Annotated in this window: 44 protein-coding genes and 3 pseudogenes; 16 read left to right on the forward strand and 31 right to left on the reverse strand. The window is 65.3% G+C overall.

Going from position 1 to position 46,362, the window contains the following annotated elements; all coding sequences use genetic code 11:
- Window positions 1-200: 200 nt before the first annotated feature.
- Window positions 201-1,148, reverse strand: a complete 948-nt coding sequence (locus E8D38_RS23090) for a DUF4880 domain-containing protein (protein WP_140636076.1) — start codon at window positions 1,146-1,148, stop codon at window positions 201-203.
- A 51-nt stretch (window positions 1,149-1,199) separates the two neighbouring features.
- A complete protein-coding gene (locus E8D38_RS23095) occupies window positions 1,200-1,685 on the reverse strand; it encodes a sigma-70 family RNA polymerase sigma factor (RefSeq protein ID WP_140636078.1) in 486 nt (161 codons plus the stop codon).
- A 304-nt stretch (window positions 1,686-1,989) separates the two neighbouring features.
- Between E8D38_RS23095 and E8D38_RS23100 the strand changes: the two genes are divergently transcribed.
- Complete coding sequence (locus tag E8D38_RS23100; protein ID WP_181179375.1) at window positions 1,990-2,781, forward strand: winged helix-turn-helix domain-containing protein; 792 nt, start codon at window positions 1,990-1,992, stop codon at window positions 2,779-2,781.
- 22 nt (window positions 2,782-2,803) lie between these two features.
- Here E8D38_RS23100 and E8D38_RS23105 read toward each other — a convergent pair whose 3' ends face one another.
- The 7 genes from E8D38_RS23105 to sctV are packed head-to-tail and all read right to left on the reverse strand — an operon-like array spanning window position 2,804 to window position 8,915.
- Window positions 2,804-3,259 (reverse strand): type III secretion system chaperone family protein, encoded by a 456-nt coding sequence (locus E8D38_RS23105; RefSeq protein WP_140636082.1) that lies wholly within the window; start codon window positions 3,257-3,259, stop codon window positions 2,804-2,806.
- On the reverse strand, window positions 3,256-4,188 hold the full coding sequence (locus tag E8D38_RS23110) for a hypothetical protein (RefSeq protein WP_140636084.1): 933 nt from the start codon (window positions 4,186-4,188) through the stop codon (window positions 3,256-3,258). Before E8D38_RS23110 ends, E8D38_RS23105 begins: the two co-directional genes overlap by 4 nt.
- On the reverse strand, window positions 4,185-4,445 hold the full coding sequence (gene sctS, locus E8D38_RS23115; RefSeq protein WP_140636086.1) for a type III secretion system export apparatus subunit SctS: 261 nt from the start codon (window positions 4,443-4,445) through the stop codon (window positions 4,185-4,187). Before sctS ends, E8D38_RS23110 begins: the two co-directional genes overlap by 4 nt.
- Window positions 4,446-4,452: 7 nt before the next feature.
- Window positions 4,453-5,061, reverse strand: coding sequence for a type III secretion system export apparatus subunit SctR (gene sctR, locus E8D38_RS23120; protein WP_425462814.1), 609 nt, complete (start codon window positions 5,059-5,061; stop codon window positions 4,453-4,455).
- A 50-nt stretch (window positions 5,062-5,111) separates the two neighbouring features.
- Complete coding sequence (sctQ, locus tag E8D38_RS23125; protein ID WP_140636090.1) at window positions 5,112-6,155, reverse strand: type III secretion system cytoplasmic ring protein SctQ; 1,044 nt, start codon at window positions 6,153-6,155, stop codon at window positions 5,112-5,114.
- Window positions 6,152-6,853, reverse strand: coding sequence for a type III secretion HpaP family protein (locus tag E8D38_RS23130; protein WP_140636092.1), 702 nt, complete (start codon window positions 6,851-6,853; stop codon window positions 6,152-6,154). The genes sctQ and E8D38_RS23130 overlap by 4 nt, the downstream gene beginning before the upstream one ends.
- 7 nt (window positions 6,854-6,860) lie before the next feature.
- Entirely contained in the window at window positions 6,861-8,915 is a 2,055-nt protein-coding gene (gene sctV, locus E8D38_RS23135; RefSeq protein WP_140636094.1) for a type III secretion system export apparatus subunit SctV, read from the reverse strand.
- A 250-nt stretch (window positions 8,916-9,165) separates the two neighbouring features.
- Here sctV and E8D38_RS23140 point away from each other — a divergent pair, with 250 nt between their 5' ends.
- Entirely contained in the window at window positions 9,166-11,466 is a 2,301-nt protein-coding gene (locus E8D38_RS23140) for a type III secretion system effector protein (RefSeq protein ID WP_140636096.1), read from the forward strand.
- Between the two features lie 163 nt (window positions 11,467-11,629).
- Here E8D38_RS23140 and E8D38_RS23145 read toward each other — a convergent pair whose 3' ends face one another.
- From E8D38_RS23145 to E8D38_RS23160, 4 genes are all read right to left on the reverse strand, one after another.
- Entirely contained in the window at window positions 11,630-13,267 is a 1,638-nt protein-coding gene (locus E8D38_RS23145; protein ID WP_140636098.1) for an RICIN domain-containing protein, read from the reverse strand.
- Between the two features lie 495 nt (window positions 13,268-13,762).
- Complete coding sequence (sctU, locus tag E8D38_RS23150; RefSeq protein ID WP_140636100.1) at window positions 13,763-14,833, reverse strand: type III secretion system export apparatus subunit SctU; 1,071 nt, start codon at window positions 14,831-14,833, stop codon at window positions 13,763-13,765.
- A gap of 136 nt (window positions 14,834-14,969) precedes the next feature.
- Complete coding sequence (locus E8D38_RS23155) at window positions 14,970-15,593, reverse strand: GNAT family N-acetyltransferase (RefSeq protein ID WP_140636101.1); 624 nt, start codon at window positions 15,591-15,593, stop codon at window positions 14,970-14,972.
- 120 nt (window positions 15,594-15,713) lie between these two features.
- Window positions 15,714-16,076, reverse strand: coding sequence for a GFA family protein (locus E8D38_RS23160; protein WP_140636103.1), 363 nt, complete (start codon window positions 16,074-16,076; stop codon window positions 15,714-15,716).
- Between the two features lie 233 nt (window positions 16,077-16,309).
- Between E8D38_RS23160 and E8D38_RS23165 the strand changes: the two genes are divergently transcribed.
- Window positions 16,310-16,579, forward strand: coding sequence for a hypothetical protein (locus E8D38_RS23165; RefSeq protein WP_140636105.1), 270 nt, complete (start codon window positions 16,310-16,312; stop codon window positions 16,577-16,579).
- Here E8D38_RS23165 and E8D38_RS23170 read toward each other — a convergent pair.
- Window positions 16,568-17,356 carry an MBL fold metallo-hydrolase gene (locus E8D38_RS23170; protein WP_140636107.1) on the reverse strand — a complete coding sequence of 263 codons (789 nt, stop codon included), beginning with the start codon at window positions 17,354-17,356 and terminating at the stop codon, window positions 16,568-16,570. The genes E8D38_RS23165 and E8D38_RS23170 overlap by 12 nt on opposite strands.
- A gap of 137 nt (window positions 17,357-17,493) precedes the next feature.
- Between E8D38_RS23170 and E8D38_RS23175 the strand changes: the two genes are divergently transcribed.
- On the forward strand, window positions 17,494-18,465 hold the full coding sequence (locus E8D38_RS23175) for a GlxA family transcriptional regulator (RefSeq protein WP_181179377.1): 972 nt from the start codon (window positions 17,494-17,496) through the stop codon (window positions 18,463-18,465).
- A 396-nt stretch (window positions 18,466-18,861) separates the two neighbouring features.
- Here the strand turns inward: E8D38_RS23175 and E8D38_RS23180 are convergent, their stop codons facing one another.
- Entirely contained in the window at window positions 18,862-19,386 is a 525-nt protein-coding gene (locus E8D38_RS23180; RefSeq protein ID WP_246099620.1) for a GNAT family N-acetyltransferase, read from the reverse strand.
- Between the two features lie 1,668 nt (window positions 19,387-21,054).
- Entirely contained in the window at window positions 21,055-21,513 is a 459-nt protein-coding gene (locus E8D38_RS23185) for a GNAT family N-acetyltransferase (protein WP_140636112.1), read from the reverse strand.
- Window positions 21,514-21,654: 141 nt separating this feature from the next.
- Between E8D38_RS23185 and E8D38_RS23190 the strand changes: the two genes are divergently transcribed.
- Genes E8D38_RS23190 through E8D38_RS23200 form a run of 3 tightly spaced genes read left to right on the forward strand, consistent with a single transcriptional unit; the run spans window position 21,655 to window position 22,560 of the window.
- Window positions 21,655-21,963: a hypothetical protein gene (locus tag E8D38_RS23190; protein WP_140636114.1), complete on the forward strand. Its 309-nt coding sequence runs from the start codon at window positions 21,655-21,657 to the stop codon at window positions 21,961-21,963.
- A gap of 31 nt (window positions 21,964-21,994) precedes the next feature.
- Window positions 21,995-22,246: a type II toxin-antitoxin system ParD family antitoxin gene (locus tag E8D38_RS23195; RefSeq protein WP_140636116.1), complete on the forward strand. Its 252-nt coding sequence runs from the start codon at window positions 21,995-21,997 to the stop codon at window positions 22,244-22,246.
- On the forward strand, window positions 22,243-22,560 hold the full coding sequence (locus E8D38_RS23200; RefSeq protein WP_246099621.1) for a type II toxin-antitoxin system RelE/ParE family toxin: 318 nt from the start codon (window positions 22,243-22,245) through the stop codon (window positions 22,558-22,560). The genes E8D38_RS23195 and E8D38_RS23200 overlap by 4 nt, the downstream gene beginning before the upstream one ends.
- 261 nt (window positions 22,561-22,821) lie before the next feature.
- Here E8D38_RS23200 and E8D38_RS23205 read toward each other — a convergent pair whose 3' ends face one another.
- Window positions 22,822-23,400: an energy transducer TonB gene (locus E8D38_RS23205; RefSeq protein WP_140636118.1), complete on the reverse strand. Its 579-nt coding sequence runs from the start codon at window positions 23,398-23,400 to the stop codon at window positions 22,822-22,824.
- A gap of 211 nt (window positions 23,401-23,611) precedes the next feature.
- Entirely contained in the window at window positions 23,612-24,016 is a 405-nt protein-coding gene (locus E8D38_RS23210) for a hypothetical protein (RefSeq protein WP_140636120.1), read from the reverse strand.
- On the opposite strand from E8D38_RS23210, the gene E8D38_RS23215 reads away from it, so the two are divergent.
- Window positions 23,979-24,569 (forward strand): hypothetical protein, encoded by a 591-nt coding sequence (locus tag E8D38_RS23215; RefSeq protein ID WP_140636123.1) that lies wholly within the window; start codon window positions 23,979-23,981, stop codon window positions 24,567-24,569. The two genes, E8D38_RS23210 and E8D38_RS23215, sit on opposite strands and share 38 nt — an antisense overlap.
- A gap of 56 nt (window positions 24,570-24,625) precedes the next feature.
- Here E8D38_RS23215 and E8D38_RS23220 read toward each other — a convergent pair whose 3' ends face one another.
- Window positions 24,626-25,315 (reverse strand): NUDIX hydrolase, encoded by a 690-nt coding sequence (locus E8D38_RS23220; RefSeq protein ID WP_140636125.1) that lies wholly within the window; start codon window positions 25,313-25,315, stop codon window positions 24,626-24,628.
- A gap of 127 nt (window positions 25,316-25,442) precedes the next feature.
- Here E8D38_RS23220 and E8D38_RS23225 point away from each other — a divergent pair, with 127 nt between their 5' ends.
- Genes E8D38_RS23225 through E8D38_RS23240 form a run of 4 tightly spaced genes read left to right on the forward strand, consistent with a single transcriptional unit; the run spans window position 25,443 to window position 30,268 of the window.
- On the forward strand, window positions 25,443-26,303 hold the full coding sequence (locus E8D38_RS23225; RefSeq protein ID WP_140636127.1) for a cysteine hydrolase family protein: 861 nt from the start codon (window positions 25,443-25,445) through the stop codon (window positions 26,301-26,303).
- 11 nt (window positions 26,304-26,314) lie between these two features.
- On the forward strand, window positions 26,315-27,502 hold the full coding sequence (pncB, locus tag E8D38_RS23230; RefSeq protein WP_140636129.1) for a nicotinate phosphoribosyltransferase: 1,188 nt from the start codon (window positions 26,315-26,317) through the stop codon (window positions 27,500-27,502).
- A gap of 10 nt (window positions 27,503-27,512) precedes the next feature.
- On the forward strand, window positions 27,513-29,213 hold the full coding sequence (locus E8D38_RS23235; protein ID WP_140636131.1) for an NAD+ synthase: 1,701 nt from the start codon (window positions 27,513-27,515) through the stop codon (window positions 29,211-29,213).
- 5 nt (window positions 29,214-29,218) lie between these two features.
- Window positions 29,219-30,268 (forward strand): bifunctional nicotinamide-nucleotide adenylyltransferase/Nudix hydroxylase, encoded by a 1,050-nt coding sequence (locus tag E8D38_RS23240; RefSeq protein ID WP_140636133.1) that lies wholly within the window; start codon window positions 29,219-29,221, stop codon window positions 30,266-30,268.
- A gap of 3 nt (window positions 30,269-30,271) precedes the next feature.
- Here E8D38_RS23240 and E8D38_RS23245 read toward each other — a convergent pair whose 3' ends face one another.
- From E8D38_RS23245 to E8D38_RS23265, 5 genes are all read right to left on the reverse strand, one after another.
- Window positions 30,272-30,838, reverse strand: a complete 567-nt coding sequence (locus E8D38_RS23245; RefSeq protein WP_140636135.1) for a riboflavin biosynthesis intermediates N-glycosidase — start codon at window positions 30,836-30,838, stop codon at window positions 30,272-30,274.
- Between the two features lie 83 nt (window positions 30,839-30,921).
- Entirely contained in the window at window positions 30,922-31,524 is a 603-nt protein-coding gene (locus E8D38_RS23250) for an HAD family hydrolase (protein WP_140636138.1), read from the reverse strand.
- Between the two features lie 5 nt (window positions 31,525-31,529).
- On the reverse strand, window positions 31,530-32,081 hold the full coding sequence (locus E8D38_RS23255; protein ID WP_140636140.1) for an RNA 2'-phosphotransferase: 552 nt from the start codon (window positions 32,079-32,081) through the stop codon (window positions 31,530-31,532).
- A gap of 31 nt (window positions 32,082-32,112) precedes the next feature.
- A complete protein-coding gene (locus E8D38_RS23260; RefSeq protein ID WP_140636142.1) occupies window positions 32,113-33,042 on the reverse strand; it encodes a diacylglycerol kinase catalytic domain-containing protein in 930 nt (309 codons plus the stop codon).
- Window positions 33,039-34,076, reverse strand: a complete 1,038-nt coding sequence (locus E8D38_RS23265; protein WP_140636144.1) for an SPFH domain-containing protein — start codon at window positions 34,074-34,076, stop codon at window positions 33,039-33,041. Before E8D38_RS23265 ends, E8D38_RS23260 begins: the two co-directional genes overlap by 4 nt.
- Window positions 34,077-34,166: 90 nt before the next feature.
- Between E8D38_RS23265 and E8D38_RS23270 the strand changes: the two genes are divergently transcribed.
- Window positions 34,167-34,901: an NUDIX hydrolase gene (locus E8D38_RS23270; RefSeq protein ID WP_140636146.1), complete on the forward strand. Its 735-nt coding sequence runs from the start codon at window positions 34,167-34,169 to the stop codon at window positions 34,899-34,901.
- A 216-nt stretch (window positions 34,902-35,117) separates the two neighbouring features.
- Here the strand turns inward: E8D38_RS23270 and E8D38_RS23275 are convergent, their stop codons facing one another.
- From E8D38_RS23275 to E8D38_RS23285, 3 genes are read right to left on the reverse strand one after another with little or no spacing between them, the layout of a single operon-like run.
- On the reverse strand, window positions 35,118-35,705 hold the full coding sequence (locus E8D38_RS23275; protein ID WP_140636148.1) for an LURP-one-related family protein: 588 nt from the start codon (window positions 35,703-35,705) through the stop codon (window positions 35,118-35,120).
- 24 nt (window positions 35,706-35,729) lie between these two features.
- Entirely contained in the window at window positions 35,730-37,613 is a 1,884-nt protein-coding gene (locus E8D38_RS23280) for a DUF3857 domain-containing transglutaminase family protein (protein ID WP_140636150.1), read from the reverse strand.
- Between the two features lie 39 nt (window positions 37,614-37,652).
- Complete coding sequence (locus tag E8D38_RS23285; RefSeq protein WP_140636152.1) at window positions 37,653-38,144, reverse strand: histidine kinase dimerization/phospho-acceptor domain-containing protein; 492 nt, start codon at window positions 38,142-38,144, stop codon at window positions 37,653-37,655.
- A gap of 504 nt (window positions 38,145-38,648) precedes the next feature.
- Here E8D38_RS23285 and E8D38_RS23290 point away from each other — a divergent pair.
- Together E8D38_RS23290 and E8D38_RS23295 are read left to right on the forward strand one after the other, a co-directional pair.
- A complete protein-coding gene (locus E8D38_RS23290) occupies window positions 38,649-39,122 on the forward strand; it encodes a site-specific integrase (RefSeq protein WP_246099622.1) in 474 nt (157 codons plus the stop codon).
- A gap of 463 nt (window positions 39,123-39,585) precedes the next feature.
- On the forward strand, window positions 39,586-42,501 hold the full coding sequence (locus tag E8D38_RS23295) for a BACON domain-containing protein (RefSeq protein WP_140636155.1): 2,916 nt from the start codon (window positions 39,586-39,588) through the stop codon (window positions 42,499-42,501).
- Between the two features lie 24 nt (window positions 42,502-42,525).
- Here E8D38_RS23295 and E8D38_RS29525 read toward each other — a convergent pair whose 3' ends face one another.
- Window positions 42,526-42,870, reverse strand: a complete 345-nt coding sequence (locus tag E8D38_RS29525) for a phage integrase central domain-containing protein (protein ID WP_425462813.1) — start codon at window positions 42,868-42,870, stop codon at window positions 42,526-42,528.
- Between the two features lie 145 nt (window positions 42,871-43,015).
- Window positions 43,016-43,258 (reverse strand): annotated as a pseudogene (locus E8D38_RS29530) (Arm DNA-binding domain-containing protein); the annotation flags it as partial.
- A 589-nt stretch (window positions 43,259-43,847) separates the two neighbouring features.
- On the opposite strand from E8D38_RS29530, the gene E8D38_RS23305 reads away from it, so the two are divergent.
- Window positions 43,848-45,464 (forward strand): anti-phage dCTP deaminase, encoded by a 1,617-nt coding sequence (locus tag E8D38_RS23305; protein ID WP_181179381.1) that lies wholly within the window; start codon window positions 43,848-43,850, stop codon window positions 45,462-45,464.
- 426 nt (window positions 45,465-45,890) lie between these two features.
- Here the strand turns inward: E8D38_RS23305 and E8D38_RS29535 are convergent.
- Window positions 45,891-46,030 (reverse strand): annotated as a pseudogene (locus E8D38_RS29535) (IS1380 family transposase); the annotation flags it as partial.
- A gap of 48 nt (window positions 46,031-46,078) precedes the next feature.
- Window positions 46,079-46,303: pseudogene (locus E8D38_RS29540) on the reverse strand (transposase); the annotation flags it as partial.
- Window positions 46,304-46,362 lie beyond the last annotated feature (59 nt).

The following is a 46,362-nucleotide window of genomic DNA, read 5'->3' on the forward strand; positions in this document are numbered from 1 at the left end:
CATGACGCTGTTTGTCTGTTCAGACATCGACGTCGCTCGGCCCTGGCCGTCGCCCCTCACCCCAACCCTCTCCCCGCAAGCGGGGAGAGGGAGTCAAAACCGTCTGCCGCGCAGCCTCCTAGGAGTCGCGCGGCAGAAGCATCTGCCCCCTCTCCCGCCAGCGGGAGAGGGGGCAGATTCAGCGGCCTTCCAGGCCGGCCTCACGCGGCCGAGATCGTGACCCAGTACTTCGTGCGCTCGCTGATGCGCACGGGCTGCGTGCGCGCCAGGGCGTGCAGCGTGCCGTCGGTGTCATCCAGCGAGAACACGCCGCTGACCTTGATGCGCGCTGCCGCGTCGTCGACGCGCAGCAGGCCGGAGCGGTAGTTCTGCAGCACGGCCACCAGCTCGCCAAGCGGCTCGTTGTTCATGACCATGATGCCGCGCGTCCACATGTCTTCCGTGCCGCGCGCCGGCGCAAGGGTTGGCTGCGCGCCTGCATTGAGCACCAGCTGCTGCCCGGTGGCCACCTGCACGCGACCGCCCGAAGCGAGCGTCGCGATCGCTTGGCCGCCGACCACGGTCAGCCGGGTCTGTTGTTCGAGCGCCTGCGCCACGAAGCGGGCACCACTGGCGTGGATTTCCCCCTCGTGGGTGCGGACCACGACAGCCGCCGGATGCGCGATCGTGTCGGCCAGCAGGCGGCCGCGACGCAGGGTCACCAGCGGCCGCGAGGCCTCATCGGTGGCGATGTCGACGGCGGTACGCGCATCGAGGACGAGCGCACCGCCTTGCGGAAGGATCGACTCGCGGCGCTGCGCAATGCCGGTGCGCTGGTCGGCGGTGAAGTCCGACTGCCGCACGACCTCCCAGCCCAGCAGGCCAGCCGTGGCGCTCACGCCCGCGAACATGAACGCGGACCGCAGCGCAGCACGTCGGCTGGCCCTCGAGACTGCCCGCCCCATGACCTGGGACGACACGCCGCTCTGCCTGAGCCGCTCCACAGGTGCCAGCACGCCGGACATCTGGCGGCTGGCCTCCTCATGCCTCGGGTCGCTGGCGCGCCAGGCTTCGAAGGCTGCGCGGTCGGCGGCGCTGGCCTCACCGGAGCGCAGCAGCACCAGCCACTCGATGGCCATGGCGATATTGGGATCGAGAACGCTACCCACGGCAGATACTCCTTGTGCCTTGCGCCGGTTGACTGAGTTTCAGACTGACTTTCAGAGCCTGGCAGCCGAGATGGCCGTCAAGGCCCGGGTCATGTACTGCCGCACCATGCTGGCAGAAACACCCAGCTCCTTGCCGATCTCGGCATAGGTCATCGCATCGAGCTGGCTGAAGAGAAAGGCGCGCCGGACCTTGTCAGGCAGCGCGTCGAGCGCCGCGTCCACAGCCAGCAGCGCCTCGACGACCAGGGCCTGCTCTTCGGGCGAAGGGTATGTGGGCTGCGGCGCCAGCGCAAGCGTTTCGAGGTAGGCCTGCTCCAGGTCACGCCGCCGCCAGGTTTCGAACAGAACTCGCTTGGCGATCGTGGTGAGCAGCGCCCGCGGCTCGCGCACCTGCTCGAGGTCGCGGTGCTGCGCCAGGTGCAGGAAGGCCTCGCTGGCCACGTCTTCGGCGCTATGGTGCGAGCCGGCGTGACGCCGCATCTGGTCTCTCAGCCAGGCGTAGTGCTCGCGGAAGATGCTTTGAAGACGGCCTCGCATGGGGCTGGGACTCGGGCTCGGGAGGGGGTCGAGATCGCCAGGTGGATCGCTCCTGCGGCGAGGGACCTGCGCATTGTGACGAAAGCCCTGCCGTTCGCATGCGACGGCGCGCGTCCATGTGCGCGCAGTTTTTCACATGCGGACGCCTCGCCACCTGCGCGTCACGACTTCCTCACAACTTCGTCAGCAATCCGCATTGCTTCGCTATTCGCACACGGGTTTCGCCGCCGCTGTCACTTTTGCGCGCGAGTTGCACATCCCATGTGGAAGCACTCATCTACCGTTATCGATCCGGAGGCCGGAATTGAAACTCGTTGCGCTGTTCATCAACAAGATCAAGCAGGCGGCCATCGCCAAGGAGCTGGACGCCCATGGCGTGGAGCTCGCCGCCATGCAGTCGATCGGCAGCCTGTTGCACACGCTCAAGCGTGGCGATGTGCAGGCCGTGCTGCTGGAAGATGCCGACACCCAGCTGATCGACTGGCTGGCCATGCTGCAGATGCGCATGGCCGGCGTGGTGCCGGTGATCGTGGTGGGCGGCGCCAGCGGACTCGGCATGGCTGAAGCGCTGGCGCATGGCGCCACCGATTACGCCGAATACACCGGTTCGATCGACCAACTGCTGGCCCGCCTGCGTGCCCGCGTGGGAAGGTCCTGCGCCCCGGCCAAGCAGGGCATGGAAGTGGGCCCGTACGCGCTCGACTCGGCCAGCTCGTCGGTGCTGTGCGACGGCGTGGAGATCAACCTCACCGCGCGGGAATTCGCGCTGGCCTGGGTGCTGTTCTCGAATGTGGGCCGCGTCGTCAGCGCATCGAGCCTGGCCGCCCGGGTGTGGGGCCGCTCGACCGACGTCTGCAAGCGCACGCTCGAGCAGCATGTCTACCGGCTGCGCCGCAAGCTGTCCGGCAACGGCACCGACTCCGCCATCCGCATCCACGCGGTGTACAGCATCGGCTACCGCCTCGACCTCCTGACACACGGCCGCTCCGCCTGGCCGGCCACCGACTTCGGCCTCGACGCCGGCATGCGGCTCACGTCCGAGCTGCCAGGCGCCCGGCAAGGCAATGGCAGCGTGGGAGCGTGGGGCGAGCGGTGACGGTTCCGCTGTGGTGCTGCGCTCAGGCGCGGATCCAGAAATAGTCGCCGGCACAGATGCCGACAAACATCTCGTCGGTCGAGTTGGCGATGTTGTCGCGCCAGTAGCGGCCGTGTTCGGCGTAGTGCGTCATCGTTTCGGCGAGCCAGGCGCCGTCGATCGAATCCCCCATCGGCACGCGAACGATGAGAACGATGCCCCCGGTGTCGGCGTTGAGCCCGAGCTGCGCCTGGTCCTGCGCATAGACGCTCAGGTTCGCTTCCAGCAGCAGGCGGAAGACGCGCAGCGTGCGCCCCGCCGTGACGATGCCGTAGTGGAAGTTGAGGTACATCGCCCCCGGGTCGTTCGAGAAGTTCGCGAGGTGCACCTCGAAGCCCTCGACTTCGATGGTCCCGCGCTGGAGCACCGCCTCGGCATCGGGCAGGTCGATGACCCTGCACAGGTCACGCACCAGCGACTGGTAGCGTTCGAAACTCATGCTGAAGGGAGGGCCTTGCCCATCGTCAAAGCCGCCTGACACGACAGCTCGATCCGGCTGCAAGCCTGCCGGACCTGTTCTTCAGTGCGCGGCCGATCGGCATTGAGCAGCTTCAGCGGCAGCAGCAGGTTGCGGTTCTGCTGCGCTTCGTCGGGCACGGCAGCGGCCGGCCGCTGTGTGCCGCGGCCCAGGCTTTCGAGCAATGCCCGCTTCACGCCGGCAAGGGTCGCGAACGGCCCGCACTCGATGCCGGCCTCCAGTCCCTTCGTCAGGTAAAGGCGCATCGCCGCCAGCTGCAGGGTCGTGACACCAGGCCCGGGTTGCGCTGGCGCACCCGGCGAGTTGACACCGACAAGAGCTCCCACGAGCGCGCGCGCCAGGTCTTCATGACGCAAGGTCGCGCCCGGCGCCGCTTGCTCCCACAGCGCCTGTGCACCGGTCCCGCCTGCGGCCTGCAGCCCGGAAAGCAGGACAGCTTCCGCGTCCGGCCGGGACTGCGAGCCCACGCGCCACTGCAACCCACGGTGCCCCTGCCGGGACTCCTCTTCCCGCATGCCCTCGCGCGAATCCTCGTGCCAGCCCGCCGTGTCGATCTGCAGGCTCGCCGCGCGCTCCTCGTCTTCGACGGCCGAAGACTGCGGCAGCAGCGGCATGTTCAGCGCGAGCCCGTGATCACCCTCATGCTCCATGCCGGCCGGGTTCGGCCCCGGCGGACGCGGCGGACGCCGGCGCAGCGGCGCCGGGCGGCGTGGCGTGGCGGGCGATGGCGCACGCCCGAGGCGGAACACAAACCCGCCGAACTGGCCGCGGTGCCCGGCTCCATGGTGGTGAGGGCGCGCATGCGTTTCATGGCGCCGCGACTCGGCGGCAGCCTGGGCCGCGGTGGCCTGCGCGGCCGCGTGCGACTGGCGGACCGGCGTCGTGCTCACAGGAACATCGCCGCCAGCAGGCTCTCAGCAAAGCGCAGCAGGGTCGAGCCGGCCCACGGCGCGCAGACCGCCACCACCACGGTGACGGCCAGCAGCTTGATGCCCTGCGAGATGCTCGAGTCCTGCAGCGACGTGACCGCCTGCACGAACGAGATCAGCAGGCCCACGATGGCCGACACCGCGACTGCCGGCAGCGACAGCATCAGGCACATCATGAGCGCTTCGGAGGTGAGCCGAATCACGTTTTCGTAGTGCATGGCGTATCTAGCGGTAGGTGAGCACGAGCCCGTGGATCAGCTTGGACCACCCGTCGAGCACGACGAACAGCAGCAGCTTGAACGGAATGGCCACGTTGGTCGGGGTGACCTGCGACAGACCCATGGCGAGCAGCACGTTGGCGATCACCAGGTCGATCACGATGAAGGCCAGGTAGAGCAGGAAGCCGATGCGGAATGCAGCGGTCAGCTCGGTGAGCAGGAAGGCCGGCGCCAGCACGAGCAGGTCGTCCTTCTTGAGCTGCGCGGCCCGCTCGGGCGGCCAGATGGCCGCGGCCGACTTCAGGAAGAAGGCCTTCTCGGCTGCATCGGCATGCTTGTCGAGGAAGCGGCGGAACGGTTCGCGCGCCGCGTCGGCGGCGCCCAGGATCTGCTGCGCGTTCGACTGCACGCCGGTGGGCGACGAGATGCGCATGTGCTCGGAAGCCTCCATCAGCACCGGCGCCATCACGTAGCAGGTGACGATCATCGCCACGCCGTTGAGCACCATGTTGGGCGGCACCTGCTGCACGCCGATGGCGTTGCGCAGCAGGCCCAGCACGACGGCGATCTTGGTGTACGACGTGACCACCATGGCCGCGAACGGCAGCACCGCCATGGCGGCCAGCACCAGGAACAGCGAGACCGGATCGGCACTCGGCAGCGGCATCATGACGCGGCCCCCATCCTCACGATGCGCACGCCGAGCTGGTCGCCGATGGCCACCAGCTGGCCGACGCCGAGCGTCTGCCCGTGGCACACCAGCCGCACCGAGGCTTCGAGCAGCGCCACGTCGAGCTCGATCACCGAGCCCTCGCCCAGGCTGGCCAGTTCGCCCAGGGCCACGCGTGCGCTGTCGATCTCGAAGGCGACCGGCACCTGCAGGTCTTCGATGCCCGCAGGCGCCCGTGACAGGTCCGCGGCGGCGGGCCCGGTGCCTTCGTCGACCAGGCCCGCCGTGGAGGCCAGGTGTGCGCGTGAACGATCGATGTCGAGATCGGCTTGTGCTTGCATCGTGATTCCCAGTCCGAACTTCAAGATGGCCCGCCACTGCGAGCCGCTGCGGCGTGCCGCGCCGCACAGCACCACGTCGCCTGCATGCAGGTCGTGCAGTCGCTGCCGGCGGATGAGCCGCTCGAAAAGCGTGATGCGCATCGGCACGCGCAAGGAGGCGACGCGCCGCAGGTCGGGCGCCACGTCGTCGCGCAGCACCGCGTCGAAGTGAGCCGCCAGCGCGCTGTCCAGCCGCACCAGCGACACCTCGCCCTGCGCCTGCCCCACGCAGGGCAGCGCGCAGGCGGCCACCGCCTGCGGCGGATAGCGCCGCACCGACCGAACCTCGGCACCCGGCAGCAGCGGCGCGAGCAGCTGGGCGAACGGCGTCAGCAGCGCGCCCGTCACTTCGCGGGCGAGGCCGGCATCGGCCAGGGCCGCCGCCATCTGCAGCGCCGGCCACTGCGCGGGGTCCATCGCCACGTCGGCGCTGCCGTGCGCGCAGCGGATGTCGAGCGACAGCAGGTCGGTGGGGGGGCGCCGCGGGTACACCCGCGCACCTTCCACACCGGCCACCTGCGACAGCCAGGCCTGGAAGCGCCGGTCGAAACCCACGCGGGCCGCCCGCGCCGCCGAAGGCAGCAGCGACGGCAGCCGGCGCGCGATGCTCTCCACCTGCACGGAGCGGCGTGGAGCGTTCAGCGCGGGCTCGACCTTCATGTGACCTCGATGTCTATGCCGTGAGGCAGGTTGGGCAGGCGCTCGAGCTGTTCGAGCAGGCCTTGCCGATACCGGCAGACTAGGTGGTACGAGTGCGGCGACTGGGTGATGAAGCGAAGCGAGAGCCAGTGCTGCGAAAGGCTCAGCCGCAGGTCCGTTTCGGGCAGCACCTGTGGGTCCATCGGCAGCGTGACGGTCCAGTTCACGAACGACGGCGCGGCGCGCGCGCACAGGTTGGCGATGGTCTCGGCCATCTGCTGCGGCCAGGGGTCCTGCTCGAGGCTCAGGCCCGCCGGACCGTCGGCGGCCATGCCGGCGGGCGCGTCGTCATCGGGCGGCTGCAGGGTGGCTGCCAGCTCGCGCGGCTCCATGGCCGCCGCGGCGGCCTGCTCGACCGGCGCGGGTTCGTCGTCGCAGGCAAGCGCCTCCTCTACCTGCTGGAGCAGCACCTGCGGCGCTGGCGGCGCTGCGGACGGCCTGGCCTGTGCGGGCGACGGCGATGGCGGCGACTGGGAGAGCGGCGCCGGTTCGGCGCGCCGCGACGACCCGGCCAGCGTGCGGCGGAACCGGTCGGCCGACTGGGCCGCGGCCACCTGGGCTGCGTTGCGCGGCGCCTGCTGTTGCTGCTGAAGCCGAAGCTGCGCGATCTCTTCCGCGCTCAGCACGCGCAGGGGCCGGCGGCTTTCGGTGCGCGACATGTCGGCCTCAGCCGCTCACTCGACCGATGGGCCGCAGCTCGACGAGGCTGCCCAGCTCCTGGAACGAATACACCCGCAGCCAGTCGAGGCGGGCCTCGATCATCTTGCGCACGTAGCGGCGGATGTCCATCGAGGTGACCAGCGCCACGCCCTGCGCCGGGTCGCCGGCGATGGAGGCGATGCGCTCGGTGAGCGCCATGGCGTTCTCCGGCGGCATGGCGAGGTAGTTGCCGGCCGGCGTGGGCTTGATGCACTGGCGGATGGCCTGCTCGATGCCCGGGTCGAGCAGGATCGCCGACAGGTGCCCGTTGCCCGCCGATGCCTCGAAGGCCAGGTAGCGGCCGAGGTCGCCGCGCACGTATTCGGTGAGCAGCAGCATGTCCTTCTCCTTCGGCCCCCAGACGATGAGGCTCTCGAAGATCGTGCGCACGTTGCGGATCGGCACCTGCTCTTCCAGCAGGCGGCGCAGCACTTCGGCGATGCGCTGCAGCGGCAGGATCTTCTGCACCTCGGCCACCAGGCCCGGATACTCGGGCGACACACGGTCGATCACCCACTGCACCTCCTGCACGCCCATGAACATGTGCGCATGGCGGCGCAGCACGCCGAACACCTGCGCGGCGATCACGTGCTCGAGGTCCATGCAGGCTTCGGCGCGCTGCGCTTCCGGCACGGCCGAGGGCGGCAGCCAGAGCGACTCGGCCATGCCCAGGATGGGACCGTGCTTCTCGGCGCCGGCCGCCAGCGGTGAAGCGGTGTCGGTGACGAGCAGCATGCGCCCCGGCACGTTGTGCTGGCTCGTCGGCACGTCGTTGAGCAGCACGTCGAAGCGGTGACCGCTCAGCTCGTTCGAGACCCACATCGCCGCGCCCGGGAACGGCAGGCCCAGGTGCGCCTGCAGCTTGCTGCGCTCGGCTTCGAGTGCCACATCGAGCCGGTCGGCTTCGAGCAGCTCTCCAAGCGGGCGGGACATGCGGATGGCCAGCGGCTTGGCGAAGTGCGGCGGCTGCTGCAGGATGGCCGGCGCGTCACCCTTGCCGCCTTCGCGCTGCAGCGCGCTGATGGGCTTGGAGATCGCATTGGCCTCTTCCTTGCGCTGGCGCTTGCTCAGCAGGTGGGCCGCGAAACCCAGGCCCGCGGCCAGCGCCATGAACTGCAACGCCGGAAAGCCCGGCACCAGCGCAAAGGCCATGGTCAGCGCGCCGGCGAGGTAGATGGCACGGGGCGTGCGCGTGAGCTGCGCGCTGATCTCCTGGCCGAGCGAGCGCGGCTTCTTCTCGTGTTCGTCGGCCACGCGCGTGATCAGCACGCCGGCGGCCACGCAGATGAACAGCGAGGGGATCTGCGAGACCATCGCGTCGCCGATGGACAGCACCGCGAAGCGGTTGGCAGCTTCGCCGGCCGTCATGCTGTGGTAGAGCACGCCCACGACGATGCCGGCGAGGATGTTGACCAGCGTGATGATGAGGCCGGCGATCGCATCGCCCTTCACGAACTTCATCGCACCGTCCATGCCGCCGTGCATCTGGCTTTCCATGGCCAGCAGGGCGCGCTTGCGCCGGGCCTCGTCGCCGGTCATGAGGCCGGCACGCAGGTCGGCGTCGATGCTCATCTGCTTGCCGGGCATCGCATCGAGCGTGAAGCGCGCGCCGACCTCGGCCACGCGCTCCGAGCCCTTCGAGATGACGATGAACTGCACCACCGTGATGATGATGAACACCACGATGCCCACCACCAGGTTGCCGCCCACCACCAGGTTGCCGAAGCTTTCGATCACGTGCCCGGCGTCGGCATGCAGCAGGATGGCCTTGGTGGAGGCGATGTTCAGCGACAGCCGGAACAGCGTGGTGAACAGCAGCAGCGACGGAAACGTCGAGAGCGACACCGCATTCGGAATGAACAGCGTCGTCATCAGCAGCAGCACGCTGGCGGCGATGTTGATGGCCAGCAGCGTGTCGATCAGCGCCGTGGGCAGCGGCAGGATCATCAGAGCGACGATCGCCACGATGAGGGCGGCCATCGTGAGGTCGTTGCCCATCGTGGGATTGAGGCGAAAGGCCATGACGCGATCTCCAGGGTGGACGCAATGGACGCGAGGCGCGCCACGCAGGCCGCCCCGTCGGGTGAGTCAATCTATGAGGGAAAAGGACGAACGCGCGGCACGCACGCGAAGGGCGGCTCGGGAGTGCGAAGCCGCATCGTGTGCCGCAGGGTTTCGCACCAAGGCGCAACACTTCGGGTTGGTGCTGGAGCGCTGTCATGGTGCAGACACCATTTCGGTGCCGCCTCAAGGCACAAGGAGAGCGCAAGCCATGACCATCGACAAAACTTCCAGTCCCATGACCCCCGGCCGGAGCGCATTGCTCCCCAGCACCGTGGAGCGAAGCGACTCTTCGCTCGCCCGCGCGGCCGAGAGCGCGGCTGCCGCCAGCAGTCACCTGGGCGTCTCGGGCCGCAGCCAGCGCACCCCCGACGACACCAGCATGTCGCGGCGTTTCGCCGATGCCGCCCTCTCAGCCGTGTCAACGGCCAGAACGACCCTGGCCGAGCTGCTGGGGAGATCGCGGCGCGACGCCCCGCCCGGCGCAGGGGACATCGAGGCTCAGGTCGTCCAGGCCGCCGGTGCCGTTGCCGGCTCCGCCGCGGCCGGGGCTACGACATCCGCGCAGGGTGCTTCGGCTGTCGAGCGCCCGGCGGCTGCTGTGATGGAGCGACTGCAGGCGGCGATCGAAGCCGCCCAGAACCGCCCGGTGGACACCGAAGCGGCGGCCAGCCTGGTCAATGACCTGCGACGCATGGGGCCGGGTGCGGGAGCGGACCGTGCAGCGACCAATGCCGACCTGATGAAGGGCGTCACGGACGAGAAGGTGAAGGCCTGGTATGCGGCACAGGGCCTGACCGACGCGAACGTGGATGCGCTGCGCAAAGCGGCGTTCCGTTCGGGCATGCCCAACCCCACCGGCTCCTTCCTGAACAACGCGATCCAGTACATCGCGTCACCCTTCGTCGGCGCCCACGCCGGCCCGTGGGCGGGTGCCGGGGTGGGCTTCGCAGCCGCCGCGGTGGGCGCGCCGATGAATGCCTTCCAGCAGTCGGCCGTCGTCACGCTGTGCGAGTCGATCCGCGAGCATGGCGGCCCGGTCATCGTTCCCGACAAGAAGAGCATCAACGACAAGCACTACCTGCCCGAGTTGTCGAAGACCCTGCAGACCGCCGTGAACGAGTTCAGCGGCGCGCACGATGCGCTGCAGAACACGATGCGCGAACTCGGCTTCGCCGCCGACACCCATCTGCCGTCCAAGCTGCAGAGCCTGGAGCCGGCGCAGTTGCAGACGCTTCGCGAGCAGGTGGAGCACCTGGTGCAGAAGGAAGCGAAGCTGTTCGACACGCAGCGTGACTTCATGATGACGCAGGGCGCGCACGAGCGTCAGTGGAAAGGCAACACCTACCAGGCCGTTCCCCGCACGCTGCGCGCTCCCGTGGCCAGCTACGTGGGTCTCAAGAGCAAGCTGGACCTGGGGAAGTCGGTGTCGCCGACGGGGCAGTCGGTCGTCTCCCTCATGCTGACGGCTGCTCAGCACGTGGCCGCCGGTTTCGACGAGCGGAACAAGCAGGAATACAACAACAAGCTGAACCTGATGTATGGCGACTTCTTCACGGCCCAGGGCAATGAAAAGCTCAAGAGCGGCGTGCCGCTCGAAGCTTCGGACATCGACGTGAAGAAGCTGCGCAACTTCGTCAACTTCCCGGAACAGTCGCTCGTGAAGCACGTGTCGGCGGAGACGAAGCGCCAGATCGACGGCCTGGAGAAGGTGCTGAACGACACCACTGCGCCCGCACGCCCGGCCGCCGACGTCGACAAGGACCGGAGCGCGTTGCAGGCACTGAAGGACGACGCGGCCAAGCTCAAGAGCGGCAAGCTGACCGAGCTCACCCCGGGCGGCCTGGCGGAATCGCTGCTGGTGGCCTCCGACAAGTCTGTGGTGTCGCCGCAGCTCTTGGCCGATGTGAAGGCCAAGTACACGATGCGGGAGTTCTCGGCGCAGACCGCGCAGCGCCTCGGCCAGATGCTCCACCTCGGCGTGCTCGGCAGCGCCGCGTCCTCGATCATCGGCAAGGTATCGTCGGCAGCCGTGGGCGGCACCAAGGAGGCACCGCTGCAGCAGGCACTCACGGTTCCCATCGCGTCCGGCATCATGGCCGGCTTCGGTGCCAGCTTCCAGCACACGGCCATCTCGGTGAAGAACAACCGGCGCGAGGCCGAAACGGACCCGGGCCTGCTGACGCAGGTCGGCCGCGGCATGTGGGGTGCGGCGGGCGAGATCACGTCGAACCGAAGGGGCACGCAGGCCAGCCGCGAGGCGAACGACCTGCTGGCGCAGGAGGCCATCGGCCAGACCTTGAAGTTCGCCAAGGACGTGCGGGCCGAGCTGGGCCCGTTGCAGACCCAGGCGGAAGTGCCGCTGTCGACGCCTCCGCGCCCGGGTGACGCTTCCGCGTCGGGCATCAAGGAGATTGCCATCAGCATTCCCGACCCGACTCCGGAGGCGAGAGCGCCGGAGTCGTCGGCCGGACCATCGCGCAAAGGCAAGGAACCAGCGCTGGATCAGTGACGCCGCTGCCCTTGTTGGTACCCAGCCCCACGGCACGAGCAGTCGAGCAGCTCCAGCGCGCGTCCAGAAACAACTGCGCCCCACCTGTCAGGCGATAGCGCCTGACAGGTGGGGCGAAGAGAAGGCCCTCGCTACGCAGCGAGAGCCGTACGGGTGAAGCGCCTCAGCGGATGCTCACGCCACCTTTCTTGTGGAGCTCCTGCGCCTTCCACATGAGGTAGCCGCCGTCGGTTTCCGGGCTGGTCTGTGCCCCCTCGCCGGCACCGAAGAACACCCCGACGATGTGGGAGTCAGCCACCTTCTCCAGGTTGTTGAAGATGTAGTCGACGTGGTTGTCCTGCCAATGGTTCGTGGTGTTGTTTTGGTTCCAGTTCCCGACCGGGATCTGCCACACCACCATGGGCTTGCCGACCATCTCCGTCAACCTCTTGCTCAGTGCCAGGAACTTCGCGAACTTCTCGTCGTTCCAGAAGGTGTCCTCGTTCTTATACGCCCTCCTCCACCCTGCATCACGGTCGGCGACATCCATGGTGAAGAAGTCGCCTTCGTTGGCACCCAGAGCTAGCATGTAGTTGCCCCAGTCGTCCGCGGTGCCGCTCCAAGGCGAGGCATGCAGCCCGACCGCGGCGTTCGGCGCGTACTTGCGTGCCATCGAGATCATGCAGCGGGCGACGCCTGCCGCGTTGTTCTCCTTGTCGGAGCAGTCGGTCCAGTTGGCTGCGTGCACCTGGGCGGGTATGGCACGCGGATTCGTGTTCATGCCGCGCAGGAAGCCCCACATGTCGGGTTCGATTTGCAGAATCACACGCTCATTGCCGATCTTCTGCAGCAGGAAGCGCCAGTCGTTGAAATAGCGAGTGAGCTTCCCGCTGTCATTGAAAACTCGCATTGCGAGTTCGCCCCCCTCGTCGCCCGCAAGCTTGCTCATCGTGTAATAGGTGAGCATGGTCAAGCGGGGACGCGCCGTGCCGTCCCAAGTCGCCGACTTTCCTTCCGTGACCCATTCCTTGATTTGCGTGCCGGCAGGACGCGTGTTATCCCAGCATGCCCACCAATTGACCCAGCCGCTCGGACACTTGTTCGCGTATTCAGCGTTCGGCCACGCGTCGCTGCTGAGGTAGCGGTAGCGCACGTCCCACGGGGCCTTGGTGATGCTTGCGTCGTCCATCTGTGCGCCGACCAGCACCTTGGTGAGACCCATGAAGCTGCTGAACTTGGTGGCTGCCGGCGCCTGGCAGTTGCCGTTCACGGGATTGAAGTACCACTTCTGCTGCGGTGACCATTGGTCCGAGCGCTGCTGCAGGGTTGTGCCCGCCTTGGTGTCTGCGACCGTGAGCACCTTGTCCGAGAAATTCGACTTGATCTTGTACGCACCGCCACCCGCGGCCGAGACCTTCCACTGCTGGTTCGGGTTCCCGGTGTAGCTCCACTGCACGACGGCGCTGCCGTCCTCCTTGGACCAGCCGTACACGTCCAGCGACTTGTCGCTGTGCACGGGGCGCAGCGTCAAGAGCCCGCCGCCCACGTCCGTCACCGCCCATTGCTGGTTGAAGTTGTACGGGCCACTGGTGCTGTTCCACTGCACCACGCTGGCACCGTCGGCCTTGTTCCAGCCACCCACCTCCAACTGCAGGCCACTGCCTTCGTTGACGATGTAGTAGGTCTTGCCGCTGACCGGCGGGTCGCTGCAATTCGCCGCGCCGGCGGCCCCTGCGGCGGACAAGCCCGCCGCGATTAACGCCACTCGGGCGGTCGCCATCGCACGGGCAATGGCACCAGACGGTGAATTGGGATGAGTCATACTTCGCTCGGTCCTCGTCAATGGGAGATGGGTCGCTCAAGATGGAATTCGCCTTCTCGCAAGTCGATTCGCATTCGAGCGCACCGATCGTAGTTTTTGCGTCGTCGCAAGACATGATGGGACCGTTCCCGGCGCATGACCGGCACATGACCGGTGCATGACCGAATGTGATCGAAGGTTACCGTTTGGCTCCGGACGCCACCTCCACCAGCTTGCGCTCCAGCTGCAGCGCGGTGGGCGCCCCGCCGGTCCGTGTGCCATCCTCGAAGAAGAGCGTCGGCGAGCGAGCGTGATGCTTTCGCCGCGCACAGGCAGCCCGATGGAATCTCGATGATCGCAACGCCGGCCGTGCGAACGTCAGCGATGCACACGGTGCCACTGCGCGGTGGCCAAAACATGATGACGGCATGACCTGCGAAGCCGCGGGCGCCTCAACGTGCGGCCTGCTTCACGGAACTCCGGCCGGCGCCTCACCAGCCGAGCCGGGCCGGCCTCTCAATGGCCCGCCTCCTTGCCCGCAGGTGCCAGCGTCTTCAGGTACCCCACCCAGCGCAGGACCGCGGCCACCGCCTCGAAGAGTTCTTCAGGCACGGGGTCGTCGAGATTGAGCTTGTGCAGCGCGCGCGCCAGCGGCGGGTTGCCCACGATGGGCACGCCTGACTTTTCGGCGATGGCACGGATGCGCATCGCCTCCGCATCCATGCCTTTGGCCACGATGATCGGCAGCGGCGTCTCGCCCGGCTCGTATCGCAGCGCCACCGCGTAGTGCGTGGGGTTGGTGACCACGACCGAGGCACCGGGCACGCGTTTCTCGGGTGGCGAGGTCGCCATCTCCTGCGCGATCTGCTTGCGCTGGCCCTTGAGCTGCGGATCGCCTTCGCTTTCCTTGTGTTCGCGCTTGACCTCGTCCTTCGACATCTTCTGGTCGCGCTTGAACAGCCACAACTGCAGGCCGAAGTCCACGGGTCCCACGACGACGAAGACCAGGCAGCCGGCAGCCAGCAGCTTGATCATGGACTTCCAGCCCAGCACACCCACGCCGGCAGGGTCGAAGTAGGTGGCGCCGACCAGCAGCGGCACCATGCCCTTGATCAGCACCCACAGAACGGCACCGAGCGCGATGGCCTTGACGACCATCTTCAGGAAGTCGATGAGCGAGCGCACCGAGAACAGCTTCTTCAAGCCCTCGGCCGGGTTGAGCTTGTCGAACTTGGGACTGATGGGGTCGAACGAAAGGTTGAAGCCCACCTGGCCGAACGAAGCGACGATGCCCAGCACGACCGAGGCGGCGACGAAGGGCAGCACGGTCATGATGCCGGTCTTCAGCGTCTCGACCATCAAGGCCATCAGTTCCTGGTTGCTCTTGGCCACGAGCCCCTGGTTCAGCGCGCGCAGCATCAGCTCCGACAACCGGTCGAACATCGACTCGGCCATCACGATGAGCGCGATGAGCAGCCCGACCAGGCCCACTGCGGCGTTGACGTCCTGGCTCTTGGGGCTCTGGCCCTTCTTGCGTGCGTCGTCGAGCTTCTTCTGTGTTGGCTCTTCGGTCTTTTCGCCGGACATCTGGGCCGCCTCGATTCGGATTCGGAAACAGCAGCGCGTGCGCTGCGACGCTCCAATCTAGGCAGAGGCGGCATGGGGGCGCGAAGGCGGCGCGAAGCGATGCGACGGCAGGCGAAATGCCGGCCGCGGCATCACGTCATGCCGGCGCGCTGCCGGAGGCGTCGAGCACGCGGCCGAAGATCAGCATGTCGCGGCTTCGTGCATCCGCCCACACGGCACCCGGCAGCGAGCCCCAGGGGCTGAAACCGTGCGCACGGAACAGGCCCACGCTGGCCGCGTTGTCGTGCCAGATGAAGGCCATGAGGCGGTCGATGTGCCAGCGCGGGGCTTCGCGGAGCGCATGGCCGAGCAGGGTGCGGCCCACGCCGCGGCCTTGCCATGCTCGGGCGATGTAGATCGCCACTTCTGCCGCATAGGTGCAGGCCGGCCGGTCACCAAAGCCCAGCAGGCTCAGCCAGCCGACCGGCTCGCCGCCGGCATGCGCCACCCACAGCGGCCGCCCGCTGCTGCGGTGCGCGGCCATCCACCCGCACAGGCCTTCGTCGGGCAACGGCAGCAGCCGACTGATGGCCAGAAGCCGCCCGCCGAGGCGCGCCTGCGGGTCGTCCGGCTGCGTTGGCAACGGCGGCAGTGACTCGTTGTAGATGCGGGTGACCGCGGCCACATCGGCCGCAATGGCAGGCCGCACCGCGAGCGCGGCCATGCCGGGCATGGGTTGCAAGGCCGCTGCGGCGGTGCGTGCGGACGGCGTGGCGAGCATGCAGAACTCCTGCGGCAGGCGCTGTGTTGATGTCGGCGCAATTTACGAGCACCGCATCGGCCGCGCGGACCTTCTGGCGAAGCAACACCTCGCCGCACGAACTGGCGACACCGCAGCAGCTCAGTCGTCGATGAACTTCCAGGTGTCGGCCCCATCGAAGCGGCGCACCCGGACCGCGGCGATCAGCGCAGGGTCGAAGTTGCCGAGGTTGACGCCGTGCTTGCAGCCGGGCGTGGGCTGCAGGGGCTCCCAGTGCGTGACGCATCCGCAGGTCTTGCAGTGCACGGTGCGCAGGGTCCTGTCTCCCCAGACGTACCCGGCGGTCGCCTCCGGATCAGCCTTGATCTCCACGGTGCCGAACTCGAAGTAGACCCACGGCCCTCCGATGCGACGGCACAAAGAGCAGTTGCAGGCGGTGGCGACCTCGGGCGTGGATGGCAGCTTCATCCGGACCGCGCCGCAGTGGCATGAGCCTTCGTGCATTTGCGTTCTCCCATCTGGCGGAGTGCGAATGATGCGACTCCGGCCGAAGCGATTCAAGGCGCTCGCGATTCAAGCCGGCCCATCGGGGCCCGACGACTCGGCCTTGCAGCTCGGCCACGAGGACCCCGCTTAGCGGGTCTGCGAGCAACCCGGCCAAGCGCGATCGCACCTGCTCCACCAGCACCTCGCATCCCAGGTGCGGCAAGAGTGCAGCGATCGCCTCTGCATCTGCAGTGACTGCCGTACGGCTCAGCTGTGTCACCGACAAGGAGGGCCGGGAATCCCTGGTGGTGGTGGCCAAGGGCAGCTACGGCATCCCGGCACGCCCGTCCGAACCACCCCGCCTGATCGACAGCAGCTTCCATTCCGCCACGGGCGAGTTCCAGCCACTGAATGCCGCGGCAGTGCTGGAACGCTATGCGGAGGATCACCCCGATCCCGGCTTCGCGCCCGGTGCGCGCTACTTCTTCGGCAAGCGCGCGGAGTGGGCATCAATGCACTGAGCCATCCGCAGGTGCTTCGTCGCACCGGCAGGTCGCCACGGCGTGGTACATGCGTCCGGGGCGTTGACGGCCGAGCCAGCCGGCATGGCGCTGCACTTCGCCGGCGGGCAGCGGCCCGCCGTGCCCCAGGTGGAACGTGTGCATGCCATCGGCCACAAGTCGCTGCAGCTGCTGCGCGACCGCTTTTGGATCGTCCTCGAAGGGCGGGCGCCTGGCATGCTGCGTGCGCACCAGCCCGCCCAGCAACACGCCGGAGGCCAGCAGATCGCCCACCATGGCATGGCCGCTGTCGAGTTCCACGGACATCGAGCCGGCGGTGTGTCCGGGCGTGGAACGTGCGCGCCCGGCGACGCCATAGGGCGAGAGGTCGAGCACCTGCCCGTCGGTCAGGAGGATGTCGGGCGTGAAGGGCTCGTAGGGCCGCACGATGACTCCGGTGCGAAAGAACATCCGGCTGACCCAGCCGGTGGCGCAGAAGGTCATCGGCTTGCGCTGCTGGTAGTACGGCAGGTCGCCTTCGTGGGCCACGATGGGTGCGCCCGACAGCTGGCGCAGTCGCGCGGCGGAACCGGCATGGTCCATGTGCGCATGGGTCACGATGATGAGGCGGACGTCATCGAGGCTGCGGCCCAGCCCCTTCAGCGCCTGCTCGATCTTGCGGTGTGAGCCCGGCACCCCGGTGTCTACCAGCACGCAACCTTGGTCGCCAACGACCAGGTGGGAGTTCACGACGCCCAAGGGAACGATCGGGATGCGGACGATGCGGGGCTGATGCATGGCGGTGCGTTGGGTCGGCCTGGTTGCGATGGCGGCATTGTGTGGATCGCCGGTGTAGCCGCGTGATGGCGGTATGGCCATGTTTGACGGCGATATCGCCAACGGCCCGATGCGAAGTCCACGTACCATGCCGCCCCATGAAGACCCTGCGCATCGCCTTGCTCGCCTTTCGGGGCTGCATGGCCACACAGCTGTTCGGCGTTGCGGACGTGCTGCGCATCGCCAGCCAGATCGATGCCTACCGGCATGGCGGTCCGCGAGTGCATTTCGACGTGCACATGGTGGCTACCGCCGGCGCCGCAGTCGCGGTGTCGGCCGGCGTACTGCTGCCCGCGAAGCGCCCGCGCGGCCGCTACGACCTGCTCATCGTGCCGGGGCTGCTGGCCGAACGCGGCAACCGATGGGATGCGACGCTCGCGCCGCTGGGGCCGGAGCTGGCATTCATCGCCAGGGCCTTTGCGCGAGGCACGCAGGTGGCATCGGTGTGCGTGGGTGCCTTCCTGCTGGCCGAAGCGGGGCTTCTGGACGACCGACAGGTCACGACGTCCTGGCTCTTCGCCAGCGAGTTCGCCGCGCGCTACCCCGCCGCACACATGAAGGCGGAGGCGATGCTTCTGGAAGACGGCGGGGTCATCACCACCGCGGCCGTGACCTCCGCCTTCGACCTGGCACTGCATCTGGTGAAGCGACACCTCGGTGCAGCCGTTGCCGCGGCCACGGCTGCGGCCGCCTTGTTGTCCACGACCCGCACCAGCCAGGCCCCCTATGTGGATCACCAGATCGCTGCGGCGCCGCTGCCCACCTTCTCCGGCCGCCTGCGCGACTGGTTCGAATCGCGCCTGTCCGAGCCCTACGACCTGCAGCGCGTGGCCCGCGCCTTCCACGTGAGCCCGCGCACGCTGATGCGCCGGGTGAAGGCGGAGACCGGCCACTCGCCACTTGCGATGCTGCAGCACGCGCGGGTGGACAGGGCCAGGCACTTGCTGGCAAGCACGCGGTGGAGCGTGGCTCGCATCACCGAGGAAGTGGGCTACGCCGACGCGGCCACGTTCGCCCGGCTGTTCGCCCGGCGCGTCGGCGAGCCGCCGTCTGCCTTCCGCAGGCGATAGGAAGCGACTCGAGGGTCGCGGGCGGTGGCAGCTGCAACGCTGCACATACATGGCGAACACCACAAGCACAGCCGCGGCAAGCTCGCCCAGACGGGGCTGCCGGCGTCAGACGTCGCCGCGACAGTGGTTCGCTTGGTTTTTCCACAGCCTGCCAGGCCTCATCCGCTGGTCGCGACCACGAAATGTGGCGATGAACGCGCTCAGCGCGGAGCGGGCAGTTCGAATTTCGCCCAACTCGCACTTCGCGTGGCCACACTTCACGCAGCGGTACGCCTTGGTCGGACTGCGGCGATCGGCTTCCTGCTGAAGCAGCGCGCCGACCGTCGCATAGTGCCCGGGATTGACCCTGGCCAAGCGAAGGTGCTCTGCCAACTCGCGGTGCGTAAGCGCTTCGGGTTAGGCGGCCAGCGTTTTGAACATGACATAGGCATCGACATAGCCATGAACTCGGTGTTGAAACGCGCCGGGTAGGGTGCCTACGATGGAAAAACCGTGCTTTCGCCAGAGGCTGACCGCGACTTCGTTAGTGGAGACAACGAAGTTGAACTGCATTGCCTTGAACCCAAGCCTCAGGGCTTCGGCTTGGGAGTGCGAGCACATTGCCGAAGCTATGCCTTGGCCTCGTGCTTGAGGTGCGACGACGTAGCCACAGTTGCTGACATGAGAGCCAAGGCCTGGTTGATTTGGTTGGAGTTTGTAGGTTCCAACGATTCTGCCGTCAGCCGCCGTGGCGACATATGTGGCGGTTGGTACTTCAACCCACACTCTGTGAATCTCTGCCTCTGTGCTCTCGGGCGCAAACGCGTATGTGTCGCCAGCAGCGAATGTGAAATGAAGAAGCGGCCACAGCTGCGACCAGTCTTCGGGCTTGTAGCTACGGATGTTTGCCATGCTGAACACGGCCGCCTGACCGTTCGACATGAGCGGACCGCAACGGCGCGCTCGGTATGGCCGAAGCGCGCAACTGCGCCTCGCCGCTGTGGGTCCGCTCCATGGAGGGGTCAGGTTGCGCCATGCACTTCACATGTGCTGCTAGAGCGACTTCCGTTCGATTCGACTCTCTGCGACAACTGCCACTGAAAGGGCCTTCCACAACTTGCCCTGAACAAACAGAAGCACCAGCAACAGAAGGAGTCCGGGGACGACGAAACCGGGATACCTGGAGAAGGACACGACGACTCCAAGCATTGCCAATGCAACCAATGCCCGCAAGGTTTGAATCTTCGTGCTTCTCTTCATTGCCTGAAGCTACCTAACGTTTGAAATCAACGGGCGCCGGAGGTGCTCCGCTGGAATGATGGGTTAGACCTTGGCTTGAATCCCTGGCTCGATCCTTTGCTCTATGCACTTTGACCACTATCGCAGCCAATGCGACAACAAGGATCGGGCCTACAGCCAAGAGCGCCGCTAGCTTCGGTGGACGACCAGTCTCGGACTGGATGACCAACCACTCCGCCGGCGCACCGCTAGTGACGGCCGCGAAGAACAGACCAAGAGCTAAACCTGGAACGGCCGCCGCGAGAGCGAGAAGGAGCCAGCGAAACAATACTTTGCGCTGCATGAGCCGGTTGGGCACCGCCCTACGAGCCTTGCGAGGTTTGGGGTTCTTCATCAAAAGAATGCTCTCGAAATGGATAGACGGTAACTCGGATATCTGCCCCGAGGGCAGCGATCCTGCCCAACTGCGAGGAACTGAGGATCGTTTTGAATGGGTTGGCCTCTAGTCCTCCGTCAAACCCGTAGTCGAAAACACGAGACATGCAGCCCCTCCACAAAGAGAGGAGTTCTGGGGGAAGCGTCGCCACGAGACGCAAGAAGTGCTCTGTGCACGCCGAAGGATCCTGGCTTAGCGCGCTGGCAATCACCGGTTCAATGGACAAGCGAAAGCCGTCATCGCAGTTGCCGCAGTAGAGGACAAACACTTGACCGCTCAGGTGTTCAGCCAGCGGAGCTAAGTCGCGATCCGACTCAAGCTCCAAGTCGAGGTTCAGAAAGCTCGCGGGAGACTCTGTGTGCGGCATGAGGCGCCTAACTTTTGACATGAGAGGCATGCGTAGGTGGGCGAAGAGCGCCGGAGCATGTTCGCTCGATGGAGGGGTTAGGGTTCACGGCGTCGCGAGACCTTGAAGGTGAGCCAGCAAAACCAAATGCCTAGAAGCCCGCCAGTGCAAGCCAAGAAGGACACCAAGAGACTCGCTCGCAAGAGCATGAACAAGTTGAGTCCGACATAGGCGAAGAGCAGTACGCCGACGACTAGCGATAAGGCAAGGCCAAGGCGAGCCGAGAAAGCGCGGCCGGTAAACAACCCAAACGACAGTGAAAGGCAGGCTGCGCAGAAGGCGACGAACGGAACTGCCACGAGGGCAACCGTAGCGTCTCGTTGAAGCTCACCTGCCACTCGTGCAAGGTCTTGCGCGAGCAACACGGAAGTGACAGCGCCAAACAGCAGCCAGACCGAGGCAACAAACTTTGCACGTACTTCCATTTGGTGGGCCTTAACGTTCGGCATGAGCAGACCGCAACGGCGCGCTCGGCGTGTCCAACGCGCGCAGATGCGCCCCGCCGTTGTGGGTCCGTTCGATGGAGGGGCTAGAGCACATTCTTGCCCACGCGAACGTAGTAGTTGTCGAACTCGCCCTGCTCTACCTGGACGAACCCGTGCCGCGCATAGAAGCGGTTCGACTCACTGCCGCGCAACGCACCGACACGCACCTGGAGACCCGCCGCATCGGCCTCGGCGAACACCTGCGCAAGCACGGCCGTACCAACACCCTTGTTCTGATAGAAAGGGTGAACGTACAAGTGATCGAGCAACAAGCCCTGACTGTGTGGCTTGACCACGACGAAGCCAATGCGCTCGCCGTTGAATTCGATATGGCGAGTGTGTTCGGGGGAGAAGGCTGAAAGGAAGCGCTCTCGCGCACGCACCGGATCAAAACGGCCAATGCGCTCCAAGCTCTCCCGCATGGACTCGACCCTCAGTTCGGCCAATGCGTGGCCATCGGAGGCACTCGCCGCACAGAACGTGATGGGGTGTACTGCTGGCATGCCGATGCTCTCTAGACAAGATGGCTTGAATTTTTCTTGAGGAGGCCCGCCTCCAGGACGATCGTGGGTTGCGCACCGAGGGTGCGCCGAGCCACAAGGCGGTCCGCCTGGGCGGCCGCATGTTTGTCAAGGAGACGGGCCATGAGTCAATCTACCGCTGCGTACGTCGGTCTGGACGTTCACAAGGACAGCATCGACATCGCCTTGGCCGAAGCCGCACGAGAGGTCGAGGTGCGGCACTTGGCCACCGTTGCAGGGGGCATCGAGCCGGTGACCAAGGCGCTGCGACGCCTGGTCAGCGCCGGGCATCGCCTGCACATCGTCTACGAGGCCGGGCCTTGCGGCTTCGTCTTGCAACGCCACCTGCATGCCCTGGGCTGGCACTGTGACGTGGTGGCGCCTTCGTCGATCCCGCGGCCATGCCCGCAGGCAGCTGGGGCATCAACTTGACAACTATTGATAGCCAGCCGATCATTTCGCCATGAGTACCAACACCATGAGCTTTGCCCTGCCCGAAGCCATGCGCGACTACGTCGACCAGCGCGTGCGCTCGGGTCAGTACGGCAACACCAGCGAGTACCTGCGTGAGCTGATCCGGCGTGACCAGGAAGAGCAGGCCAAGAAGCGCCTGCGTGAACTGATCGAGGAAGGCCTGAACTCCGGTCCAGCCCAAGCGCTCACGCCCCAACGCGCCGCCCAGCTGAAGAAGCTCGCCCTGGGCAAGCGGCGTTGAAGCGCGCGCACCTGCGCCCACGAGCCGAAGCCGACCTGGTGGAGGCCGCAAGGCACTACGCGACCGAAGGCAGCGTCAAGCTGGCCGAACGCATGTTCGAGGCCGCCATTGCGGCGCTCGAGCCGATCGAGCGCATGCCGGGCATGGGATCACCCCGCCTAGGGGAACTGTGCGAGATCCCCGGCCTGCGCTCCTGGCGCGTCACCGACTTCCCCATGCAGTGGCTGTACTTCGAGGCCGAAGACCACCTTGACGTCGTCCGCCTGCTCGGTGACAGACAAGACATCATCGCCATCCTCACCGCGGACGACTGAGTGCCGAGCCGGCCGCAACGCCCCAAAGCCTTCAGCAACGAAACATCGCTCGTTGAACTCCATGACTTTGGGTCGATAGTGACGTTTCGGTTCGCAACGCGCACCTGAACTCACCGCGCCTTGAGCCGCTCGTACGCCTCCACCAGTCGACCTAAGCCCGCAGCGTCGCCATGCGCTCCGGCGTGAGCCGGTGCATTGCCTGCAAGATGAATCGCAACTCCGGCACGCTGAACGTTTCAGCGGCAACGGGCTTTGGAACGACTACGGGGCAATTCTCACGGGCACCACATACGTACGACCAGGAACTGCATCGGGCGGTTCTAGTGCACTGACGAGCTTGGTGACCTCTCGCAGTACGCGGGCGTCAAGCTCGTCATCTCCACTTTCCTCTTCCACCGAAACGGACGCAACGCGCCCCTCTTTGAGTTGGATCGCCACGGCCATCGTCCTCGGCCCCGCAACGACGAACTTCCGATTCGACAACCCCTGGACCGCTTTCGCGAGACGTTTCTCGAACGAAGACCACTCGGCCCAGGCAAGCGGCACATGAGCGGTTGCCAAGCGCTTCTCGCCATACGCGACGACGAACGGTGAAACCAGCGTGACGCCGCCGTCTTGTTGGAGCTTCTTGGGAACCGGAGGAAACGGCGCGCTCCGGCGCACGGCTTCCAGTGCCACCTCATCACAGGCTTGGCAGCCTGACGATCGCAACACGGACAGTGTCTGCAGTTCGCCCTGATGGTTCAGTTGCCCTTGCAGGACCGGCGCAAGGTCCGGCAGGGGCACCTCGAGATCGGCCTCGAACCAACCAGCCCATGCAAACACATGTTTGGACCACACACGGAAGTAGTCCTCACGGCCGGTGAGCTGTGGTGCTCAGTGATCCATCGTGCCCCTGGCGGCGTGGTGAACTCCAGTCCCATCCGGTCGCCTCCCGGCAGCCTCCCAGTCGCGGTCACTGGGGACCACGGTCCCGGAGGACTCGTGGCCTGTGCGGAGGATGGCTGACTCAATGCAAGGGCCAGCGTGCAGCACAGGATGGGCAACGGTCTCATTGATCGGACTCCTGCGCGAGCAACTGCGCCATTCGCGCGCGAACGTCCTCCACGGGCTCTGCGCCATGCGCGCGAGACAGCGGCGCCACCGCACCTTCGGGCCATTGGTGGCGCCCCCAGGAACCCAGGGTCTTGAGCGCCATGTTGCGGTTCCGGACAACCGGGCTGCTGAGTCCCGCCTCGACGAGGGACCACCCCTTGCCGGGAAACGCGCCAAGGTCCTGAAGAATGAAATCCAGCGCCGAGTGCTGCCGATACGCTGGCCCAAGCCCCATTTCATCAGCGGCCCCAGTTGCAATCGAGCTCAGGTCAATCTGCTTCAGTGCCAGCTCGATGACGCGATCAACCCGTGCCGGATCGGACGTGCGCATCAAAGTCGTGCCACTGATCTCCTCGGCCATCACGCTGCCGTTCGAAGCGCCTTTCCCAGATGTCCAGGTGGGCGCACATACCAACACCATGAACTCGGTCACACGATATGACCTGACGTTCGAGTATCAATACAAGGAGGGCTGGCTTCTTGCCACCACCGTACTGGAACGACGGGACGGCAAGGTCACCGTGCAAGGCATCCACTTCTCACCACGCACCCAGTCCCTCGAATCAGAAAACGCGTTTGCGCCCGCCGAGAAGGGGGCGCTGCACTACGTGGTCCTCGCTTTCGCAGTCACCATCCCGGCATTCATCATCTACGCATTCGTTGCCTGTATGCGCACGCGCATGCCCCGGCGCAAATGGCTCTGGCTGGTGTTCATCGCCGTCGGACTGGTGCAGTTCCGGTTCAACTGGACCACGGGCGCGTGGGGTGTCCAACCGCTCGCCTTCTCGTTGTTGGGGGCAGGCTTTTCGAAGGCGGGCCCCGTGGGGCCGTACCTCTTCACACTGGCCTTCCCATTGGGTGCGCTGCTGTTCCTGAAGAAGCGCGATTCGTTCGCCAGGCCAGCTGGCGCCTGAGTGATGGGGTGCGCCAACGCCAGCCAGGTCACGCAAGCCACGCCGGCCGGGCCGCCTCAGCTGCGCGGGTTCAGCCCGCGATCCACTACGGACAGGGATCTGCGGTATTCCTTGCGCAAGCGATACAGCTGCGCTGGCCGGTGAGCGCCACCCGACTCCATGGCACCTTCGATGGGCTCCAGCATGGCCAGCTCCTCGAGCTTGCGCCGGAAGCTCACCTTGTTGATCGGCTCGCCGAGCACGGCCTCGTAGACCGCCTGCAACTGCGGCAACGTGAAGCGCTCGCCACACAGGTACACCGGCAACGACGAGTACTGGCTCTTGGTGCGCACGCGCCCCACGGCGCTGTCGACGATGCTCTTGTGGTCGAACGGGAGGCTGGGCAGCCGCTCGACAGGACGCATCACGATCTGAGGGCGGTCAGTGGGCAGTATCGAAACCGGTACCAGCGCATAGTAGGCAATCGACACCGACCAGCCGCGCGGATCGCGCCCTGGGCCCGCAAACGTGGCGAGCTGTTCCAGGTAGGGTGCGGTGATGCCGGTCTTCTCTCGCAGCACCCGCGCGGCGGCATCCCACGCGCTCTGGTCCTCCTGCTGGTGGATGTAGCCTCCCGGCAGCGCCAGGGCGCCGTTGAACGGCTCGCGGTCGCGCTTGAGCAGGACCACATGCAACGCCCCTTCATGCAAAGTCAGGAGCACCACGTCGACCGTGCAAATGATGGACTCGTGCCTGGCCTTTTGCATGCCTAATATCTTACGACAACCATGAAACTAAGTGGCGAAGCATCAATCAAGTACTTCCACCCCAGTGTTAGTTGCTATATGCATCTAACTGTCGTACAGTAAACACACTCACACGAGGAGGACGGAAATGAGCAACAAGATCCAGCTTCTGGTGATCGACCCGCAGAACGACTTCTGCGACCTGCCCGAAGCGTATCGCCCGATCGATCCGATGTCGGGACAGCCCGTCGCGCCCGCGCTGCCGGTGGCCGGTGCCCATGCCGACATGGTGCGGCTGGCGGACTTCATCCGCGATGCGGCGCCTGTGCTGAGCGGCATCGCGATCACGCTGGATTCACACCAGCGGCTCGACATCGCTCACCCGACCTTCTGGCAGCAGGCCGACGGTACGGCGGTGTCGCCCTTCACTCCCATCACTGCGGCGCAAGTGCGAGCCGGAGAATTCCGGCCCCGGGATGCCGCGGCCCTGCCGCGCACGCTGGCCTACCTCGACGAACTCGAGGCGCGCGGCCGCTACACGCTGATGGTGTGGCCGGTGCACTGCGAGATCGGCAGCTGGGGCCACAACGTGCACGCCGACGTACGCGCGGCCTACAACACATGGGAAGAGCAGACGCTGCGTGTGGTGCGCAAGATCACCAAGGGCGAAAACCCGTGGACCGAACACTACAGTGCCATGCAGGCCGAGGTACCGGATCCCGGCGATGCCGACACACAGCTCAACCAGGGGCTGATCGACGAGCTTGATCGCGCGGACACCTTGCTGATCGCAGGCGAGGCCAGCAGCCACTGCGTGCGGGCCACCACCGAACACATCGTCGCCAACCTGCGCAGCGGCCGCACCGGCAAGATCGTGCTGTTGACCGACTGCATGAGCCCGGTGGGCGGGTTCGACGCGCAACAGCGTGAGTTCCTGGCTGACATGTCGGCCAAGGGTGTGCGACTGGCCTCCAGCCGCGAGATGTTGGCCGAACTGCGCAGCCGCTGAAGGAAACCTTGATGACTCCCGTGATCGACAGCCTGCTGGAAACCGACCTCTACAAGTTCACGATGTGGCAAGCGATGCTGCATCGTCATCCGCAGACGCAGGCCGAATACACCTTCGTCTGCCGCAACACCCCCGCCTACCCGCTGGCCGAGTTGCTCGACGACATCAACAACGAACTCGACCACCTGTGCTCGCTCAGCTTTGCGGCCGACGAACTGGCCTACCTGCGTGGGCTGCGTTTCATCAAGTCGGACTTCGTCGACTTCCTGCGCATCTTCCGCTTCCAGCGCGACTTCATCTCGGTGCAGGCCGACGGCCCGACGCTGAAGATCGTGGCACGCGGTCCGCAGGTGCATGTGATGGCATTCGAGATCTTCGTACTGGCGATCGTCAACGAGCTCTACTTCCGGCGTTTCGACCGGGTGGCGGCCATGGCCGAGGGCCGGCGGCGCCTGGCAGCCAAGATCACACAGCTCAAGTCTTTCGGCAACGAGCCCGCGCTGGCCTTCCCGTTCGAGTTTTTCGACTTCGGTGTGCGCCGTCGTTTTGCCGGGGACTGGCAACGCGAGGTGGTGCGCACGCTCAAGGCCGAGGTGCCACAGTTCTTCAAGGGCACATCCAACGTGCTGCTGGCGCGTGACCTGGACCTGGTGCCGATCGGCACCATGGCCCACGAGTATTTGCAGACCTACCAGGCGCTTGGTGTGCGCCTGCGCGACCACCAGAAGGCGGCCCTGGAGGACTGGGTCCAGGAGTACCGCGGCGACCTCGGCGTGGCGCTGACCGACGTGGTCGGCATGGACGCGTTCCTGGCCGACTTCGACCTCTACTTCGCGAAGCTGTTCGACGGCCTGCGCCACGACTCCGGCGACCCGGTGGTGTGGGGCGAGAAAGCGCTGGCCCACTACGCGAAGCTGCGCATCGATGCACGCACCAAGCGCCTGGTGTTTTCTGACGGGCTCGACATCGAGCGGGCGATCGAGCTGTACCGCCACTTCGCGAACCGCACGCAGCTGGGTTTCGGCATCGGCACGAACCTCAGCAACGACGTCGGCCTGACGCCGCTGAACATCGTCATGAAGCTGACGCGCTGCAACGACCAGCCAGTGGCCAAGCTGTCCGACAGCCCGGGCAAGACACTGTGCGACGACCAGACCTTCCTGGCCTACCTGCGCCAGGTGTTCAACGTCGCTGCCTGAGGAACTGACCATGCTCAAGCTCACGCTCGCGCAGCTCAACGTGACGGTCGGCGACATCGAAGGCAATGTGACGAAGATGATCGCCGCCGCACAGAAGGCCCGCGAAGACGGTTCGCAGCTGGTGGTGTTCCCGGAGCTGTCGCTCACGGGCTACTACCCGGGCGACCTGCTGGAGGATCCCAGCTTCCTGGCGCGTGTCGATGAGGGCCTGGCCGCGCTGCAGCAGGCGTCGCGCCAGTTGCGCGACCTGTTCTGGGTGGTCGGCGCACCGGTGCACCGCGACGGACCGGGCAAGCGGCTGCACAACGCGCTGCTCGTGCTCAAGGCCGGCGAGGTGGTGCTGCGTTATGCCAAGCAGCTGCTGCCGACCTACAACATCTTCGATGAACGACGCCACTTCGAGCCCGGACCGGACCAGGCGCGTGTGCTGCGCATCGGCGACTGCGGCGTCGGTTTCCTGATCTGCGAGGACGGCTGGAACGACGAAGGCCTCGACTACGCGATCAACCCGTTCGAGCGCCTGCGCGATGCAGCGCCCGACCTGGTGGTGTCGATCAACGCCAGTCCGTCGAACATCGGCAAACGCGAGCAGCGGCACCAGATCTTCGGTGCGGCCAGCCGGCGGCACAGCCTGCCCATCCTCTACGTGAACCAGATCGGCGGCCACGACCAGCTGGTCTACGACGGTGCGTCGTTCGCGGTGCAGCCGGAAGCAGGAGTCGTGTTCGAGGCGCAGCGCTTCAGCGAGGACGTGACGACCTTGCGGTTCGAGGACGGCCGTTTTGCGAGTGCCGGCGGCGATGAACTGCCGAAGGTCTCGCCCGCCGGGCTGCCGACGATGGAGTTCTATCGTCAGCAGATCATCCTCGGGCTGCAGGACTATGCACGACGCTGTGGTTTCCGCCGTGTCGTTGTGGGTTCATCGGGCGGCATCGACAGCGCGCTGACGCTGGCGCTGGCGGTGCAGGCGCTGGGTTCCGACAACGTCACCGCGATCACGATGCCGTCGAAGTTCTCTTCGGCCGGCTCGGTGGATGACTCGGCCACCTTATGCGACAACCTCGGCATCGAGCTGCTGCACCACCCGATCGCCGACCTGGTGGCCGGCTATGCACGGCAGTTCGAATCCAGCTTCGCATCGCCGCTGCAAGGGCTCGCGCTGGAAAACCTGCAGGCACGCATCCGCGGCACGGTGCTGATGGAGTACTCGAACAGCTTCGGCCACCTGCTGCTGACCACCGGCAACAAGTCGGAGATCTCGGTCGGCTACTGCACGCTGTACGGCGACACCAACGGCGGCCTCGGGCTGATCGGCGACCTGTACAAGACCGAGGTGTTTGCGCTGTCGCGGCACCTCAACGAACAGGCCGGCCGTGAACTGATCCCGGTCGCCATCATCGACAAGCCACCGTCCGCGGAACTGGCGCCTGGCCAGCAGGACACCGACAGCCTGCCGCCGTACCCGGTGCTCGACGAGGTGCTCAAGCTGCAGATCGAAGGGACACGGCTGGCCCGCTGGGAACACGAGCAGGCCAGCGCCTTCATGGCGTCGCTGACCGCCACCGACGACGGCCGTGCATTGGTGACACGGGTGCGGCAGATGATCGGGCGCAACGAATACAAACGCCGCCAGGCGCCGCCTATCCTCCGTGTGCGGGCACTGGCTTTCGGTACCGGCCGGCAGATGCCGATCGCCGCCAAACACTTGTGAACAAGATGACCCACGACATTGCCGTCTACATCGGGCGCTTCCAGCCCTTTCACCTGGGGCATGCGGCGTTGCTGCAGCAGGCGCTGAGGCTGGCGCCGCGTTGTGCGGTGGTGATCGGCTCGGCCCACCAGGCCCGCACGCCGAAGAATCCCTTCACCTGGCAGGAACGGGCGGAGATGATCCGGCTCGGCGTGCCCGAGGCGGACCGGGCCCGACTGCACTTCGTGCCGGTGCGTGACTACTACGACGAGGCACGCTGGACCGCGGCAGTACGCGACGGTGTGACGGCGCACGTCGACGCCGCAGCCGGCCGTTCGGCATCAGTGGCACTGGTTGGCCATTTCAAGGACGCCACCAGTGACTACCTGCGGGCCTTCCCCGGCTGGGCGTTGGTCGAGGCACAACGTTGCCATCTGGTCGATGCCTCGTCGCTGCGCGACGCCTATTTCGCGTGCGCCGGCGGCAACCTCGACGCAACGCTGGCCGCCCTGGTCGGGCAGGCGCCACAGAGCACGCTGGACTTCCTGCGCGCGTGGAGTGCGCTGCCGCAGTTTGCCGCCATCGCGCAGGAATGGGGCATGTTGCGCAGCTACCGCGAGGCCTGGGCGTGTGCGCCCTACCCGCCGGTGTTCGTCACGGTCGACGCCGTGGTGCGTTGTGCCGGCCACGTGCTGCTGGTGCGCCGCGGGCAGGCGCCGGGCAAGGGCCTGTATGCCGTGCCTGGCGGATTCATCGAGCAGCGCGAGACGGCCTACCAGTCGGCCGTACGCGAACTGCGCGAGGAGACCGCGCTTGGATTGCTGGAGATGTCGCTGCGCCAGCAGCTGAAAGCCGCGGCGGTGTTCGACCATCCGGACCGCAGCCAGCGCGGCCGGACGATCACACATGCCCACTACTTCGATCTCGGCGAACGACCATTGCCGGAGGTGCGCGCCGGAGACGATGCCGCTGCCGCCGAGTGGGTGCCGATCTCCGAGTTGCCGGGGCTGGAGGATCGGTTCCTCGACGATCACTTCCACATGCTCGACCACTTCCTGGGACTCACGCCGGCATGACGTTCACGCGGCGGCCAGTCGGTCCCGTGCTTCCATCAAGGCAAAGCCGAGCAGGTTGAGACCGGGCCAACGCTCTGGCCTCGACGCGTCGTCGTGATCGGCGGCGAGGCCGATGCCCCAGATGCTGTCGACCGGACTGGCCTCGACCAGCACCTGCTGGCCCGTCTGCACGATGAACTCACGCAACGCGCCGTTCTGGCCGAACTTCGCCAGGTTGGCCGCAACCACGATGTTGAAGCGTTCGCGCAGCCAGGACTCCTCGTCGAAGCCGGCGATCTGGCGGCCCAGCTTCTTGGCTTCCGCCGGCGAGCCGGCAGCAAGCACACGCTCGCGGACGGTCAGGTCATCGAACAGGCGCGCCTTCTCGGCCATCATGTAGTGCTCCGCGGTCCGGTAGTGTGTGCCGTCCAGCTCAAACGGCGCCTCGTACCACTGGCTGAAGCAGCTCTTGCCAATGCTGCCGTCCTTCGGCGGCTGGTGTCCCCAGAAGAACAGGAACTTCGGCTCGTGCCCTTCGGCCACAAGGGCCAGCAGGGCTTGGACGTCTCTTGGCTTGGCGGTGGAGTTCATCGCCATCTCCTTCATCATCATTTCGTCCTGGATCGGCCCGCTCGATCGGCGTCAGCAGCCGTGTCGACTCGCGTTGTCAAAGCTCATCGACTGGACAGCCACCAGGCCGCGAAGTCGGCCAGATCGATGTGTTGTGAATGCACCGAGGCCAGCGCGACGCCAACATTGGGCGTGCCGTTGGGCGAACGCTGCACCAGCGCTGCATGGATCGATGCCGGGAGACCGGCCATGTATGGCAGGAAGTCGTCGACGAACGCGCAGGCCTGCAACTCGATCAGCGCATCGGCCTTGGGGCTGCGCCCGTCGGCCGCGTCACCGGTGGCGATCACCCGTTCGATCGGGAAACCCAGCGCCCGCAGGTTGCGCAGGCGGGCTTTCGCATACTGGACTTCGACGGCCGACACACAGACGAGCTCGTAGCCGGCATCGTGCAATGCATGGCACGCCGGCAACGCTGTCTCGATGGCCGGCACGTTGCTCCAGAAGGTTTCGTCAAAACACTCGACCAGCTGCTGCAGGCGTGGGCCGTCGAGGCGCTCGACGGCCCAGCGGTCCATCGCCCAGTAGGCCAGCGGGTCGCGTTCTTGTGGCCGAACGCCAAAGGCCCGCTCCCACGCGCCGGCGTAGGCCAGGTTGTAGTCGAGCAGGACACCGTCGGCGTCGAGGGCGATGATGGACTTGCGCATGGGTCTCAGGTTCGCAGCTTGAGGTAACGCGGTGGCACCGAGTCGGTCAGCCAGACGCCGTTGTCGGACCGGAAGAACACGTGGCCGTCAGCCACCATCTGCGCAGCAACGATGTCGAGCAGCACCACGGCGCCATACCGCTGTCCCACCGAGCGGGCGATGTCCAGGTCGGTGGTCAGGTGCACATGATGCCGCTCGCGCTTGTCCAGGCCACCGGCCAGGATCGACGCCAGGAAGCGACTGGCAGTGCCATGGTGCAGCACGTCGGGCGGCTGCACGGGCGCCAGGCCGAGGTCGACCTCGACCGAATGGCCCTGGTTGGCCCGGATGCGTGTGCCGTCGTCGCTGAATGCGAAACGCTTCTTGTCGCTGGTGTCAACGACTGTCTGCAGCTGTTCACGAGACAGCGACTGGCCAACCGCGGCGAGTTTGTCGAGCAGGTCCTGGACCGGGGTCCAGCCGGCTGCGTCCAGCGTCAGCCCGATACGCTGCGGCTCGTGTCGCAACACGAGGCTCAGGAACTTGCTGGTCGACTTGAGGTTGTGGGGGGGTGTCATGTTGTTGTCTTTCATTGTTGTTGTAGTCTGCTCAGACCATGAGTTGCCCACGAGTGGCCGATACCGAGATCTTCGCCTCCATGCCGGCGGTGAAGCGCAGGTAGTCGGCTTCCATGCCGTCAGAAAAGATCACGCCGTTGTCCGGCATGCGCGAACGCAGCAGCAGCGGTTGCTGCTCGGTCACGGCGCCGTAGACGAGCTCGGTACGTGAGGCCCTCGACGGGAAGGGCTCGCGCACCGCAAAGGTGAGCTGCGCGCTGTCCCACGCCTGCGGCTGGTAGTCCACTTCGTGCCCGCCCTTCAGTGCCTGCGCGATGCCCAGCGAACCGGTCACCACGCTCTTGAGCCAGGCGGTGGAACCGAGCCCGGTGGAGACGATCACGCCAGACGAGGACTGGAACTCGCGGCGCGAACCCAGCTCGATCTCGTACAGCGCCGAGCTGTGCGAACGCGGCCCGATGAACAGGTCGTTGACCGCACGCAGCCGCTGGCCGTCCGACAGCCGTGCCTCGGCCATCGTCACCGTCTGGGCCGGCCGCTGGTCCGCGGCGATGTCGGTCAACACGGCCAGCAGGTCCTTCGGCTCGAACGGTAGCAACACACCGTCCCAGCGGCTGGGTTCCGGGTTCAGCCCGACCAGCGGCTGGCCCTCTAGGTACTTCATCGTGTTGGCCACCAGACCGTCCTGTCCGAGCGCGACCACGATGTCGTCGGGCGCGAATACGAAGTTCGGCAGGAAGCTGCGCTCGACCAGCTGATAGCGCCCCCAGGCCTGCAGCGTGCTCACCGTGACGTCGAGGCTCTGCGCGTAGGCAGCGTTCTCCTTCACGTAATCCGAGAAGTCGGCCCCCAGGTGTTCGATGTAGAAGCGCGCCTGCCCCAGCGTGTGGTGCCGGGCCACCAGCTCCTCGAGCCGGGTGCGCCGGGTCACCAGCACCACCTTGCGGTCACCGGTACTCACGCAGCCGCCTTGGCCGGGCGGGCCGGCCCGGCCAGCAGTGTCTGCAGCAACTCGGGCGACATGTTGAACTGGCCGATCCGTTCGGCCTTCTCGGCGATGCCGCCGAAGGCCTGCGCGATCAGCTGCCCCGGTTGCATGCCCGAGGCCGCCAGCGCCTGCACGGTGCGCGGGTCGGCGTTCTCGAGAGCCTGCATCACGGCGGCCACTCGGTGTGCTTCGGCTTCCGCGAGCGTGCGGCTGTTGCTGGCCTGCTCTGCGACCAGGTCCTTGCGGCGCGACTCGAGCGCCACGTCGGCAGCCATCTGCTCGTCGCGCAGTTCGTTTTCCTTGCGCATCACTGCCGCCTTGGCCTCCATCTGTGTCTCCCGGACCTGGCGCTTCTTCTGCTCGACAGCGATCTCCGTGTCGAGTTCGTTCTGACGGATCGCGCGTTCGTTCTGCACTGCGGACATACGGCGTGAGTAGACCGCGTCGTCGGCAGCCTTCAGGTTCGATTCGCGTGCTTCTGCTTCGAGTGCACGGGCGATGTCAGGGGTGGGTTTCACCGCGATGATGGACACGCCGAGGATCTCGAGGCCCAGGGCCTGGATCTCCGGCTGGGATGCCAGCTCCTTCTGGGCGCTGCGGGCGATGAGGGCCGGCGCGCGCAGGGCCTGCTTCAACTCAAGCGCCTGCACGGCCTGCTGCACGATCACCTCGACCTGCATCGCGACGCGGTCGCCCAGGCGGGTCGGATCTTCCGACACGTAGGCTCTGCCGTCCTTGCCAAGCGAGAAGTCCATCAGCGCTGCGGTTCGCTTGGGGTCGCCGATGCGGTACGTGACCTGGCCCTGCACGGTCACGCTCTGGAAGTCGGCGGTGGTCAGCTCCAGGATGAAGGGCCGGTCCTGGCTGGCCACCGGCACCGCCACCAGCGTGCTGGTCGGCGCGAAGTAGTAGAAGGACTGCCCAGCGCCTTCGCGCACCAGTCGCCCTCCACGGAACTGCATCAGGTGCACGGTGGGCTGGGACTTGATGAAACGGATGCCGAACATGGATTCCTCCTTCTTATAAGTTGCACAGCACAACTATTAGAAGTTGCACAATACAACTCAGAGGCGAAGAACGCAATCCCCGGAGCGCACATGGCCAGCAAGACACAACCTCGTCGGACCCCCAAGGTCACGTTTCCGTTGCCATTCACGACGGTCGACGTGGTCATCTTCACGGTGCTGGATGAGGCGCTGCAGGTGCTGCTGGTGCAGCGGCCGGGCACAAGTGACGACCCTTGCCCCGGAGCGTGGGCACTGCCCGGCGGATTTGTCGACGTGGGCCGGGACCGGGATCTCGAGGCCTGTGCGCGTCGAAAGTTGTTCGAGAAGACCGGCGTGGTGAGTCCCTACTTGGAACAACTCGGTAGCTGGGGCGGTGCCGAGCGCGACCCCCGGGGCTGGTCGGCGACGCATGTGTACTTCGCGCTGATTCCGGGCCAGGGCCTGCCCCTGGCGAAGGGCGCCAACGCGACGGAAGTGGGCTGGTTCGACGTGGATGCCGTGCTGCGCCGGCAGAAGCTGGCCTTCGATCACGGTGTCATCCTGAAGGCGGCGGTCGAGCGACTACGCAGCAAGGTGGAGTACACGTCACTGCCTGCCTTCCTGCTGGACGAGCCGTTCACGCTGCCGCAGCTGCAGAAGATGTACGAGGTGGTGCTGGACCGCCCAGTCGACAAGAGCGGTTTCCGCACGCGCATGCTGTCGGCCGACTTCCTCGAGGAGACTGGCTACGTGGCCGGCGATTCGAACCGGCCGGCGATGGGCTATCAGCTGCGAGACCGCAGCGGGCCGGTGGTGTTTCCGAGGACGTTCAGTCCGAGGCAGTGAAGCGGCTCAACACCTCTAGCACGTGCAGGCCTGCGGAAACGGTATTGAACCAGTAGCTTGCAGGCGCTCGGAGGTCTGTGTGCAGCGATTGCAGTCCTACATACACCGCGCCGCATGGCAACGCGATCAATCCAAAGTGGTCGGTAAAAGCCAAGGAGAACGCCGCGACAATCGATGTCGAAGCGGGCCCGCAGCGTCGTCAGACGCTGCGCTGAATCATTCCTTCAGCACCATGTCGATGCACATGACCGCTGCGACGATGAGACTTCGCACAGTACTCAACGCCGCCACGGAACTGTCGATCGACAACATGTAGTTGTCGGCCGACGTGAACAGCTCCTTCCCGAGGCCGGACCACTTCTTGGAGACCTTGGCCAGCTCGTCATCGCCCTTCATGAAACGAAATTCCCAGCTGGTCCATTTCCCCCTCAGTGTGCAGATGACGTTGCCCTTGGGATCCAGGACGTCGAACTTGCCGCCGATCGAGAAGAACTTCTGACGGAAGCGGCCGACGACGCGATCGTTTTCGTCCAGCACCTCGACGTTCGACAAGATGAACGAGATGCCTCGCTTCACGGTCAGGACCTTGCGGCCCTCCGGCGTTCGGATCTCGATCTCGAACGGCGTCATCCGCTTGTAGTCGGTGAAGCGGAATATCTTGGCAAAGATGCCCAGATTGGGCTCACGGCACTCCAGGGTCTTCTGGCCGGTGGCCGGATCGAAGATGTCGAAGTTGTTGGCCGCCTTGAAGAGGCCGACGTGTTCCTTCACAAGGAACTGATTGCTTTGCAGTGCGATGTGCATGGCTGTGCTGCTGAGTTTCGAGGTTCAGCGTTTGCGCTTGTAGAGCACCTGCGTGCGAAGGTTCTCGCCGACAGGCGCCGCCTGTTTCATGAACTCGGCGTACATGTCGGCGGCACAAATGCTGCCTGGCGTCTTGTCATCCACCGTGCGGTTGATCGTCAGCCGCTGGCCCACCTGTTTGTACGTCGCCTTGTAGTCCACGTACGTCCCCTTCAGGCTGGCGTCTTCTGGCAGCGATATCACGCTGAGGTTGGTCGGCAGTTCGATCTTGTAGGTCTCGGCGCTGGTGAAGCCGTGACAGATCTGCGTGCGCCTTGGCGCAGGCCCCTCGTCCGCGCCAAAGGTCGACACCGCCAGCGGTGTGTTCATGACCGGCCCGACATACAGAGAACCGGTCGCACCGGCGTTGCGCAGGTAGTTGTCGATCTCGAACTTGATCGTGAACTCGACATCGTCGCCCAGGCCCTGGACATTGCTGTGCTCAAGAGTGCCGCGGCCGCGGTAGCCGTAGTAGTTGAGCATCGTCTTGACAAACTCTCGCTCCTGCTGGCCGTTGAGCTCTCGCAGGTAGGAGCGCACTTGTGCCGCCTCGACTCCTTTCACCTTGACATTCATGGCCCCGGTGGCTGCGCCGCTGTCTGTGATCTTGAGCGACATTTCCAAACGTTGCTGCCCCCGCATGGACTGCACGGGCCCAGGAACTTTCGCCAGGGCCTTGGCCGCGCCCACATGGATCACGGGTTTGTCGTAGGTGCCACTCGGCAGGTACCCGAACGGGATCTCCTTGGCCGTGGCATCGACGTACATCTTCAGCGTGGGCAGGTAATTGAAGACGTGGTTCACCATGGAAACGACCGGCACTTCCGGCAACTCGTAGTCGCCGCCGACACCGACCAGCACCTGTTCGCTCGGGATGTCCACGGCAGTAAGCAAGGCCTGCAACAGGGTCGCGTGGTCCTTGCAGTCGCCGATCTTGCTTTCGATCACCACATTGAGGTCTCGCGGAACGACTGCGCCGACGCCGATACAGTTGCCACCGTACGTGATGTTGCGCGACACCCACTCGTAGAGCTTGCGTGTCCTTTCGCGCGGCTGCGTCTCAGCGCCGACGATCTTGTTCGCGAGATCCTTGATGGCTGGCGTGGGTGCTGCCTTTGGCAAGGCTCGCGCACCGTATGCCTGCGCGATGGCCTCGTAGGTGAGGAACGTCGAAACTAGGAAGCCAGGCACCTCCTTGTAGGACCACAGACCTTCATCGTCATCGCTTCGCTTGCGCGGCTTGGTGCCGGAGTAGCGCCACTCCATGACGCGCTTGCCGTCACGTTCGACCTCACTGAAGTCCATGAAGTGGTGCTCTTGGCGCAGCACCATGTCCTTGGGCGCGCGCACGGTCACTCGCACGTCCTCCTGCGATGCGAACGGCGAGTAGCGCATGGCCACCGAGAACTGGCCCGGGAACATGGCTTCCTTGTCCGTCTCGCGGTACTGGATGTGCACCGAATCGCCAACTTCCAGATCCGGGAACACCGCGCTGATCGCCTTGCGGTCCGAGAAGAATGGACCAGCGTCAGCGCGCCCCTCGTTGGTCTGGTGCTGATAGTTGCCGGCGGGCACCGGTATCTTCCGACCATCCTTCTTGAGGGTGTAGGCCTCGAGGACCTCGCCGGTCTGGGTGCTATTGCTGAACGAAAAGGAGAAGCGCTTCACGTGCTCCAGGGCGCTCTGCTGCAGCACCTGGATGCGTGTGGTCACGTCGACCACGTAACGCCCATCTTTCTCGACGTCGTAGACGACGTGAGACAGCTTGGTGGTGAAGGGCGCTTCGTTCGTGTCGGCAGCGTATGCAGCCACTGCGCTGAGCGCGAGCGTTGCAATCACACAGCGAAGCGCATGAGAAATCCGACTCATCGATGGTCCTCCCGCAGACTTGTGGTTCGGCCGCAGCTTCTACCCGAAGCCCGCCGAGATGTTGTCACTCTTGCAGCATAACGCGCGTAGTTTCGACAGGACGTGCTCATTTCTGGCCGCATCCGCCGCGCGCGGATTGGAGAGGTCCAATTCAGCGTCCAGCCTGTTGTGCACGACCATGCCTTCGGCATCGAGCTGCGGTTGGGCCCAGTCACAGCGTTCCTGAACGAGATCGCGCAGGCGGATCGCCTCGATCGTGAGGTCGAACTGGCCCGAAAGCGCCAGCGAGTAAGCATGGAGGTCGGCGACCAGGCGCCCGAGGCTGTCCAACTGCAGCATCACCTGCTTCAGCTGGGAGGCATCGCATGGGAAGACGCCGTCGATCATTCCCTGCACGCGCGCCCCTGCGGCGGTCAGCGGCGTGCGCAGTTCGTGCGCGATCGCAGCGCTGGAGTCCTTGAGCTCGCGCTCGTACCGTTGCAGCCGCTCGGCCATCATGTTGAAGTCGTTCGCGCAGCGGCGCAGCTCCACCGGTCCGGAGGAGGGGGCTCCAGGCGTACGGCGAACTGTCCACCGGCGACCTTCATCGCCGCCTCGCTGGCCTGGGTCAGCAGGCGCGAAATCCTGCGGGCCGCGCCGATCCCCAACCAGAGGATGAAGGGCAGGGTGCACCCGCTCAGGAGCGCGGTGGCCAGCGCGTCGCTGCGCTGCGGCGGATCCTCGAAGTACCGCAGGCCATAAGCCGCTGCTTCGTAGATGCGGATTCGGGAAGGATCCGGGTTTGTCGCCTGAGGGCTTCAGAGCGACTCCACTGACTGCTGAGGGTCGGCACTGCCAGCTCCCGCGGCAGGGAAGCAGCCGGCTGCACGACACCAAGCGCTTCGGTAGCGTCCTACGGCTGCACGACCTCGCACAGCAGTCGTTCGGACCGGCGCTCGGCTGCCAAGCCCAAGGGCTGCTTGGTACAAGCCAGGGTGAGGACGTCGCCCGAACGTCAATGACGGCAACCGGTGCGCCGCTGTCATTCGCCGCCTCCTGGCGTATCGAAGCAACACCAACACCCTTTCGAGGGATCGACGTGTACCGCAGGTCTGGGCCTTGCGCGTCCGACTGCAGATGGAGGGCCGGGTTCGCGAACTTGCACTCTTCAATCTTGGCATCGACAGCAAGCTGCGCGGATGCGATCTGGTCGGCCTCAAGGTCCGAGACGTGTGCCACGGCGACCAGGTTGCGGCACGCGCTATCGTCGTCCAGCACAAGACGCAGCGCCCGGTTCAGTTCGAGATCACGCCGGCCGCCCGAGACGCCGTGCAGGCGTGGATCAAGCTTGCTGGGCTAAAGCCGGAGGATTTCCTGTTCCCAAGCCGGCTCCACGACTCACCGCACCTGGGAACTCGGCAGTACGCCAGGATCCTCGGGCACTGGCATTCCAAGCTCGAGTCGACGGTGAGGTACATCGGCATCGAGGTCGATGACGCACTCGAGATCTCCGAGCAGACGGAAATCTGAGGTTGTCGACGGCGGCCGCGACGTCCGCGATGTCGTCGCGACCGTCCTCGATGGGATGTTGGCTTTGCGCTGCGGCCCTGAACTGGAAGTCGGCCAGTTCCTGCCATTGACGATGGGCCGCTTCCCGGTAACGCACCTCGGGGGCGACCAGCGGCGTGCTTCACCGCGCAACGGACGACGCCAAAGGTCCGATGGACAATCCAGCGCTCGCGATTCTTGTTCCGATACGCTTCCCCTCACGCTAGGGCTACGCATCTTTTTCACCTAACCTTCCGGCCCCCTTGAATCGGGCTTGATCCCGTGGCGGGAAACTACCGAGGAAGAAGCCCGTGACACAACCATTCAAATGCATGGTCTTCCTGGGCGGAGCCACCACTTAGGATTGCCGCGGCTCACCGCCGCGACCGTGCTGTCGCGCAAGAAGTTGAATCAACCGGTCTGAGGGATTGAAATGAGGGAAGCGTTGAAGCGCGCTCTGTTTGCGTGCCTGCTCGTCGGCGTGGCCGCCTGCGGTGGTGGTGGAGGCAGCGGAGGTGGAGGCGGCGGCTTCTCGTTGTCGTTCGACCGAAGCAACGTGAGCATGAGCTTCGATGTCGAAGACACCCCCGCGGTGGCGGTCGTCAACGTCGCAACCAGCGGCACCACGACCGAGGATGTCTACGTCGGCGCCACCACGCCGAACGACCAGCCCGATCCCAACATCGACCACGTCGACGTCCAGATCGGCACCACGTCGGCCCGCGCCGTCATCTATCCCGCCGAAGATCTGGCGCCGGGCACCTACACCGGCACCATCGTCCTGATGGCCTGCAAGGACAGCGCCTGCACCCGCCACCACACCGGCTCGCCGCACAGCGTGAGCTACACGATCACGGTGCGCCAGAACTTCCGGGTCACGCCCCGGTCGCTCAGCCTGCAAGGCGATGGCGGTGTCGGGGCGACGCAGCAGGTCAGCGTAACGCTGCCACCCGGCGTGACCACCTACACGGTGAGCGCCGCCGACAGCTGGGCCACCATCGACCAGCAAAGCGCGAGCGGCTTCCGTCTCACCGCGGCACCTCGCGCCGCCGGCACCTACCAGACGGCCGTGATGCTGCAATCGGGCGGCTACTCGCGAACGGTCGCGGTCACCTACACCGCCCTGACGCGACAGCTGCGGCTGTCTGCCAGCCGCGTCGACCTCGCGAGCACCAGCGGCGCCACCGCACAGGCCGACATCACCGTCGAGCAGCTGGCCGAAGGCCAGACCGGCATCACGGCCAGCGCAAATGCCAGCTGGCTGAGCGTCGGCAACGTGAGCGCCGGCGGCCTGCGGGTGCAGGCTGCGTCGCTCCCCTCGGGTACCTACACCGCCGAACTCACCGTCACCTCGGGCACACAGCGGCGCCTGCTGCCGGTGAGCTATGTCGTTGCCGCACCGGCCGGGGGTGATCGCCATCTGGCGACGGCGCAGGCGAGCCTCAGCTTCGCGGCCAGCGAAGGCACGGTGGCCGCGCCGCAGACGCTGGGCCTGCAGCGCCCCAGTTGGAACCCGGACGTGAGCGTCGCCATCAACCCGGCGAACACCCCGTGGCTGAGCACGCGCACCCTGCCCAACGGCGACATCGAGGTGTCGGCCAGCGCCGTCGGCCTGTCGAGCGGCACCCACCCGGCGCAGATCGTGCTGACGCCCGCCTACCCTGACGCGCCGCGCACCATCCCCGTGGCCCTCACCGTGGGCAATGGACTGGCCACGCCGCCCAACCAACGCCTGGTGTTGAACAACGATTCCACCCAGACCAGCCTGCAGGGCAGCATCCCGGTGCGATCGAACGGCGCAACCAGCGTGCAGTGGACGGCCACCAGCTCGGCCGCGTGGCTGCAGCTGACGCAAGACCAGGGCCCGCTCGGCCAGGACGTGCAGTTCCAGGTCGATCTGCAGGCAGCCTTGCTGCTGCCCGACTACACCGACCAGCCGGCCACGGTCACCATCAGCGCGCCCGGCTTCACCTCGGTGACCAGTACCGTGACCCTGCGACGCGAACTGGCTGAGGTCTACTACGTCGGCCCGGGCAGCATCACCGCCGGCAAGCCTGCGCAGGTGATCGTGCGCGGGCGCGGCTTCGGCAGCCTGCAGAACCCGGCCAACCGCTTCACCATCGCCGGCGTCACGCCGACGAGCGTCACACGCCTGAGCGACAGCTCGCTGGCTGTGCAACTGCCCGCCCTCACCGCGGGCGGCTATGCCATCGGCATGAGCGGCACCGGCTCCGTGGCAGCCACCACGACGCTCCAGGTGCTGGCCGAGCAAGCCTACCCATCTGCACTGGTGCCCACCGGCGGCGTGGCGTACTCGACCGTCTACGACCCGGTGTCGCGCACCGTGTACTCGGCGAACAGCACGCTCTCGGCCGTCCGCCGCTCGCGCTACCAGGCTGGCAACTGGGTGACCGACAGCCTGGCCCTGCCAGCGCTGCACGACATCGGCCTGAGCCCTGACGGCAAGCAGCTCGTCGCGGTCGAACGCTCGGGCCTGCTGCATCTGATCGACACCGGCACGTTCACCATCTCGCAGACCTATACCATGCCCGGCCCCGCTGCGCAGACCCCCACGGGCAACCGGGGCCTCGCGGTCACGAACGACGGCAAGGTGTGGCTCTCGATCGGCAGCCGCTGGAACACGATCTACACCTTCGACCTGCGCAGCCGCACCTTCGCACAAGTGACGATCCCGAACGTCTTCTCGCAGTTCCACGGCGGCCCCTGGTTCGAGGTCTCGCGCAACGGGGAACGGCTGGTGATGGTCTCGAGCGCATCAATCTCACCAACGCCGCCCATGCGCTACCTCGACGCATCGGAGGGCGTCTTCCGCGTCATGCCAAACGACCTGACGTTCTTCTACTGGTCGCTCAGCGGCATGGGCGACACCGCCAGCCGCTTCCTCTACGGCGCCAGAGTGGTCTACGACGCCAGCTACGCGCGCGTGGGCGGTGTCACCATCCCTGACAGCGGCTGGTGGGCCTCCGCCGCGGTGATGTCACCCGACAGCCGCAAGGTGTACGTGTTCGCGATACGCGAAGGCGCCTGGAACGTGCCCTCGTCCACCACGATGCCGCGCATCTATGTGTTCGACAGCAGCATCGCCGCCGGCACGCAGGTGGATCTGCCCCTGCTCGGCAGCTTCGATCTGCCGTCGTATCCGACGTGCCGCTTCGACAACCAGACCTCCGAGTGCGTCCGCCCGACGATGACCGCAGCACCCGATGGCAAGACACTCTTCGTGACCGGCACGGTCGGCATGTCGGTGATCCCCCTCAACACCACCTACACCGGGCTGTCGAGCCGCCGCGTCGGCGCACAAGCACTGAAGCGCTGGGATACGCGGGCCAACGCGAAGTAAGGCGGCGATGGCCAGCGGCCGGCGTCAGGCCCACGGCAGCAACTGGGTGGTCATCGCGCCACCGTCGCTGCCGTTTCTCAAGGCGGCCCCGCCGCGAAGTGCATCGAGGTGGTCTGCCTGCGTCTGCAGCATCTTTCTTCGCTGCGCGATGAACTCGGTGCGGTTGTATGCACGTCCAAGACTGTCCCGCACGCTGTGCGCCAGCTGCGCCTCGATCACATCCGGATCGAACCCGAGATGCTCGTGCAACAGCGTGCGCGCCGTCGCGTCCTTCAGGTCGCGCGCCGGGTTGCTCTCCGCTCGGCCCGTAGCGACCGCATACCGGAACACCTGCGAGATGCTCTCCAGCGCACGGTGCGCTGTCTCCAAGTGACCATCCGCCTTGCCGGACCGCGGACCACTCTCGCGCGATGACTTCGAAGCTGTCTACGACGACATCCGACTGGCTCTGCCGCTGTGCCTTGCGTGCGACGCCAGGATCGATCGCGGCAGCAACCTGTTCGCGTGCTCGATCGCGTCGCTCGCGGGCGACCTTCAAGGGGACTTCAGGGTATGTGCCCAGCGAGAGCCGCTTCTCCTTTCCTGCGAAGCGGTACTTGAACCGCCACCACTTTCCCCCTGTCGGAGCGACCTCGAGGTAGAGGCCCTTCTCGTCGAACAGGCGATAGCGCTTGTCGGCGGGCCGCGCCTTGCGCACGGTGGTGTCTGCCAATGGCATGGGGGCAACTCCTTTCGAGCATGTGGAGTTGCCCCACATGTTGCCCCCCAGATGGCATGCGCTTCAAGCGGATCGGGCGAGACGACGCGGGAAGCAAAAAGCCCCTAAGTCGTTGATCTACTTAGGGGCTTGGGATGTCTCGGGAGCTTGCGGGAAGCCGGGAGACTTGTTCTTGGTGGTCGGGGCTCTATCGAAAGATCAGCGGGAGGCCGTGCCAATGCTAGTTTTGCCGGCCCTTGGGGATGCGAGTTACTGAGGAAGTTACTGCACCCAAAACGCTGCCGTGCAAAGAGGGCAACAAGTCACAGGTGAGCGATGCGCCAATGTGTCGCGATTTTGACGGGGACGCCGAGGGCAGCGGGGACACTGGCGGGAGAGTCGCATAAATCCTAGGTTCTGGCGTCCCCGGCCTACCGCGGTGTGTGTCCCCGCAGCAGATTTCGGGCGGGGACATCTTCCATTCGTCAGCAACGGGCATGGAGGCAGCTAGCCAACACATGCTTGTCTCATGTCAGATCGGCAACAACCATCCGATCCCAATGCCGCCTTTACTAGGCGAAACGCCTCTTGGCTCATCGGTGCGGAGCAGATACTCTGGACGCAAAAGCAGGGCTTCAAGGAGGATGACATGGAGGAGAGCACCCCTTCTCAAATTGGCATGCCTGAGGCGCGGCACAAGTCCGCTCAAGAGGATGCCGCCGAAGACCCGTTGAGCCTTCTGGATCCGATGGCCGATCCAGAGATCGTCTTTGGCCTTGTGGGTCCGGTAGGCGTTGAGCTGAAGCCTGTTATCGACGCCATCGAGCAAGAGCTTGCGGGCAAGTATCGAACAAAAACAATCAAGTTGAGCGAACTCATAGAGGATTTCTTCGGCGTCGATTACTCCGGCGGGGCTGAACATCTTCGCATCCGGAAGTTGATGCACCTTGGAACGCATCTTCGCCAGGAGTCCGGGCTCGGCGAGGCGGTAGCTTTACTGGGCATTGAAGAGATTGCGCGTGTTAGGGATGACGAGCTTGGCGGAAACGACGCTGGCAATGCCTACATCATTCGATCACTAAAAACTCCGGATGAGGTGCAACTATTTAGGAACGTCTATGGGAAGGGCTTTTACCTGATATCCGTATATTCTCATAGGGAGAATAGAGTTAGCTATTTGAGCGAGCGCCTGGCCAACTCTCTCCATGGCGACACGTCGAAATGCAGAGCCAGAGCCGAGCGTCTCGTTGAAATTGACGAACTGGAGAATAGAGAGTTTGGTCAAGATGTTCAGGATGCCTTCCCACTAGCAGATCTCTTCCTCAATTCAGACGATCGAGAGAACTTGCGCGCTCAGATCAAGAGATTCGTCGAGTTGGTCTTCGGATATCGCTTTGCCACTCCTACGCAAGAAGAGCATGGCATGCAGCATGCGAGATCTGCTGCATTGAGATCATCGGATATGAATAGGCAGGTCGGCGCCGCCATTGCCAATGCTGAGGGAGATCTACTGGCCATAGGTTGCAACGATGTTCCAAAGGCCGGCGGCGGGTTCTATTGGCCAGACAGCGTTCCTGATGAGCGCGATTTTCGCAAGGGCGTCGACTCAATGTCGGAGCACCGCAGCCAAGTAATACGCGAGTTTCTGGCTCGGCTCGAAAGTGCAGAATTGCTAGCAATCAAGAGCAGCATCGCTGAAGTGGCCGATTCGCTGCTCACTGGCGACCTTCGGTGGGTTCTAAAGGGGGCCACAGCGACATCTATATTGGAGTTTGGGAGGAGCGTGCATGCCGAGATGGCGGCTATAACGACGGCCGCACGACTCGGAATCCCATTGGTTGGCGCAACGATGTATGTGACCACGTTTCCGTGTCACATCTGCGCAAGACATATTGTTGCAAGCGGAATCCGGAACGTCTTCTATGTCGAACCGTATCCAAAAAGTCGGGCAAAGAAGCTTCACGGCGACGCAATCCTGGTTGACCCGATTACGCCTTCAGAAAAAATGACGAACTTTCAACCATTCAAAGGCATTGCGCCGTCTCGGTATTTTGAGTTGTTCGAGGCTGGTGACTCGCGCAAGGATGCTGAGGGCAAGATTCCCGCCTGGAAGATTGTGACGGGCTCGCCAAGGTTTCAGCGCTTTATAGTGACCTATACGCACCTCGAGACGAATATTGTCGGAAAACTATTGCCAGCAATTCGAAAAAAGGGTATAAGTTTGCCATTGGAGAAGTTGGATCAGCTCGAACGGGAGTTCGCATGAATTCAAGACGCGACACGCTGGCCGATCGAGTTGCACGGGCGCAGCGCGAAATAGAGAACTGGAATCCGCGTCTAATAGCCGCGATGCAACTTCAGGGCGGTTCAGAGTCCCAGCACATTGGGCAAGACAGAACGAGTCGGGCCCCCATCGCGCAACATCGGCCGGAGAGCCGTTGCCTGCGGACTGTCGCAAGTGATCAGAAAGACTGACTGCGGCTCCCGCCACTCGTTAGCCCAATGGGCCCGAAGGGCGTACTACGTCTTCGAACCTATGTGTATGTTGCCAAGAGCCAGGAGCGGAATGCCCCTTGGAACTTCGCGGCGCTGGCCTACTGAGGCGCTGCCTTCGTAGCACTAGCCTGAGTCAAGACGCAGTACCCCTTATCCGCGTTGTTTGTCAGCGTGCCAGGTCAGCACTCCCGGCGGGCTATGGAGCCAGCGCCCGGGCAGGCGCGTGACGAACACATGCTTGAGTGGGTGCTGCGATGCAGACAGCAGTCGCACTCGACGGGTGTTGCGCAGCACTGCGGCGCCGATCTTCAGCAGCTTGGTGCGGATGGTGGCCGCATTCCAGCTTCGTGCCTCGAAGGACCAGACGCCGCAGGCCAGCTGCGCCTCCTTGATGCGGTTCTCCACCTCGCCTCGCGCGCAGTACAGCCACTCATAAAGATCGGCGGCATCGCCAGCGAGGCTCGTGACCACGAAGCTTAGGTTGGCGCCCTGAGGCCCGTGCTCCAGACGTGCGATCACGCGGCGCTCGCGGTCCCAGTGTCCCAATTGGTAAGCGTCCGGCGAACCCGTCTTGAGAAGAGCGGTCGCAGCGATAACGATGCTGTCCAGTTAGCAAATAGCTGGACACGATGGAAGCTGAACAGAGTCGCAAGCGCAGGCGCTACAGC

This window comes from Methylibium rhizosphaerae, assembly GCF_006386545.1.
GTDB classification, from domain to species: Bacteria; Pseudomonadota; Gammaproteobacteria; order Burkholderiales; family Burkholderiaceae_C; genus Pseudorivibacter; species Pseudorivibacter rhizosphaerae.

What these genes read in the sequence shown, in the direction of transcription:
- pncB (WP_140636129.1), top strand. Translation starts at nt 26,315, where the DNA reads ATGACTCCCGTGATCGACAGCCTGCTGGAAACCGACCTCTACAAGTTC.
- E8D38_RS23130 (WP_140636092.1), bottom strand. Translation starts at nt 6,853, where the DNA reads ATGTCGCGCACCGAAAGCCGCCGGCCCCTGCGCGTGCTGAGCGCGGAA.
- E8D38_RS23235 (WP_140636131.1), top strand. Translation starts at nt 27,513, where the DNA reads ATGCTCAAGCTCACGCTCGCGCAGCTCAACGTGACGGTCGGCGACATC.
- E8D38_RS23305 (WP_181179381.1), top strand. Translation starts at nt 43,848, where the DNA reads ATGGAGGAGAGCACCCCTTCTCAAATTGGCATGCCTGAGGCGCGGCAC.
- E8D38_RS23105 (WP_140636082.1), bottom strand. Translation starts at nt 3,259, where the DNA reads ATGAGTTTCGAACGCTACCAGTCGCTGGTGCGTGACCTGTGCAGGGTC.
- sctQ (WP_140636090.1), bottom strand. Translation starts at nt 6,155, where the DNA reads ATGAAGGTCGAGCCCGCGCTGAACGCTCCACGCCGCTCCGTGCAGGTG.
- E8D38_RS23210 (WP_140636120.1), bottom strand. Translation starts at nt 24,016, where the DNA reads ATGGCCGAGGAGATCAGTGGCACGACTTTGATGCGCACGTCCGATCCG.
- E8D38_RS23240 (WP_140636133.1), top strand. Translation starts at nt 29,219, where the DNA reads ATGACCCACGACATTGCCGTCTACATCGGGCGCTTCCAGCCCTTTCAC.
- E8D38_RS23265 (WP_140636144.1), bottom strand. Translation starts at nt 34,076, where the DNA reads ATGTTCGGCATCCGTTTCATCAAGTCCCAGCCCACCGTGCACCTGATG.
- E8D38_RS23155 (WP_140636101.1), bottom strand. Translation starts at nt 15,593, where the DNA reads ATGCTCGCCACGCCGTCCGCACGCACCGCCGCAGCGGCCTTGCAACCC.
- E8D38_RS23280 (WP_140636150.1), bottom strand. Translation starts at nt 37,613, where the DNA reads ATGAGTCGGATTTCTCATGCGCTTCGCTGTGTGATTGCAACGCTCGCG.
- E8D38_RS23140 (WP_140636096.1), top strand. Translation starts at nt 9,166, where the DNA reads ATGACCATCGACAAAACTTCCAGTCCCATGACCCCCGGCCGGAGCGCA.
- E8D38_RS23145 (WP_140636098.1), bottom strand. Translation starts at nt 13,267, where the DNA reads ATGACTCATCCCAATTCACCGTCTGGTGCCATTGCCCGTGCGATGGCG.
- E8D38_RS23185 (WP_140636112.1), bottom strand. Translation starts at nt 21,513, where the DNA reads ATGCCAGCAGTACACCCCATCACGTTCTGTGCGGCGAGTGCCTCCGAT.
- E8D38_RS23190 (WP_140636114.1), top strand. Translation starts at nt 21,655, where the DNA reads ATGAGTCAATCTACCGCTGCGTACGTCGGTCTGGACGTTCACAAGGAC.
- E8D38_RS23220 (WP_140636125.1), bottom strand. Translation starts at nt 25,315, where the DNA reads ATGCAAAAGGCCAGGCACGAGTCCATCATTTGCACGGTCGACGTGGTG.
- sctU (WP_140636100.1), bottom strand. Translation starts at nt 14,833, where the DNA reads ATGTCCGGCGAAAAGACCGAAGAGCCAACACAGAAGAAGCTCGACGAC.
- E8D38_RS23245 (WP_140636135.1), bottom strand. Translation starts at nt 30,838, where the DNA reads ATGAACTCCACCGCCAAGCCAAGAGACGTCCAAGCCCTGCTGGCCCTT.
- E8D38_RS23225 (WP_140636127.1), top strand. Translation starts at nt 25,443, where the DNA reads ATGAGCAACAAGATCCAGCTTCTGGTGATCGACCCGCAGAACGACTTC.
- E8D38_RS23170 (WP_140636107.1), bottom strand. Translation starts at nt 17,356, where the DNA reads ATGCATCAGCCCCGCATCGTCCGCATCCCGATCGTTCCCTTGGGCGTC.
- E8D38_RS23175 (WP_181179377.1), top strand. Translation starts at nt 17,494, where the DNA reads ATGAAGACCCTGCGCATCGCCTTGCTCGCCTTTCGGGGCTGCATGGCC.
- E8D38_RS23160 (WP_140636103.1), bottom strand. Translation starts at nt 16,076, where the DNA reads ATGCACGAAGGCTCATGCCACTGCGGCGCGGTCCGGATGAAGCTGCCA.
- E8D38_RS23255 (WP_140636140.1), bottom strand. Translation starts at nt 32,081, where the DNA reads ATGACACCCCCCCACAACCTCAAGTCGACCAGCAAGTTCCTGAGCCTC.
- E8D38_RS23180 (WP_246099620.1), bottom strand. Translation starts at nt 19,386, where the DNA reads ATGTCGAACGGTCAGGCGGCCGTGTTCAGCATGGCAAACATCCGTAGC.
- sctS (WP_140636086.1), bottom strand. Translation starts at nt 4,445, where the DNA reads ATGCACTACGAAAACGTGATTCGGCTCACCTCCGAAGCGCTCATGATG.
- sctR (WP_425462814.1), bottom strand. Translation starts at nt 5,061, where the DNA reads ATGGCGGTGCTGCCGTTCGCGGCCATGGTGGTCACGTCGTACACCAAG.
- E8D38_RS23270 (WP_140636146.1), top strand. Translation starts at nt 34,167, where the DNA reads ATGGCCAGCAAGACACAACCTCGTCGGACCCCCAAGGTCACGTTTCCG.
- E8D38_RS23250 (WP_140636138.1), bottom strand. Translation starts at nt 31,524, where the DNA reads ATGCGCAAGTCCATCATCGCCCTCGACGCCGACGGTGTCCTGCTCGAC.
- E8D38_RS23195 (WP_140636116.1), top strand. Translation starts at nt 21,995, where the DNA reads ATGAGTACCAACACCATGAGCTTTGCCCTGCCCGAAGCCATGCGCGAC.
- E8D38_RS23275 (WP_140636148.1), bottom strand. Translation starts at nt 35,705, where the DNA reads ATGCACATCGCACTGCAAAGCAATCAGTTCCTTGTGAAGGAACACGTC.
- sctV (WP_140636094.1), bottom strand. Translation starts at nt 8,915, where the DNA reads ATGGCCTTTCGCCTCAATCCCACGATGGGCAACGACCTCACGATGGCC.
- E8D38_RS23095 (WP_140636078.1), bottom strand. Translation starts at nt 1,685, where the DNA reads ATGCGAGGCCGTCTTCAAAGCATCTTCCGCGAGCACTACGCCTGGCTG.